At 74.0% G+C, this 56,527-nt stretch carries 48 protein-coding genes and 1 riboswitch (1 of these 49 only partly in view); of the genes, 16 read left to right on the top strand and 32 right to left on the bottom strand.

What is annotated here, in order from left to right:
- A protein-coding gene (locus tag ACIOHG_RS29955; protein WP_400955189.1) for a MarR family winged helix-turn-helix transcriptional regulator crosses the window boundary here: on the bottom strand, positions 1-279 show its 5' portion. Its footprint begins 141 nt before the window's first position; the window shows 279 of its 420 coding nt (coding positions 1-279); its start codon is at positions 277-279; its stop codon lies beyond the left edge, outside the window.
- 88 nt (positions 280-367) lie between these two features.
- Here ACIOHG_RS29955 and ACIOHG_RS29950 point away from each other — a divergent pair, with 88 nt between their 5' ends.
- Positions 368-1,885: an MFS transporter gene (locus tag ACIOHG_RS29950; RefSeq protein WP_400955187.1), complete on the top strand. Its 1,518-nt coding sequence runs from the start codon at positions 368-370 to the stop codon at positions 1,883-1,885.
- 354 nt (positions 1,886-2,239) lie between these two features.
- On the opposite strand, the gene ACIOHG_RS29945 is transcribed toward ACIOHG_RS29950, so the two are convergent.
- The gene (locus ACIOHG_RS29945) at positions 2,240-3,106 is read right to left on the bottom strand and encodes a helix-turn-helix domain-containing protein (RefSeq protein ID WP_400955185.1); all 867 of its coding nucleotides are present in this window, start codon (positions 3,104-3,106) and stop codon (positions 2,240-2,242) included.
- 415 nt (positions 3,107-3,521) lie between these two features.
- Between ACIOHG_RS29945 and ACIOHG_RS29940 the strand changes: the two genes are divergently transcribed.
- Entirely contained in the window at positions 3,522-4,037 is a 516-nt protein-coding gene (locus ACIOHG_RS29940; RefSeq protein WP_400955183.1) for an ATP-binding protein, read from the top strand.
- Between the two features lie 164 nt (positions 4,038-4,201).
- Here ACIOHG_RS29940 and ACIOHG_RS29935 read toward each other — a convergent pair whose 3' ends face one another.
- Positions 4,202-4,444, bottom strand: a complete 243-nt coding sequence (locus ACIOHG_RS29935; RefSeq protein ID WP_400711282.1) for a DUF397 domain-containing protein — start codon at positions 4,442-4,444, stop codon at positions 4,202-4,204.
- 349 nt (positions 4,445-4,793) lie between these two features.
- Here ACIOHG_RS29935 and ACIOHG_RS29930 point away from each other — a divergent pair, with 349 nt between their 5' ends.
- A complete protein-coding gene (locus tag ACIOHG_RS29930; protein ID WP_400955181.1) occupies positions 4,794-5,687 on the top strand; it encodes a hypothetical protein in 894 nt (297 codons plus the stop codon).
- A gap of 133 nt (positions 5,688-5,820) precedes the next feature.
- On the opposite strand, the gene ACIOHG_RS29925 is transcribed toward ACIOHG_RS29930, so the two are convergent.
- Positions 5,821-7,950, bottom strand: a complete 2,130-nt coding sequence (locus ACIOHG_RS29925) for a hypothetical protein (RefSeq protein ID WP_400955178.1) — start codon at positions 7,948-7,950, stop codon at positions 5,821-5,823.
- A 601-nt stretch (positions 7,951-8,551) separates the two neighbouring features.
- A riboswitch (cyclic di-AMP (ydaO/yuaA leader) is annotated at positions 8,552-8,725 on the top strand.
- On the opposite strand from ACIOHG_RS29925, the gene ACIOHG_RS29920 reads away from it, so the two are divergent.
- From ACIOHG_RS29920 to ACIOHG_RS29910, 3 genes are all read left to right on the top strand, one after another.
- A complete protein-coding gene (locus ACIOHG_RS29920) occupies positions 8,710-9,939 on the top strand; it encodes a transglycosylase family protein (protein WP_400955176.1) in 1,230 nt (409 codons plus the stop codon). It overlaps the preceding riboswitch by 16 nt.
- A gap of 145 nt (positions 9,940-10,084) precedes the next feature.
- A complete protein-coding gene (locus ACIOHG_RS29915; protein ID WP_400955174.1) occupies positions 10,085-10,273 on the top strand; it encodes a hypothetical protein in 189 nt (62 codons plus the stop codon).
- Positions 10,274-10,399: 126 nt separating this feature from the next.
- Positions 10,400-12,322, top strand: coding sequence for an AMP-dependent synthetase/ligase (locus ACIOHG_RS29910; protein WP_400955172.1), 1,923 nt, complete (start codon positions 10,400-10,402; stop codon positions 12,320-12,322).
- 96 nt (positions 12,323-12,418) lie between these two features.
- Here the strand turns inward: ACIOHG_RS29910 and ACIOHG_RS29905 are convergent, their stop codons facing one another.
- The 7 genes from ACIOHG_RS29905 to ACIOHG_RS29875 all read right to left on the bottom strand — a co-directional run bounded on the left by ACIOHG_RS29905 (position 12,419) and on the right by ACIOHG_RS29875 (position 23,024).
- Complete coding sequence (locus tag ACIOHG_RS29905; protein WP_400955170.1) at positions 12,419-13,444, bottom strand: LacI family DNA-binding transcriptional regulator; 1,026 nt, start codon at positions 13,442-13,444, stop codon at positions 12,419-12,421.
- 25 nt (positions 13,445-13,469) lie between these two features.
- Entirely contained in the window at positions 13,470-15,191 is a 1,722-nt protein-coding gene (locus ACIOHG_RS29900; RefSeq protein WP_400955168.1) for a glycoside hydrolase family 13 protein, read from the bottom strand.
- 72 nt (positions 15,192-15,263) lie between these two features.
- Complete coding sequence (locus tag ACIOHG_RS29895; RefSeq protein ID WP_400955166.1) at positions 15,264-16,217, bottom strand: sugar ABC transporter permease; 954 nt, start codon at positions 16,215-16,217, stop codon at positions 15,264-15,266.
- Positions 16,214-17,164, bottom strand: coding sequence for a carbohydrate ABC transporter permease (locus tag ACIOHG_RS29890; RefSeq protein WP_400955163.1), 951 nt, complete (start codon positions 17,162-17,164; stop codon positions 16,214-16,216). The genes ACIOHG_RS29895 and ACIOHG_RS29890 overlap by 4 nt, the downstream gene beginning before the upstream one ends.
- Positions 17,165-17,282: 118 nt before the next feature.
- Positions 17,283-18,566 (bottom strand): extracellular solute-binding protein, encoded by a 1,284-nt coding sequence (locus tag ACIOHG_RS29885; RefSeq protein WP_400955160.1) that lies wholly within the window; start codon positions 18,564-18,566, stop codon positions 17,283-17,285.
- Positions 18,567-18,883: 317 nt separating this feature from the next.
- On the bottom strand, positions 18,884-19,966 hold the full coding sequence (locus ACIOHG_RS29880) for an aldose epimerase family protein (protein ID WP_400955158.1): 1,083 nt from the start codon (positions 19,964-19,966) through the stop codon (positions 18,884-18,886).
- Positions 19,967-20,069: 103 nt separating this feature from the next.
- Entirely contained in the window at positions 20,070-23,024 is a 2,955-nt protein-coding gene (locus ACIOHG_RS29875; protein ID WP_400955156.1) for an ATP-binding protein, read from the bottom strand.
- Positions 23,025-23,391: 367 nt separating this feature from the next.
- Between ACIOHG_RS29875 and ACIOHG_RS29870 the strand changes: the two genes are divergently transcribed.
- Positions 23,392-24,339 (top strand): hypothetical protein, encoded by a 948-nt coding sequence (locus ACIOHG_RS29870; protein WP_400955154.1) that lies wholly within the window; start codon positions 23,392-23,394, stop codon positions 24,337-24,339.
- A 38-nt stretch (positions 24,340-24,377) separates the two neighbouring features.
- Here the strand turns inward: ACIOHG_RS29870 and ACIOHG_RS29865 are convergent, their stop codons facing one another.
- Complete coding sequence (locus ACIOHG_RS29865; RefSeq protein ID WP_400955153.1) at positions 24,378-25,601, bottom strand: serine hydrolase domain-containing protein; 1,224 nt, start codon at positions 25,599-25,601, stop codon at positions 24,378-24,380.
- A 42-nt stretch (positions 25,602-25,643) separates the two neighbouring features.
- The gene (locus ACIOHG_RS29860; RefSeq protein ID WP_400955151.1) at positions 25,644-25,973 is read right to left on the bottom strand and encodes a hypothetical protein; all 330 of its coding nucleotides are present in this window, start codon (positions 25,971-25,973) and stop codon (positions 25,644-25,646) included.
- A 109-nt stretch (positions 25,974-26,082) separates the two neighbouring features.
- Here ACIOHG_RS29860 and ACIOHG_RS29855 point away from each other — a divergent pair, with 109 nt between their 5' ends.
- From ACIOHG_RS29855 to ACIOHG_RS29840, 4 genes are all read left to right on the top strand, one after another.
- Complete coding sequence (locus tag ACIOHG_RS29855) at positions 26,083-26,634, top strand: NUDIX hydrolase (RefSeq protein WP_400955149.1); 552 nt, start codon at positions 26,083-26,085, stop codon at positions 26,632-26,634.
- 52 nt (positions 26,635-26,686) lie between these two features.
- A complete protein-coding gene (locus ACIOHG_RS29850) occupies positions 26,687-27,475 on the top strand; it encodes a TetR/AcrR family transcriptional regulator (protein WP_400955147.1) in 789 nt (262 codons plus the stop codon).
- A 188-nt stretch (positions 27,476-27,663) separates the two neighbouring features.
- The gene (locus ACIOHG_RS29845) at positions 27,664-29,988 is read left to right on the top strand and encodes a hypothetical protein (RefSeq protein WP_400955146.1); all 2,325 of its coding nucleotides are present in this window, start codon (positions 27,664-27,666) and stop codon (positions 29,986-29,988) included.
- Between the two features lie 117 nt (positions 29,989-30,105).
- Positions 30,106-30,516: a DUF4259 domain-containing protein gene (locus tag ACIOHG_RS29840; RefSeq protein WP_400955144.1), complete on the top strand. Its 411-nt coding sequence runs from the start codon at positions 30,106-30,108 to the stop codon at positions 30,514-30,516.
- 68 nt (positions 30,517-30,584) lie between these two features.
- Here ACIOHG_RS29840 and ACIOHG_RS29835 read toward each other — a convergent pair whose 3' ends face one another.
- From ACIOHG_RS29835 to ACIOHG_RS29795, 9 genes are all read right to left on the bottom strand, one after another.
- Complete coding sequence (locus ACIOHG_RS29835; RefSeq protein WP_400955142.1) at positions 30,585-30,905, bottom strand: hypothetical protein; 321 nt, start codon at positions 30,903-30,905, stop codon at positions 30,585-30,587.
- Between the two features lie 124 nt (positions 30,906-31,029).
- A complete protein-coding gene (locus tag ACIOHG_RS29830) occupies positions 31,030-31,731 on the bottom strand; it encodes a spermidine synthase (RefSeq protein WP_400955139.1) in 702 nt (233 codons plus the stop codon).
- A gap of 133 nt (positions 31,732-31,864) precedes the next feature.
- Positions 31,865-32,722 (bottom strand): amino acid ABC transporter permease, encoded by an 858-nt coding sequence (locus ACIOHG_RS29825; protein WP_400955137.1) that lies wholly within the window; start codon positions 32,720-32,722, stop codon positions 31,865-31,867.
- Positions 32,719-33,363: an amino acid ABC transporter permease gene (locus ACIOHG_RS29820; protein ID WP_400955134.1), complete on the bottom strand. Its 645-nt coding sequence runs from the start codon at positions 33,361-33,363 to the stop codon at positions 32,719-32,721. Before ACIOHG_RS29820 ends, ACIOHG_RS29825 begins: the two co-directional genes overlap by 4 nt.
- Before the next feature lie 13 nt (positions 33,364-33,376).
- On the bottom strand, positions 33,377-34,282 hold the full coding sequence (locus ACIOHG_RS29815; RefSeq protein ID WP_400955132.1) for a glutamate ABC transporter substrate-binding protein: 906 nt from the start codon (positions 34,280-34,282) through the stop codon (positions 33,377-33,379).
- Between the two features lie 10 nt (positions 34,283-34,292).
- Positions 34,293-35,039, bottom strand: a complete 747-nt coding sequence (locus ACIOHG_RS29810; protein ID WP_400955129.1) for an amino acid ABC transporter ATP-binding protein — start codon at positions 35,037-35,039, stop codon at positions 34,293-34,295.
- 50 nt (positions 35,040-35,089) lie between these two features.
- Positions 35,090-35,341, bottom strand: a complete 252-nt coding sequence (locus tag ACIOHG_RS29805) for a LapA family protein (RefSeq protein ID WP_400955127.1) — start codon at positions 35,339-35,341, stop codon at positions 35,090-35,092.
- A gap of 63 nt (positions 35,342-35,404) precedes the next feature.
- A complete protein-coding gene (locus ACIOHG_RS29800) occupies positions 35,405-37,231 on the bottom strand; it encodes an ABC transporter ATP-binding protein (RefSeq protein ID WP_400955124.1) in 1,827 nt (608 codons plus the stop codon).
- 55 nt (positions 37,232-37,286) lie between these two features.
- Positions 37,287-39,152: an ABC transporter transmembrane domain-containing protein gene (locus ACIOHG_RS29795; protein WP_400955123.1), complete on the bottom strand. Its 1,866-nt coding sequence runs from the start codon at positions 39,150-39,152 to the stop codon at positions 37,287-37,289.
- A gap of 373 nt (positions 39,153-39,525) precedes the next feature.
- Here ACIOHG_RS29795 and ACIOHG_RS29790 point away from each other — a divergent pair, with 373 nt between their 5' ends.
- Positions 39,526-40,401, top strand: coding sequence for an aldo/keto reductase (locus ACIOHG_RS29790; RefSeq protein WP_400955121.1), 876 nt, complete (start codon positions 39,526-39,528; stop codon positions 40,399-40,401).
- Between the two features lie 205 nt (positions 40,402-40,606).
- Here ACIOHG_RS29790 and ACIOHG_RS29785 read toward each other — a convergent pair whose 3' ends face one another.
- Positions 40,607-41,431: a MarR family winged helix-turn-helix transcriptional regulator gene (locus tag ACIOHG_RS29785; protein ID WP_400955119.1), complete on the bottom strand. Its 825-nt coding sequence runs from the start codon at positions 41,429-41,431 to the stop codon at positions 40,607-40,609.
- Between the two features lie 484 nt (positions 41,432-41,915).
- Here ACIOHG_RS29785 and fabG point away from each other — a divergent pair, with 484 nt between their 5' ends.
- The 4 genes from fabG (at position 41,916) to ACIOHG_RS29765 (ending at position 44,688) form a co-directional block, all read left to right on the top strand.
- Entirely contained in the window at positions 41,916-42,701 is a 786-nt protein-coding gene (fabG, locus tag ACIOHG_RS29780) for a 3-oxoacyl-ACP reductase FabG (protein ID WP_400955117.1), read from the top strand.
- A 179-nt stretch (positions 42,702-42,880) separates the two neighbouring features.
- A complete protein-coding gene (locus ACIOHG_RS29775) occupies positions 42,881-43,072 on the top strand; it encodes a hypothetical protein (protein WP_400955114.1) in 192 nt (63 codons plus the stop codon).
- 295 nt (positions 43,073-43,367) lie between these two features.
- Positions 43,368-44,330, top strand: coding sequence for a phosphatase PAP2 family protein (locus ACIOHG_RS29770; protein WP_400955111.1), 963 nt, complete (start codon positions 43,368-43,370; stop codon positions 44,328-44,330).
- A gap of 82 nt (positions 44,331-44,412) precedes the next feature.
- Positions 44,413-44,688 carry a DUF6343 family protein gene (locus tag ACIOHG_RS29765; RefSeq protein ID WP_400955110.1) on the top strand — a complete coding sequence of 92 codons (276 nt, stop codon included), beginning with the start codon at positions 44,413-44,415 and terminating at the stop codon, positions 44,686-44,688.
- Between the two features lie 6 nt (positions 44,689-44,694).
- Here the strand turns inward: ACIOHG_RS29765 and ACIOHG_RS29760 are convergent, their stop codons facing one another.
- The 9 genes from ACIOHG_RS29760 to hpnC all read right to left on the bottom strand — a co-directional run bounded on the left by ACIOHG_RS29760 (position 44,695) and on the right by hpnC (position 56,279).
- Positions 44,695-46,086, bottom strand: a complete 1,392-nt coding sequence (locus tag ACIOHG_RS29760; protein WP_400955107.1) for an aspartate aminotransferase family protein — start codon at positions 46,084-46,086, stop codon at positions 44,695-44,697.
- A gap of 22 nt (positions 46,087-46,108) precedes the next feature.
- Positions 46,109-48,034 carry a 1-deoxy-D-xylulose-5-phosphate synthase gene (dxs, locus tag ACIOHG_RS29755; RefSeq protein WP_400955105.1) on the bottom strand — a complete coding sequence of 642 codons (1,926 nt, stop codon included), beginning with the start codon at positions 48,032-48,034 and terminating at the stop codon, positions 46,109-46,111.
- A gap of 110 nt (positions 48,035-48,144) precedes the next feature.
- The gene (gene hpnH, locus ACIOHG_RS29750) at positions 48,145-49,170 is read right to left on the bottom strand and encodes an adenosyl-hopene transferase HpnH (protein WP_400955102.1); all 1,026 of its coding nucleotides are present in this window, start codon (positions 49,168-49,170) and stop codon (positions 48,145-48,147) included.
- 3 nt (positions 49,171-49,173) lie between these two features.
- A complete protein-coding gene (locus ACIOHG_RS29745) occupies positions 49,174-49,842 on the bottom strand; it encodes a 1-hydroxy-2-methyl-2-butenyl 4-diphosphate reductase (protein WP_400955100.1) in 669 nt (222 codons plus the stop codon).
- Positions 49,839-51,797, bottom strand: a complete 1,959-nt coding sequence (shc, locus tag ACIOHG_RS29740; RefSeq protein WP_400955098.1) for a squalene--hopene cyclase — start codon at positions 51,795-51,797, stop codon at positions 49,839-49,841. Before shc ends, ACIOHG_RS29745 begins: the two co-directional genes overlap by 4 nt.
- Positions 51,798-51,804: 7 nt before the next feature.
- A complete protein-coding gene (locus ACIOHG_RS29735; protein ID WP_400955095.1) occupies positions 51,805-52,878 on the bottom strand; it encodes a polyprenyl synthetase family protein in 1,074 nt (357 codons plus the stop codon).
- 86 nt (positions 52,879-52,964) lie between these two features.
- Entirely contained in the window at positions 52,965-54,362 is a 1,398-nt protein-coding gene (gene hpnE, locus ACIOHG_RS29730; RefSeq protein WP_400955093.1) for a hydroxysqualene dehydroxylase HpnE, read from the bottom strand.
- A 94-nt stretch (positions 54,363-54,456) separates the two neighbouring features.
- Positions 54,457-55,314: a presqualene diphosphate synthase HpnD gene (gene hpnD, locus ACIOHG_RS29725; RefSeq protein ID WP_400955209.1), complete on the bottom strand. Its 858-nt coding sequence runs from the start codon at positions 55,312-55,314 to the stop codon at positions 54,457-54,459.
- A gap of 41 nt (positions 55,315-55,355) precedes the next feature.
- Positions 55,356-56,279, bottom strand: coding sequence for a squalene synthase HpnC (gene hpnC / locus ACIOHG_RS29720; protein ID WP_400955090.1), 924 nt, complete (start codon positions 56,277-56,279; stop codon positions 55,356-55,358).
- Positions 56,280-56,527 lie beyond the last annotated feature (248 nt).

The raw sequence follows: 56,527 nt of genomic DNA, 5'->3' as shown, positions 1-56,527 counted from the left end.
GGCCTTCTCCAGCCGGGCGACCAGCCGGGAGAAGGCGCTCTGGCTGAGGTGGACGGTGCCGGCGACCACCCGGGAGCGGGCGTCCCCGTGGTCCGGCTCCTGCTCGAACTCCCAGAGGCGTTCCAGCAGTTCGAACTCGCTGACGCCCAGGCCGTAGGCGTCGCCGAGGGCGCGGTCGATGGCGCAGGAGGTCGCGGCGTGGCGGGCCAGCAGGGCGCGCCACTGCTCGGTGAGCGCCGTCTCCGCGGCGGGGTCCTGGTCCGGGTCGAGGTCGGTCACACCGCCACGCTAGCACATGCACGCACATCTGTTGCACCCACATTAAATGCACTTGCATCCCATGCATATGCATGTAGCGTTCTGTGCCATGACCGACACGACCGACACGACCCGCACGCGTTGGACCCCGCGGCTCTGGGGCACCCTGGTGGTGCTCTGCGCCGCGATGTTCCTGGATTCCCTCGACGTCTCGATGGTCGGCGTCGCCCTGCCCTCGATCGGCGCCGACCTGCACCTGTCCGACTCCGCCCTGCAGTGGGTGGTCAGCGGCTACGTCCTCGGCTACGGCGGGCTGCTGCTGCTCGGCGGCCGGGCCGCCGACCTGCTGGGCCGCCGCCGGGTGTTCCTGGTCGCGCTGGCCGCCTTCGCCGGCGCCTCGCTGCTCGGCGGGCTGGTCGACAGCGGGCCGCTGCTGATCGCCACCCGCTTCCTGAAGGGCGTCAGCGCCGCGTTCACCGCCCCGGCCGGCCTGTCCATCATCACCACCACGTTCGCCGAGGGCCCGGCCCGCAACCGCGCGCTCTCGATCTACACCACCTGCGCCGCGGCCGGCTTCTCGCTCGGCCTGGTGATCAGCGGCCTGCTGACGTCGGCGGGCTGGCGGCTGACGTTCCTGATGCCCGTCCCGGTCGCGCTGCTCGCCCTGGTGGCCGGCGTCCGGCTGCTGCCCCGCCAGCACACCGAGCGCCCGGTCGGCGGCTACGACGTGGCCGGCGCGCTGACCGGCACCGGCTCGGTCCTGCTGCTGGTCTTCACGGTCACGGAGGCGCAGGGCGCCGGCTGGCTCTCGGCGCGCACGATCGGCTCGCTGCTGCTGGTGGCCGTGCTGGCCGCGGCCTTCCTGCTGATCGAGTCGCGCACCGCGCACCCGCTGGTCCGGCTCGGCATCTTCCGCAACCCCTCGGTCCGCCGGGCCAACCTCACGGCGCTGACGCTGATGGGCGCCTACGCGGGCTTCCAGTTCGTGGCCACGCTCTACCTGCAGCGCCTGCTCGGCTGGTCCGCGCTGGAGACGGCGCTCGGCCTGCTGCCGGGCGGCGCGATCGTCGCCTTCTCGGCCGGTGCGGTCGGCCGCCTGCTCGACCGGTACGGCCCGGAGCGGCTGCTGCCGGTCGGCGTGGCGCTGATGACGGTCGGCTACGCGTCCTTCCTCCGGCTCGACGAGCACAGCGGCTTCCTCGGCCTGGTGCTCCCGGCCATGCTGCTGATCGGCGGCGGCTTCGCACTGGCCTTCCCGTCGATCAACGCGGCGGCCACCGGTGGCGTGCCGGACGACGAGCAGGGTCTGGCCTCCGGCCTGGTGAACACCGGGCTCCAGGTCGGCGGCGCGATCGTGCTGGCCGTCACCACCGCGGTGCTCACGGCCGGCAGCGGCGGCGGCACCGACGCGCAGGCCCAACTCGCGGGCTACCGCCCGGCCCTGCTGCTGGTGACGGGCACCATCGCGGTCGGCCTGCTGCTGGCGCTGACGGGCGCGGTGCGCTCAGGGCGCGGCTCGGCCCCCACCGCCGCGGCCACTGCCGGGTCGCACCCGGTGCCGGACTACGCCTACGGGGCGGCCGCGGTCACCGCGGCGGACGACGCGGAGGTGCTGTCGAAGCGCTGACTCCCCCGGGCGGTCGACCCCTCGCCGCCCTCACCCGCACCGGTGTGTCCCGCCCCCGCCCGGAGTGCCGGGCGGTACGGGAGACCGGCTCCACCAAACCCCCGTATTGGTGGAGCCGGAGCGCGTCCCGCGTCCGGTCCGCCGGGGGCGGCGCGGACGCTCGGAGCAGAAACCATGGCAGCTTGCCGGGCCGCGGTCAATCGGATTGGTCGACGGACCGTGAACTCCCGTACCGCTCCGCGACCGGGCGCTCCCCCGCCCCCTGCCGTCGGCGGCCGGCCGCACCGCGCCGCCGGCCCCTCTCGCACCGGCCCCCGCCGGGCCGCTCTTCACTCGTTCTACTGGCTACCGGCCCTACTGGCTCTTGAGGATCGTCCGGAGCAGTTCGAGGGTCTGCTGCGGGGTCAGGCTGTCCACGCAGAGTCGTTCCATCACCTGCAGGTACTCGTCCACGTCGTCGCGCTTGTCCAGGTAGAGGGCGCTGGTGAGCTGCTCCAGGTAGACCACGTCGGGCAGGTCCTGCTCGGGGAAGCGCAGCACCGAGAAGGCCCCGCTCTCGCCCGCGTGCGCGCCGAACCGGAACGGCATCACCTGGATGACGACGCTGGGGAGTTGGGCCAGCTCCACCAGGTGTTCCAGTTGGGCCCGCATCACCTCGGGGCCGCCGACCGGGCGGCGCAGCGCGGCCTCGTCGATGACGGCCCACAGCCGGGGGCCGCGGCCGTCGGTGAGCAGCTTCTGCCGTCGGGTCCGCAGCGCGACGCGGCGCTCGATCTCGTCGGGGGCGAGCGGCGGCCGGTTCTGCGCGAAGATCGCCCCGGCGTACTCCTCGCACTGCAGCAGGCCGGGGACGAACTGCACCTCGTAGGTGCGGATCAGCGCGGCGGCCTCCTCCAGTCCGATGTAGGTCTGGAACCAGTTCGGCAGCACGTCGTTGTAGCTGTGCCACCAGCCGGACTTGTTGGCCTCCCGGACGAGGGCGAGCAGCGACTCGCGCTCCGGTCCGGCGGCCAGGCCGTAGAGGCTGAGCAGGTCGGCGACGTCGCGCTCCTTGAAGGAGACCCGGCCGAGTTCCATCCGGCTGATCTTGGACTCGGAGGCGCGGATCGCGTAGCCCGCGTCCTCGCGGGTGATCGCACAGCCTTCCCGGAGTCGGCGGAGCTGGGAGCCGAGGAGGATGCGGCGCACCATCGAGCCCCCGCCGGGCTGAACTGTGGTCATCGGACCAAACCTCCACTCGGACAGACCAGTTGCACAGTCTGCCATCAGTTGGGCGCGCTGCGTGCCGGTAGTGGTGCGGGGTGCTACCGCTTCGGTCACCGCGCCACCATCTTGCACGTGCATTCGGGCCATGCATATGCCAATCGCACGACTGCACGTGAATCGACTCTTGCATCTGCCGTGAGCGCACGGGACCATGGTGCACGTGCACTTGCACGCCCTTGGCAATTCCGCGGACACCGCGTCGACCCCACGCGCATTCGCACACCCTCCCGGCAACGCCCGTGCGTCGCTGGGTACTTGTGTGCGCGCGCACCGGGCCGTCCCGGTGGTCGAGCGGCCGAGCGAGTCGGAGGTGACCGGCATGACCCCGGTGGGTCCCGCCGTGTCCGCCCCCTTATGGGAGGAGCTCTTCATGAGCACCGGTACGGCCCTGGCGACCGACCCCCATGTGGTCAGCTGCACCCTCGCTCCCCGCTTCGAAGCCGTGCGCGCCGCGCGGGAGTTCACCCGGGACACCCTCGACGGCTGGGGCCTGGGCGAACTCTTCGACGACGTCGCCCTGGTGGCCTCGGAGCTGGTGACCAACGCGCTGCGGCACGCCCTCGGCCAGAGCGAGCCCTCCCGGGTCCCGGCCCAGAACACGCCCCAGCTGTCCGCCGAGGCGCTGCCGATCCGGATCAGCCTGGTGCACCGGGCCCCGCAGGTGGTCTGCGCGGTGAGCGACCCGTCCAGCAGCGGCCCGGTGGCCCGCGAGGCCGACTTCGTGGCCGAGTCCGGCCGCGGCCTGCACCTGGTGGACTCCTTCTCCCGCTCCTGGGGCTGGCACCCGCTGGCCGGCGCCGGGAAGGTGGTCTGGGCGCTGTTCGACGCCCGCGCCGACGAACCGCCGCTGTCGGCGGACCTCGGCCGCCACCGCCGCTCCGCCTGACCCCGCCCGCGCCCGTCCCCGACCCCGCTCCCCACCGCCCCTGAGCTCCCCACCGTCCCTGGCCCCGGGTCAGGGCTTCGGCGCGCCCGGGCGCGGGCGGGAAAACACGGAGGCCGTCGCGGGTGCTCCCACGACGGCCGGGGTGGACGGGTGTTGGCGCCTCGTCAGAGGGCGCCGCCCAGGTGGTCGAACTCGCCGTCCTTCACACCGAGCAGCATCGCGGTGATCTCGTCCCGGGTGTAGACCAGCGCGGGGCCGTCGGGGAAGCGCGAGTTGCGCATCGCCACGTCGCCGCCCGGCAGCGCGGCGAACTCCACGCAGTTGCCCTTCGAGTTGCTGTGCCGGCTCTTCTGCCAGACCACCCCGTCGAGGTCCGCTGCCGCCATGCCGTTGTACGCCTCACGCATTGTCTTCTCCCCAGAGCCTGGCGAATCGCCTCACTTGACGTGATGATAGCCCGCCTGCACGTGCATCAGCATGGGCTATTTCCCGTGCAGAAGAACGTGCTGATGCTGTCACCAAGCCTTCACAGCGCCGTAATTGACGGGGCGTAAGCGGACACAGTCGGACGAAACACCAGTCCCGCCATGACCGTCCGCACACGCCCGTCAGCGCTTTGTCGATCATCACCCCTTATCACGCGGTTCACCCGGAGTCACAACCGGCACTGTGATGACCGTCACTTCCTGGCGGAAAGCCGCCCGCTCCCGGCATCCGGCTGCAAGGGGCGGGGGGCGATGTCCTACGATCTGGCCCATGAGCACCGCAGCCATCCCGGGCGCGCCACTGCCCGTCCGTACCCCAGGCTCCCGTGCGCGGGGGCGCCACCGCGCTCCCGAGCGCCGCGAGATCTTGGCCGGTTCGCCTGCCCTGGTGCTGGCCGTTCCGGCCGTCGCCGGGCCGGAGACCCGTCCGGTCGTCGACGAGCTGCTGTCCGTCGTGCGCGGCGAGCAGCCGGGCATCGAGGTGACGGCCGCCTATCTGGGCGGCGAGGACGCGCCGACCGTGGCCGGCCTGCTGGCCGCCGCCGCGGAGGCCGGCCTGGCCGCCCCGATCGTGCAGCCGCTGGTTCCCGGGCCGCACGGCTTCCTGGCCGGGCTGCACAAGGCGGCCGCCGAGACCGGCGCCCGGGTGCTGGACCCGCTGGGCCCGCACACCAAGCTGTCCGAGGCCGTGCACGTGCGCCTGTCCGAGGCGAACCTGGCCCGGGCCGACCGGGCCCGGCTGTTCGCCATCGCCACCGCCGCCGACGGCGTGGTGCTGACCACGGTGGGCGGCCAGGAGGCCGCCGAGGCCGCCGCGATGACCGGCGTGCTGCTGGCCTCCCGGCTGGCCGTGCCGGTGGTCGCGGCCGCGCTGGACGTGCCGGGCTCGGTGGCGGCGGCCGTGGCGCACCTGAAGGCGATGGGCGCCGAGCGCCCGGCGCTGGCCCCGCTGGTGATCGGCCCGGAGGCCGACCCGGAGCTGCTGGCCGCCGCCGCCGAGGAGACCGGCTGCCCGAGCGCCGCCCCGATCGGCGCGTACCCGACGGTCGGTCAGCTGATCGCCGCCAGCTACCTGTCCGTGCTCCCGGAGCCGACCCAGGAGCAGCTGGAGGCCGCCGCGGCGGCCGTCGAACCGCGCACCCCGGGGGCGCACGCGGCGCGCTGACGCCGCACCAGGACCGCCGCGGGCGGGGGCAGCGCATCGACGCGCCCCCGCCCGTCGCGCTGTCCGGGAGCACTTCCGGGAGCGCTGCGCCTCCCGGCGGCGCGACGGGCGCGACGGGCGCGGCGGGCGGGCGTCAGCCGGTGACCCGCCCGGTGCGCGGCGCGCTGTCGGTGAACGTGAGCGCGGGCAGCGCGACCGGGCGCGGCGGGACGGGGGCGTCCGCGGGAGCGGTGGCGGCGTTCCAGGGGGTGCCGGCCAGGCCCTGGCCGCCGCTGCCCTTGGTGAGCGAGACGGTCTGGGTCCGGCCGGCCTGGCGGAACAGGATCCGCTTGGGGGCGGGCGACTCCGGGTCGAGCCACACCTCGGGGCCGGTGCCGGCGAACTCGCAGTCGAGCACGGCGATGTCGTCGGGCTTGCCGTCGTCGGTGGCCCGGAACGCCACCCCGGCCTTGCGGTAGCCGGTGAGCCGGCTGCGGCTGAGCGTGACGGCCTCGCCGTCGAGCTGGTGCTTGAGGGTGGCCACCGCGTAGTCGGACTGGCCGGCGGCGTCGATCAGGAAGCCGTCGAAGACGGTGCCCTTGTCGCGGCCGAGCGCGTGCACGGCGATGCCGCCGGCCGCGTTGCCGTGCAGCACCGAGGCGGTGTAGTCGAAGTCGTTCAGGTAGGCGCCGTGCTCGATGCCCCAGCCGCCGTTGTGGTAGGCCACGAAGCGGCTGACGGTGTGGTGGTGCTCGGCGTTGAGCCAGACGAAGACGCCGTTCTCCAGGTTGTTGTGGGCCAGGCAGTTCTCGAAGGTCCAGACGCCCTCGCTGGTCTCCGGCCACTCGTAGCCGGAGGCGCCGGTGGCGCCCTGGACACCGACGGCCACGCAGTCCCGGGCCGAGGAGCCGGTGCCCGCGCCGAGGCTGAAGCCGGTCAGCCGGTAGCCGCGCGGGTTGGGCTCGTAGACGGTGCGGGAGGCGACGCAGCCCTCGTAGACGATGTCGTTCGAGGGGCCCTGCGGGGTGCGGGTGTCGATCGGGCCGTCCCACCAGTAGGCGTCCTCCCAGGTCTGGTGGGAGATGCAGCCGCGGAAGGTGATGCCGTGCGCGGCGTGCGGCACGAAGGCGTGGCTGCCGGTGTCGCGGACCACCACGCCCTCGACCACGGTGCCGCGCGAGGTGTCCAGCAGCATGTGGAAGTGCAGCCCGTAGCGGCCGAGCACCGGCTCGGTGACGGGCTTGCCGTTCCAGCTGTCCTTGCCGTTCGCGCGCGGGCCCATCCAGCGGATCGCGGTGTGCCGGACGTCGGCGTGCCGGTTCGAGGTGAGGTGGACGTGCGCCCGGCCCTGCTCGGTGCCCTCGACCCGGACGTTGCGGGTCAGGTTGAGCACCTCGGCACCGAAGACCGGGCCGCCGCCGACCGCGACCCGGGGGTGGGCGTGCTGCAGCGGGGCGGTGAGCGTGACGGTGGCGCCGTCCACCCGCTGGACCGTCACCAGGTCGTAGGAGGTGGAGAAGTCGTCCTGGTCGGGCGCGGCGGTGGGGGTGACGGTGAGTTCGTCGCCGGGCTGCCAGCCGGTGGGGGCGGCGGCCAGCTTGATCGTGACGTCGCCGGCCCGCAGGTCGGCGGCGGCCCGGACCCAGGCGGTGCGGGGGGCGCCGTCCAGCCGCAGGTAGCCGCGGCCGGTGACCCACAGGCCGGTGTCGCCGTCGACGACCGTCATGCCGCCGCCCTTGAACCGGCGTTCGTCGACGTCCGGGAAGCGCAGGGTGTGGGTGTGGGCGTCGTCTGGGGCGAGCGCCAGGGTGCCGCGCACCTCGACGTTGCCGGAGCTGGCCAGGGTGAGCGAGTGGTCCTTGGCGAACACCAGCGAGCCGGTGGCCTCGATCAGCAGCGAGCCGATCTGGGCGTCGGTGTCGAGCAGCACTTTGTCGGTGATCCGCACCGCGCTGCCCGGGGCCGGGAGCCGGCCGCCCCAGCCCTTGGGGTCGGACCACTTGCGGCCGCCCTCGTCGACCGGCGGGGGCGGTTCGGAGGGCTGCGGGCTCGCGGAGGCGGGCGGCGGGGCGGCGGTGCCGTGCCGGTGGCCCGTCGGCGGGGCACTGGGACGGGGCGGGCCGGCCGCGGTCTCGTCGGCCCCGGCGAGCGACTGCCGCAGCACCGCTCCCCCGCCGACCGCCGTCACCGTCCCGACCGCCAGCCAGGTGAGCATCCGCCGCCGCTCGACCACCGGCCGCCGGTGCCGGCCGGCCGCCGGCTGTTCGTTGTCGCGCTGGTCCACGATGGCCGCCCTCCCGGGGCGCAGGGAACTCCGAACCCCACTCGTTCGCAGCATAGGCAGAAGACCGACCGGGAAGCGGCGTCTTCCGTTTCGCTTAAGCATCCTGACGTACCGTCAGTCACCCGTTCGGCGCCCGGGTCCGGGCGGCCGGGCGATGGCGGCGCCGGGCGGGCGACGGCGCGGACGACGGCGCGCCCGGGGCGCATTCGGGCGCGCGGAAATGCGGGGGCGGAATTCGGACGTCCTCGGCCGGACCGCCCCGGCGGCGCCGGTCGCGCCGGTCGCGCCGGTCACGCCGGGCAAAGCGGACGAAGCACCCGAACCCGCGAGCGCAAACCGCATCGAAACCGAATATCCACCCACCGATTCTCATACTCCCTCAAAACGGGCACAAGATCACCAATTGCCTGACGCCCGGCCACCTCCCTTCACGGGCAAGCGAGTTCGGCGGAAATTCCTTGATCGTGAATTCCGCGCGCCGTGACGCCCGTCACAGGCATTTGCGAATTCCCTTTCCACCTGCTTAATCTCCTGCCCACGTTCGTGGACACACGGACCCAGCCCTCCCGGAACGCCGAGTCCTGCCGCCGGGTGGGTCGGCTCATGCGAAACGCACCGCGGCAGGGGCGGGGGAACCAGGTAAGTCGCCCGGGGACGGTCCAACCGACCGGTCCGGGGCTAGGGGTGAAGCCGTGCGCACCTTCGGGTGGCGCGCGGCCGGGCTACTCCGGCCCGAATCCGACAGCTCACCTCGCAGGCGTGGGAGAGGAACGCTTCTTCATGCTGCCCATCAGCGCCAAGCGCGCCCGCCGCCTGATCGCGACCACCGGCGTGGTCGGCATCGGTCTCACCGTCCCCTGCCTGACCGCCAACACCGCCTCCGCCGCCTCGGTCTCCACCTGGGACAAGGTCGCGCAGTGCGAGTCCAGCGGCGACTGGTCGATCAACACCGGCAACGGCTTCTACGGCGGCCTGCAGTTCACCGCCTCCACCTGGGCCGAGTTCGGCGGCACCGCGTACGCCTCGCGCGCCGACCTGGCCTCCAAGGACCAGCAGATCACCGTCGCCGAGAAGGTGCTCGCCTCGCAGGGCCCCGGCGCCTGGCCGGTGTGCTCGATCCAGGCCGGCCTGACCAAGGGCGGCGGCGCCCCGCAGGTCGACGCCTCCGCCCCGAGCAGCACCAAGTCCGCCGGCGACGCCGTGAAGCCGCAGGCCCCGAAGTCCGAGACCCCGAAGTCGGGTTCCGGCTGGCAGCAGGCCCGGACCCAGAGCAAGCCGCAGGCCCAGCAGCAGACCCAGCAGGCCCGGCAGTCGGCCGGCAGCTACACCGTGCAGGCCGGCGACTGGCTGTCCACCATCGCCCAGCGCGAGCACGTGGACGGCGGCTGGCAGGCGCTGTACGACCTGAACCGGTCCGTCCTCACCGAGGGCCCGGACATGATCTACCCGGGCCAGCAGCTGGCCCTCGGCAACGTCGCCGTCGCCGAGGCCCCGGCCGAGCAGTCGGCGCCCGCCACCAAGTCCTCGTCCTCGTCCTGGAACCGCGCCAAGTCCGCCCCGGGCACCACCGCGGCGAAGCCCGCCGCGCAGGAGACCAAGGCGTCCACCGGCAGCGCCGTCAAGGCGACCGGCTCCAAGGCCGCGGCGATCGACTTCGCGCTCGGCAAGCTCGGCCAGGCGTACATCTACGGCGGCACCGGCAACGGCGGCTGGGACTGCTCCGGCCTGACCCAGGCCGCGTTCCGCCAGGCCGGCATCAGCCTGCCGCGGGTCGCCGCCGACCAGGCCGACTACGCGACCCGGGTCTCGCTGGGCAGCCTGCAGGCCGGCGACCTGCTGTTCTGGTCCAACAACGGCTCCAACTCCGGCGTCTACCACGTCGCCATCTACCTCGGCGACGGCAAGTACGTCGAGGCCGCGAACCCGCGCTCGGGCGTCCGCACCGAGACGATCGCCAACTGGGCGCCGGACTTCGCCGGCCGCGTCTGACCCCCGGTCGGACGCGCACGACACCCCCACGGCACCGCTGCCCCCGGAGACCCTGGTCGGCTCCGGGGGCAGCGGCCTATGCTCGGCCGGACGACCCGCCGGGCCCGAACCCCGTCCGGCGGCGGCCCGACCCCGGAGCGCACCCATGGCGAAGCTGACCATCTCCCTCGACGCGGACCTCGCGCTGGAGGTGATGATGCGGGTCGGCGCGAGCAGCCCGCAGGACGCGGTCGAGCTGATCGTCCGCGACTACCTGGCCACCCGGGCCGGCACCGGCGACCCGCACCGGGGCGAGCGCTTCACCGGCCCCGCCGCGCCCGTCGAGGAGGGCTGAGCCCCGCAGCGAGCGGCCCCGCATTACGGCGCAAGATCCTGAACTGTCAAGGAACTTACCGTCTAGTAAGTTTACTGGCGAGTACCTACCCTGGGCGGATCCCACCCCCACCCAAGGGAGTCCGCCATGGCCCACCCCCTCGCCCGTGCCGGGCGCGACGAGCAGCTGCGCGACCGGGCCCCGGTCGAGGTGTTACGGTCCGGCGGCCGGGTGGTCGAGGCCCGCACCGGGCCGCTGGTGCCGCCGCCCGCGCACGGGAGCCTGGCCGACCTGCCGTTCCGCAACGCCGAACAGGCCCCGGACGCCGTGGTGGTGACCCGGCGTCAGGACGGCGGCCGCTGGCAGCACCTGACGGCCCGGCAGTTCGCCGAGGAGGTCGCGGCGGCCGCCCGCGGACTGGTCGCGGTGGGCGTCCGGCCCGGCGACCGGGTGGTGCTGATGTCCCGGACCAGGTACGAGTGGACGCTGCTGGACTTCGCGGCCTGGGCGGCCGGCGCCGCCGTGGTGCCGGTCTACCCGACCGCCTCGGTCGAGCAGGCCGAGTGGATCGTCCGGGACTCGGCGGCGGTGCTGGCGGTCGCGGAGGACGCCGGGACCGCCGAGGTGCTGACGGTGGCGATCGCCCGGACCGGCGGCACGGTGCCGCTGTGGCGGCTGGACGAGGACGCGGTCGGGGCGCTCGGCGAGCTCGGGAAGGCCGTCCCCGCCGCCGAGTTGGAGCGCCGCCGGGCGGCGCTGGGGCCGCACAGCGAGGCCACCCTGATCTACACCTCCGGCACCACCGGCCGCCCCAAGGGCTGCCTGCTCACCCACGCCAACTTCCTGACCGAGGCCGCCAATTGCCACGCCCTGATGGAGCCGGTGTTCGCGGAGGTCACCGGGGAGCCGCCGTGCACCCTGCTGTTCCTGCCGCTGGCCCACGTGCTGGGCCGGATGCTCCAGGTCACCTGCGTGTACGGCCGGATCAGGCTCGGCCACAGCCCGTCCCTGAAGCCGGCCGAGCTCCGGCCCGACCTGGCCTCCTTCGGCGCGACCTTCCTGGCCGGGGTGCCCTACCTGTTCGAGAAGATCCACCAGTTGGGGCGGGCCGAGGCGCAGGCCAAGGGCGCGGTGAAGGTCTTCGACCGGGCCGCGGACGTCGCGGTCCGCTACGCCCGGGCCGAACTGGCCGCGCTGGCCGGCGAGGGCCGGCCGGCCCCGTTCGCGCTGCGGGTCGCGCACGGCCTGTACGACGCGCTGGTGTACCGGCGGGTCCGGGCCGCGATGGGCGGCAAGGTCCGGTACGCGATCAGCGGCGGCTCCTCGATCGACCCGGAGCTGCTGCTGTTCTTCGCGGGCGCGGGCGTCCTGGTCTACGAGGGCTACGGGCTGACCGAGACCAGCGGCCCGTCCACCGTGAACCCGCCGCTGCGGCCCCGGCCGGGCACGGTCGGCCCGCCGGTGCCGGGCAGCGCGGTGCGGGTCGCCGAGGACGGCGAGGTGTTCCTGAGCGGCAGTCAGGTCTTCGACGGCTACTACGAGTTGGGCGCGCCGCGACCGGCCCGGCCGGTCTGGTTCGCCACCGGGGACCTGGGGCGGCTGGACGAGGACGGCTACCTGACCATCACCGGCCGCAAGAAGGAGATCCTGGTGACCTCCGGCGGCAAGAACGTCTCCCCCGGCCCGCTGGAGGACCGGCTGCGCGCCCACCCGATGATCAGCCAGGCCCTGGTGGTCGGCAACGGCCGCCCGTACGTGGGCGCGCTGCTGACCCTGGACCCGGAGGCGGTGGAGCAGTTCCTGGAGCTGCGCCCGCAGGTCCCGGCGGGCGGGCCGGACCCGGTGGAGATCGGCAGCGCGATCCCGGTGCACCACGCGGTGCTGACGGCGCTCGCCGGGGCGGTGCGGGCCGTCAACTCGACCGTCTCGCGGGCCGAGTCGATCCGCCGGGTGCGGGTGGTGGCGGGCGACTTCACCGAGGAGCGCGGCCTGCTCACCCCGTCGCTGAAGGTCCGCCGACAGGCCGTCACCACCGCCTACCGGCGCGACATCGAGCAGCTCTACGCCTGAACGCGCCGCGGGCCCCCGGGAGTTGCCTCCCGGGGGCCCGTCGTCGGAGCACCGGCCGTCGCAGCCCCGGCCGACGGGGTGTCGGCCGACGGGGTGTCAGCCGTTGCGCGGGCCGGAGCCGGTGGAGCCGCGCATCACCAGCTCGGGCTGGAACATGAACTCGGAGCGCTGCGCCGGGTTCCCGCCGACCTCCTCCAGCAGGGCGTCGACGGCGGCGGTGGCCATCGCCTCGACCGGCTGGCGGACGGTGGTCAGCGGCGGCTCGGTGAACGCTATCAACGGGGAGTCGTCGAAGCCGACCACCGAGACGTCCTGCGGCACCGACAGCCCGCGCCGGCGGACCGCCCGGATCGCGCCGAGCGCCATCATGTCGGAGCCGCAGACGATCGCCGTGCAGCCCTTGTCGAGCAGCGCCTGGGCGGCGGCGTGCCCGCCCTCCACGCTGAACAGGGTGTGGTGGACCAGCTGTTCGGCCTGTTCGGCGGTGCGCCCGGTGAGCTGCTGCACGGCGGCCGTGAAGCCCTCGATCTTGCGCAGCACCGGCACGTACCGCTTCTGGCCGACCGCCAGCCCGATGTTCTCGTGGCCGAGTTCCACCAGGTGCTGGACGGCCATCCACATCGCGGCCCGGTCGTCCGGGGAGATGAACGGCGCGGCGATCTTCTCGCTGTAGCCGTTGATCAGCACGAACGGGACCTGACGGCCGGTCAGCTTGGCGTACCGGTCGTGGTCGGCGGTGGTGTCGGCGTGCAGGCCGGAGACGAACACGATGCCGGCGACGCCGCGTTCGACCAGCATCTCGACGAGTTCGTCCTCGGTGGAGCCGCCCGGGGTCTGGGTGCACAGCACCGGCGTGTAGCCGTGCCGGCTGAGCACCTGCTCGATGACCTGGGCCAGCGCCGGGAAGATCGGGTTGCTCAGCTCCGGGGTGATCAGGCCGATCAGCCCGGCGCTGCGCTGGCGCAGCCTGGTGGGGCGCTCGTAGCCGAGCACGTCCAGGGCGGCCAGCACGGTCTGCCGGGTGGTCGCGGAGACACCCGCCTTGCCGTTGAGGACGCGGCTGACGGTGGCTTCGCTGACCCCCGCCTGCGCCGCGATGTCGGAGAGTCGCGCCGTAGTCACGATCCCAGAGCCTATTGCAACCACGTCAGACCGCCCACCATGCGGTGCTGTCGGCCGGGAGTTCGACGCCGTCCTCCGCCGCGACAGCCTCGGCGGAGGAGAGCAGCATACGGCCGGGGGCGGGAATCCGGACGCTCTCGCCGGTGGTGTTCACGGTGCAGACGAAGGAGCCCTCGGCGGACTCGCGGCGGAAGGCCAGCACGCCCTCGGGGGCGGGCAGCCACTCGACCCCGGTGCCGGCGCCGAGCGCGGGCTGGGCGCGGCGGACGGCGAGCGCGGAGCGGTACAGCTCCAGCGTGGAGGTCGGGTCGCCGGTCTGGACCTCCACCGAGAGCGCGGCCCACTCGGCGGGCTGCGGCAGCCAGCTGGGGCCGCCGGGGTTGGGGCCGAAGCCGTAGGGGGCCTCGGTGCCGGACCACGGGATCGGGACCCGGCAGCCGTCGCGGTAGCCGTCCTGGCCGGCCTGCCGGAAGAACGACGGGTCCTGGCGGACCTCGTCGGGCAGGTCGGTGACGTCGGGCAGGCCGAGCTCCTCGCCCTGGTAGAGGTAGGCGGAGCCGGGCAGCGCGAGCATCAGCAGGGTGGCGGCGCGGGCCCGGCGCAGGCCGAGGGCGCGGTCGCCGGGGGTGCGGATCTGGGTGCCCAGGCCGGGCGGGTTGGCGAACCGGGTGGCATGCCGGGTGACGTCGTGGTTGGAGAGCACCCAGGTGGTGGGGGCCTCGACCGGGCGCATCGAGTCGAGCGAGAGGTCGATCACCTCGCGCAGCGCGGCGGCGTCCCAACCGGTGCCCAGGTACTGGAAGTTGAAGGCCTGGTGCAGCTCGTCGGGGCGGACGTAGTTGGCGGTCCGCTGGACGGTCGGGGTCCACGCCTCGGCGACGCCGATCCGGTCGCCGGGGTACTCGTCGAGGATCTTGCGCCACTCGCGGTAGATGGCGTGCACGCCGTCCTGGTCGAAGAACGGCATGACGTCGTTGCCGAGCAGCTTGAGCTGGTCGTGGCTGCCGAGGTCGGGCAGGCCGGGGGCCTTGACCATGCCGTGCGCGACGTCGATCCGGAAGCCGTCGACGCCCATGTCGAGCCAGAACCGCAGGATGGAGCGGAACTCGTCGGCGACGGCGGGGCTGTCCCAGTTGAAGTCGGGCTGCTCGGGGGCGAACAGGTGCAGGTACCAGTCGCCGGGGGTGCCGTCCGGGTTCGCGGTGCGGGTCCAGGCGGGGCCGCCGAAGATGGACTCCCAGTCGTTGGGCGGGAGTTCGCCGTTCTCGCCCTTGCCGGGGCGGAAGTGGTAGCGCTCGCGCAGCGGGGAGCCGGGGCCCTCGCGCAGCGCGCGCTGGAACCACTCGTGCTGGTCGGAGGAGTGGTTGGGGACCAGGTCGACGATGATCCGCAGGCCCAGGTCGTGGGCGTCCCGGATCAGCCCGTCGGCGTCCAGCAGGGTGCCGAACATCGGGTCCACGGCCCGGTAGTCGGCGACGTCGTAGCCGGCGTCGGCCTGCGGGGAGGCGTAGAACGGCGAGAGCCAGACCGCGTCCACGCCCAGGTCGCGCAGGTAGGGCAGGCGGGCGCGGATGCCGGGCAGGTCGCCCATGCCGTCCCCGTTGCCGTCCGCGAAGCTGCGCGGGTACACCTGGTAGATGACCGCGTCCCGCCACCAGCCGCCTCTGGCGGCGCCGGCACTCGCTTCGGTGGTCCGAGCGGCGGGAACGGCGGCGGGCCGGGAGGCGTCGGCCAGGTTCTGGGTCATTGGACAGTCATCCCTCGGAGGCTGTGGAAGTGACGTGGGGGTGGCGCTGGTTCGGGACTGCGCGGCGCGGGTTCAGGACTTCGCGGCACCGGCCGTCAGGCCGGTGACCAGGTGGCGCTGCACCAGGTAGAAGACGACCGCGGCGGGGAGCGCGATCAGCACCGAGGTGGCGGCCATCAGCTGCCACTGGTGGTCGTGCTCGCTGACGAACGAGGACAGGCCGACGGCCAGCGTGTACTTGTCGGAGGAGAGCATGAAGGTCGAGGCGTAGGCGACCTCGCCCCAGGCGGTGAGGAAGGAGTAGAACGCGGCCACCGCCAGGCCCGGGCGGGCCAGCGGCAGGATCAGCCGCCAGAAGGTGCCGATCGGGGAGAGCCCGTCGACCCGGCCGGCCTCGTCGATCTCCATCGGGATGGTGTCGAAGTAGCCCTTGAGCAGCCAGGCGCAGTACGGCACGGTGGTGGAGGAGTAGACCATGATCAGGCCGGTGTAGCTGTCCAGCAGGCCGAGGTTGGACAGGATGTAGTACATCGGGACGATCAGGACCGCGATCGGGAACATCTGGGTGACCAGCAGGGTCCACATCAGCTGGCGGTAGCCGGGGAAGCGCATCCGGGAGACCGCGTAGCCGGTGGAGGCGGCGATCAGCACGCCGATCAGGGTGGTGCCGCCGGCCACGATCGCCGAGTTGCCGAACCAGGTGAAGAACCCGGTGTCGTTCATGACCTTGCCGTAGTTGGCGAAGGTCATCTTGTCGAAGATCTTCGCCGGGTGCAGGTAGTCGTTGTCGTCCGGACCGAGCGAGATGTACGCGATGTACAGCACCGGGAACAGCGCGATCAGGCTGGCGACGATCAGCGCGCCGTGCGTGAGCAGGGTGACCAGCGGGGACGACCGACCGCGGCGGCGGACCTTGGCGGGGCGCTTCGCGGGGGCCGTTCCGGCGGCGGGGCGGTCGGCGGTGAGTGTCATGGGGCTACCTGCCTGGTCGGGTTCCTGGGGCTGGGAGGCGGTGGCGGTGCTCATCCGCTGGCCTTCTCGTTCCGGGCCAGCCAGCGGCGGTAGAAGCTGGTGAAGACGATCAGGATCGACAGCAGCAGGATTCCGTAGGTCGCGGACTGCGCGTAGTCGGAGGGCTGCTGACCGAAGCCGAGGCGGTAGGCCCAGGTGACCAGGATCTGCGCGTCGGGGGCGCCGGAGCCGAACAGCAGGAAGATGACCGCGAACTGGTTGAAGGTCCAGATCACGCCGAGCAGCACGACGGTGGAGGAGACGGTCCGCAGGCCGGGCAGGGTGACGTAGCGGAACCGCTGCCAGGGGCTGGCGCCGTCCATCTCGGCGGCCTCGTACAGCTCCTGCGGGATCGACTGGAGCCCGCCGAGCAGCGAGATCATCATGAACGGCACGCCGACCCAGGTGTTGACCATGATCGCGGCGGCCTTCTGCGCCAGCGGCTCGGACAGCCAGGCGGGTTCGGGCAGGTGCAGGAAGGACAGCAGGCCGTTGACGGCGCCGCCGTCGGCGAGCATCAGGCGCCAGGAGAAGACGGTGACGAAGGTCGGGACCGCCCAGGGCAGGATCAGCACCAGCCGGTACAGGCCGCGGCCGCGGATCTTCCGGTTGAGCAGCAGCGCCAGGCCGAGGCCGATGCTGTAGTGCAGGACCACGCAGATCGCGGTCCAGGCGACGGTCCAGACGAAGTGCGACCAGAAGCGGTCGTACGCGGTCGGCCCCCACAGGATGTCCGCGTAGTTGTCCAGCCCGATGAAGTCGAAGCTGTCGGGGATGTGGTTGACCCCGATCTGCCGGCCGACGTTGAGGCTGGTGGCGTTGGTCAGGGTCAGGTAGAAGCCGCGCACCAGCGGGTAGCCGACCAGCACCCCGAGGACGATCACGACCGGCGCGATCATCGCGTACGCGTACCAGTACTTCGAGTACGACAGCTTGATGCGCTGTGCGACCGCAACTGCCATGGGTGTGCACCTTCTCCGGGGGGTCCGCCGCCTGCCGCGGCGACTGCTGGGGGCTGAAGGGGGTACGACGGGAGTGGCCCGGCCCACCGTCAGGTGTGGGCCGGGCCGGCCGATCCGATTACTTCTTGAAGTCCGGGAGGAGCTTCGCGTAGTCGGTCGCGGTGGCGTCCAGGCCGGTCTTGATGTCCGACTGGCCCTGGACGATCTTGCCGAGGTTGGTGCCGAAGGAGCCGAACAGCGAGGCGTACTCGGGCAGTTCGGGGCGCGGCTGGGCGGAGGCCAGGATCGCCTGGAAGTCGGCGATGCCCGGGTTGGCCTTGACCTCGGCGGTGTAGGCGTCGCTGCGGGTGGGCAGGGTGCCGTTCTTCAGCGCCAGGAAGGTCTGGCTCTCGGCGGAGGTGAGGAACGCGGCGAGCTTCTCGGCGGCGTCCTTGTGGGCCTTGTCGGAGCCGGCGTAGACCGAGACGTTGTGGCCGCCGGTCGGGGCGCCGCCCTTGCCCGCGGAGCCGTTCGGGACGGCGGCGATGCCGAGGTTCTTCTTGTCGGCGAACGCGGCGCCCTTGTAGACGTTGGTGACCTCCCACGGGCCCTGGATGATCGCCGCGACCTTGCCGCTGTTGAAGGCGTCCATCATGTGCGCGTAGGCGTCGGTGGTGACGTCGGCCTTCACGGTGCCGGGGGCGGTGAACATCGAGTTGTAGGTCTCGATCGCCTTGGCGGCCTCGGGCGAGTTCACGGTGATCTTCTTGCCCGCGGCGTCGACCATGTTGGTGCCCTCGCCGTACAGGAACGGCATGGCGTAGTAGCCGTCGGCGGCCTTCAGCCAGAAGCCGTCGACGCCGGCCTTCTCCTTCAGCTGCGCGGCGTCGGCCTTGAGCTCGTCCCAGGTCTTCGGGGCCGCGGTGATGCCGGCCTTGGCGAAGAGCTCCTTGTTGTACATCAGGCCGAGGGTGTCGGTGACCAGCGGCACGCCGTAGGTCTTGCCGGAGTACTTGGCCTGCTGGATCAGCGAGGGCTGGAAGACGGCGGCGTCGGTCAGCGCGGGGGTGCCGTCCAGCGGCTCCAGGTAGCCGGCCTTGGCGAAGGCGGAGGTCCAGCCGACCTCGGAGCGGAAGGCGTCCGGCGCGCCCTTGGCGCCCATCGCGGTCTGCAGCTTGTTCTGCGCCGTGTCGAACGGCACGTTCACGAAGTTGACCTTGATGTTCGGGTTCGCGGCCTCGAACTTCTTGACCAGCTCCTGGTAGTTCGGCGCCTCGTTGGTGGCGTTCGAGGTGTCCCAGTAGGTGATGGTGACCGGTCCGCCGTCGCCCTTGGCGTCCGAGCCGGAGCCGCTGCTGCTGCAAGCCGCCATGGAGACCGCCAGAGCCGCAACGAGAGCGGAGGCCGCGATGCCACGCCGCATGGAAACTCCTAGAAAGGTGGGGGTGCCCGAGATGGAGGTGGACGGCGCATAATGGCTGTCCCAGCCGACTGCGCCGTTGCGGCCGTCGGGCTTGACCAGGAACGTAACAGCGGCCCCCGAGTTGCTGAAAGCCCTTGCAGCAAGTTTCCGTAAGATGACGGGGATCGTTACGTCCACGTGTCCTTAGAGTTGCCGTCGTGCGTCTTGACCGTCCGTCGCCTTGCGGAAACTCCTTGCAGCCAACGGGCCCCGGACATGCGGAAGGGCCCCCGGGAGCGGCCGGCGCTCCCGGGGGCCCTCGGACGGGCGGGGCCGGATCAGTCGGCGGTGCCCAGCCGCAGCACGGTGGTGGAGCGGAACTCCTGCCCCGGCCGCAGCTCGGTCGACGGGTACTGCGGGTGGTGCGGCGAATCCGGGTGGTGCTGGGTCTCCAGCGCCACGCCCGCGAACGGGCCGTGCGCCGCGCCGGACGGGCCGGTGACCGAGCCGTCGAAGCCGTTCGCGGTGTACACCTGGAGGCCCGGCTCGGTGGTCAGCACCTCCAGGGTGCGGCCGCTGCCCGGGTCCGCCAGCAGCGCGGCCCGCACCGGCGGCCCGTCCGCGGGGCGCTCGCGCAGCACCCAGTTGTGGTCGTAGCCGCGCGAGGCCTTCAGCTGCGGGTGCCCCTCGGCGCCGCCCGCCGCGATCCCCTCACCGATCGCCCGGGCCGTGGTGAAGTCGAACGGGGTGCCCGCCACCGGCTCGTACGGGCCGTACGGCACCTGCTGCTCGTTCACCGGCGTGTACTGGTCGGCGTCCAGCGTCAGCAGGTGCCCCAGCACGTCGCCGCTGCCCTCGCCCGCCAGGTTGAAGTAGGCGTGGTTGGTCAGGTTGACCACGGTGGGCCGGGTGGTCACGGCCCGGTAGGAGATGGCCAGCTCGGAGCCGTGCAGGGTGAAGTCGGCCCAGACGTCCAGCGCGCCCGGGAAGCCCTGGTCGCCGTCCGGGGAGTGCAGGTGCATCCGCACCCCGCCGGGGATCTCCTCGGCCGCCCAGACCCGGTGCGAGAAGGAGTCCGGGCCGCCGTGCAGCGTGACGCCGTGGCCGGTCGGCAGCAGCGCGAACTCCTCGCCGTCCAGGGTGATCCGGCTGCCCGCGATCCGGTTGGCGTACCGGCCGACCGTCACCCCGTAGTGCCTGGCCGGGCCGAGCAGCAGGCCGACGTCGTCCGTGGTCAGCAGCACCTGGGCGGGCACGCCGTCCCGGTCCGGGGCGGTCAGGGTGTGCAGCGCCGCGCCGAGCGTGATCACGGTGGCCTCGACCGGGCCGGAGCGCAGCGTCCACCGCTCCAGGCCCACGCCCGCACCGGAGTGGTCGAAGGGTGCCCGGTGCACCTCGGTGGGCAGGTCCGACGCGGTCATGGGGCTGCTCCTCGGTTCGTGATCTTCCTGCTCCGTCAGCGTAGCCCGCCCCGGCGCGCGGCCCGGTGACCCGTCCCCGCGCGCCGGAGCGACCGACGGGCCGTCAGGCGTCCGGTCCGGGGCCGTCGGCGGGCAGCCCGAGCGCCTCCGCGAGGCCCTCCGGCCCGGTGCCGAGCTTGCGGTGGACGGCGGCCAGCCGCTGCCGGACCAGGCCGACCGGCAGCTGCAGCCGCTCGGCGATCCGCTGGGCCGGCATCCGGTGCGCCGCGAGCTCGGCGATCTGGCGCTCCTGCGGGTTGAGGGTGTCCCGGGGCGGCTGGAGCACCCGGCTGGGCCGCAGGTTCGAGCTGGACAGCACGTTGCGGGCCCGGACCTCCAGGCCGTCCGCACCGCAGTGCTTGGCCAACTCCATTCCCTGGTAGAGGTGTTCGGCGGCCTCCACGCTGCGGCCGACCGCCACCAGGGCGGCGCCGAGGTCGACCAGGGCGTGCGCGTGCTCGTAGCTCGCCGGGGAGAGGCCCAGCACCGCGACCGACTCCTGCAGCAGCTCCACCGCGTGCGCGCCCTCCCAGACGCTGGCGGCCAGCCGCAGCGCGGAGCCGAGCGCCGAGCGCGAACCGGACTCCTTGGCCCGGGCGATCGCGTCGTCGCCGTTCTTCCGGGCGGACGGCAGGTCCCGGTGCGCCATCGCCACCGCCAGGTGGCCGGCCCACGGGGCGTGCACCGGGGAGCGCCAGCCGCGCCGGTCCAGCCGCATGCCGGTCTCGGCCAGCACCTCGACGGCCATGTCGTGCTCGCCGCGGGAGATCAGCAGCTTGCCGTAGATGGTGGCCACGTCGGGGAGCAGCAGCGCGGTGTGGTGGTACGGCGGCGCGAAGCGGTACTTGCGGGCGATCTCGGAGGCCTCCTGGTCGCGGCCGCGGGCGAGCAGGGTGTCGATCAGCGTGCCGACCAGGTTCAGCTGCAGCGGCAGGCCGTCGCCCATCCGGTCGGCGATCCGCAGGCCGCGGCGGAGGAAGTCCTCGGCCTCGGGGAGGAAGCCGCGGCGCAGCCGGGCGAAGCCCATCAGGAAGTAGGCGAAGCCCCGGTGCGCGCCGCTCCACCCGGCGATCTCGAACTCCAGGATGGCGGAGCTGAACAGCTTCTCGGCGCGGGCGAGTTCGTCGTTGTAGGCGAAGCAGAGGCCGAGCAGCGCGGGGAGTTCGAAGTTCCAGGTGGTGTTGGTCCAGCCGAGGCCGCGCGGCAGCCGGCCGTCGCACAGCGCGCTCTCGGCGACGGCCAGCGCCTCGGCGGTGCTGCGGCCCTGGAGGGTGAGGTCCCAGGCGTGCAGGGCGCGGACCGGGCGGGCGGCCTCGCTCTCCGGGTCGACCTCCGCCACCAGCCGGGCGACCTGGGCGGCGCGGCCGGGGCCGTCGTCCTCGTCCCGGCGCAGCGCGGTGTAGAGCAGGTGGGCGACCAGCAGCCGGAGCCGTCCGGGGCCCTCGGGGGTGTGCTCGGACTCCTCCAGGCAGAGCGCGGCGGCCCCGCTCAGGTCGCCGCCGTGCGCGATCACCTCGGAGAGCCGGAAGACCGCCTCGACCCGCAGGTCGGGGCTGAGGCCGTCCTCGATGTCGAGGGCCCGGCGCAGCTGGTTGGCGGTGGACTCGGGGTCGGTGAGCAGGCTGGCGCAGGCGAGTTCGTACAGCACCTCGGCCCGGTCCTCCTCGTCCGGCGGCTCGTTGAGGGCGCGCTCCAGACAGCGGCGGGCGGCCTCGGGGGCGCCGATCGCCAGGTTCTCGGCGGCGGCCCGGCGGAGCTTGCGGACGATCAGGTCGTCGCCCTCGCCGGGGTGGGTCTCCAGCAGGTGGCGGGAGGCGGCCAGCAGCGAGCCGCCGCTGTTCTCGATCACGTTGGCGGCCACGCCGTGCATGCCCGCCCGGACCGCGGGCTGGATCGACTGGTAGATGGAGGTGGCGATCAGCGGGTGGACGAACTCCAGTCGGCCGTTGGGCTGGCTGGTGAGCACCCGCAGGCGGCGCAGCTCGCGGACCGATTCGGCGGCCTGGGCGGGGCCCTGCCCGCAGATCGCGGCGGCCAGGTCCTCCTTGATGTCGGTGCCGAGCAGGGCGGCGGCCCAGGCGAACCGGATCGAGGTGGGGCCGAGCTTGTCGAGCCAGTAGTCGAGGCCCTCGCCCCGGGCGGCGGCCGCGAGGTCGCGCAGCCGGGGCGAGTTCTCGTCGACGGGTTCGAGGTTCTGGTCGCGGACCTCGCGCAGCAGCGCCACGGTGTCGTACGGGGCGCCGGCGGTGACCGCCCAGACCTGGCGGCAGAAGGCGTCGTCGGCCTCGGCGAACTCGGCGTGCACGATCTCGGCGATCGACACCGGGCTGAGCGGCCGCAGTTCGTGCTGGCGGACGGCCTGGGCGGCGATCTGCTCGACGTAGGGGCGGCCCTCGGGGGTGAACTCCTCGCGGTAGGCGAAGGCCAGCAGCACCGGCAGGTCGCGGGCGCGCAGCGCGAAGGAGGCCAGCCAGGCCAGCGACTCCTGGTCGACGGCGTGCAGGTCGTCGACGGCCACCACCAGCGGGGCGCGCCGGGGCGCCAGTTGGGTGATGACGAAGTCGAGACCGTCGTGGATGCCCTGCGGGTCGATCCGCTCGACCTCGTCGGAGGGCGGTTCCAGGCCGACGGCGGGCGCGACGATGTTGTACCAGTTGCCGAACACCTCGGCGCGCTCGGCCTCGTCGAGTTCGCCGAGCACCGGGAGCAGCAGTTGGCGCAGCACCCGGAACGGCGCCTTGCGCTGGCGTTCGTTGCCGCGCGCGAACAGCACGGTGGAGTCCTGCCGCGCCCCGGCGATCCGCCGGACCTGCTCCAGCACCGAGGTCTTGCCGATGCCGGGCTTGCCGTAGAAGACCAGCAGTTCGCCGATCTTGGTGCCGCCCGCGGCGAACTCGCGGCACAGCCGCTCCACGGCCTGCTCGGCGGACCTCAGCTCCTGTTCGCGCTCCCAGAGCCGTTCGCCGGGCCCGCCCGCCCCGACCGCCCCCTGCTGCGGTCCGCCCTGTTCCTCGGCCACGTCCGTCCCTCCGCCTCGCCGTCCGGCACTCCGTTCCCGACCTTAGCGCCGCCGCGGGCCCGGCGGGCGGCGTTCGCGCAGGCCGGGGACCTGATGCAGGGTTAGGCGGCGGTGCCCGGGGCAAATGCCTTACTACTCAGGACATCTGACGATCCGATTGGGTAACGTTCGGATCACCGGGGTGTAGTGGATCTTAGTGGGGGAAGGCCATCGCCCGGGTCGGAAGACCTCGCACCATGACCCACCGGCAACAGGCTGCTCTGGAGACACGTTGGCTGCCATACCCCCACTTTTCTGCCCCATTCCGTCGGCCCTCCACCCCGACCACGAGGCGGTGGGGAAGAGCACCGAACTGTGGCTCGAGGCAATGGGTTTCAGCAGCGACGCCGAGCGCCGACGACGGCTCCTGGCCATCGGGGCCCACGAGTTCGTCTGCCGGATCGCCAAGGACGCCGAAGGCACCGCGGGGCTGGAACTGGTCTCGCAGTGGCTGTGCAGCATGCTCACGCTCGACGACGAGTGGGACACCGGCCGACTGAGCCGGAACCCCTCCCGTGTACTCACCATAGCAGCCACGCTACTCGCTGTTATCAACTCGGCGAACTCGCATCCGCACGAATCCGACCTGTACGTCGCCTCCGTCCGGGACGTGTTCCACCGGGCCCGCGAATGGGCCCCCGCGCTGGCCGTGAAGCGGTGGGCGGACAGCCAGTTGGAGTCCTTCATGGGCGCCGCCACGGTGGTCGCGTACCGCACCGAGGGCCGGACCATGACGCTCGCCGAGTACCTGACGATCGGTCCGCTGGACCGCGGCAGCCGCTCCTGCATCGACGTGATCGAGGTCTGCGAGCGGACCGCGATCCCGCAGTCCCAGCTGGACTCGCCGCGGGTGCACGCGCTCACCCAGGCCGCGAAGTTCCTGGTGCTGGTCTCCGCCGACCTCTACTCCTACCGGCGCGAGGACAGCCACGGCGCGCTGGAGAGCAACATCGTCGACGCGCTCCAGCGCCACCTGGGCTGCGGCCGCGAGCAGGCCCTGCTGGAGGCCGCCGCCCTGCACGACCGGACGATGTGCCTGTTCCTCCGCCTGTCGGACCGCACCGCCCGCCGCGGCGGCGCCGAACTGCGGCGCTACATCCAGCAGTTGTCCAACCTGGTGAGCGGGAACCTGGAGTGGGGCTTCACCTCCGCCCGGTACGGCGAGCGGGTGCCCGGCAGCCGCCCGGCGGCCCCCCGGGCCGAGCGCCCCGCCGACGGCCGGCTCACCCCGCCGCCCTACCCGGAGATCGCCTGGTGGTGGGACCAGCTCTGGTGAGCCCGCGGCGGCCGCTGCCCGGCGGCTCGGCCCCGGGCTCAGCCCCGGGCCGCCAGGCAGCGGCGGACCGCCTCGATCAGCGCCCGGGAGCGGACGTCGCCGGTGACGCCGGGCTGCATGCCGTTGGTGACGTAGCCGAAGCCCAGGCCCAGCTCCGGGTCGGCGAAGCCCAGCGAGCCGCCCCGGCCGGGGTGGCCGAAGCTCGCCGGGGAGGCCATCGGCGAGGTGCCGCCGTGCCGGAAGAAGCCCTGGCCGAAGGTGGTGTTGACGATCAGCACCCGGTCCGGGCCGTGCACCGAGGGCCCGGCCGCCTCGGCCAGCGCGGCCGGCCCGAGCAGCGCGGGCAGGCGCTGCCCCGGGGCGTCGGCCCGGTCCGCGGCGCCGATCAGCGCCGCGTAGAACCGGGCCAGCGAGCGGGCGGTGCCGATGCCGCCCGCGCCCGGCACCTCGACGGCCCGCACCGCCGGGTCGTTCAGGTCGACGCTGCTGCGCACCGCGCCGAACGACCGGGCGGTCAGCGAGTTCGGGTCCCGGTAGGCGTCCAGCACCGACTGCTTGGGGCGCATCCGCATCCCGTTCGGGGCGGTCCGGGCGGCCTCCGGGGCGGGCAGGTCGACCAGCCGGCCGACCCGGCCGGCCTCGGAGCCGGGCAGGCCGATCCACAGGTCGAGCCCGAGCGGACCGGCGATCTCCTCGGCGAAGTACCGCCCCACGCTGCGGCCGTCGGCCCGCCGCACCACCTCGCCGACCAGCCAGCCGAAGGTCAGCGGGTGGTAGCCGTGCGCGGTGCCGGGCTCCCAGGCGGGGGCCTGCGCGGCGACGGCGGCCGCGGCCGGCTCCCAGGCCAGCACGTCCTCGATCCGCAGCGGCACGTCCAGCGCGGGCAGCCCCGCCTGGTGCGACAGCAGCCAGCGGACCGGCACCCGGCCCTTGCCGGCCTGCGCGAACTCCGGCCAGTAGGAGGCGACCGGGGCGTCCAGGTCGAGCCTCCCGCGCTGCGCGAGGTGCAGCGCGGCGGCCGCCGTCAGCCCCTTGGTCACCGAGCGGAGCACCTGCGCGGTGCCCTCGCTCCAGCCGACGGCCGGGGCCGGACGCGCCCCGACCTCGGGCCGGGCGTCACCGCCCCACAGGTCGACCACCTTGCGGCCGTCCAGGTACAGCGCGAAGGCCGCGCCCAACTCCCCGTACCGCTGGAAGTTGCCCGCGAACGCCTCCCGGACCGGTTCGAAGCCGTCCGCCGTGTACCCCTGGATCTCGACCACCCGGCCACTCTAGGCACTCCCGTCACGCCATTTCACTCCACCTCACTCCACCGTCCACCCGATGCCGCCGATGCCGGTGGAGTAGAAGGCGCAGTGGCCGGAGGACTCGCCCACCCGCCCGGGCTGGACCGTCACCGAGTTGCCCGTCACGTCCGGCGCCCAGCCGCAGACGATGTTGGCGTGGAAGGTGACGGGGCCGCCGGTGTTGTTCCGGCAGTCCACCCCGCCGTAGAGCGGGTCGTTGTTGTGGACCCAGGTGGTGCAGTCCAGGCCCGAGCGGACGGACTCCACCGGCGCGGCTGAGGCGGGCAAAGCGGTGCCGACCGCGACCAGCGCGGTGGCGAGGGACAGGACGGCGGCACGGATCTTCAACTCTGCTCCCGAGGACGTGATCTGACGGTTCGCCCGATTCATCCCCCGACAAAATGCTCCGTACACCAACTCTTTCGGGTGACGGCGTCCCCGGGCCACAATGGCGGGCATGGACAACTCCGACGCCCCCGCCACCGACCTCGCTCCCGCCACCGACCTCGACGAGATCCTGGACGTGGTCGACGAGCACGACCGGGTGCTGCGCACCGCGCCCCGCTCCGAGGTCTACCGCGACGGCCTGATCCACCGCTGCGTCTTCGTCCTGGTCCGCGACCCGCGCGGGCGGATCTTCACCCACCGCCGCAGCCCCGCCAAGACCTTCGCCCCGAACGCCTACGACTGCTTCGTCGGCGGCGTGGTCGGCACCGGCGAGAGCTACGCCGACGCCGCCGTCCGCGAGGCCGAGGAGGAGCTGGGCGTCAGCGGCGTGCGCACCCGCCCGCTGTTCCGCTTCCGCTACTCCGACGGCGACAGGTACAGCTGGTGGTCGGACGTCCACGAGGCCGAGTGGGACGGCCCGGTCTCCCCGCAGACCTCCGAGGTCGGCTGGTACGACTGGCTCACCGAGGACGAACTCACCGACCGCCTCGCCACCTGGGAGTTCGTCCCGGACGGCCGCGAGGCCTGGCGGCGCTACCTGGAACTCCGCGCCACCGGCTGACCGGCGGGTCCGCGCTGTCCCCGGCCGCCCCCGACGAACTAGGGTGGGCGGCATGGCTTCCCGTACGCCGTCCGTGGCGCCCAGCGCGGAGGAACAGCGACCCGCCCGGGCACCCCGGCGGCGGCTCAGCGTCGACGAGCGCCGCGAGCAGCTGATCGCGGTCGCCCTCGAACTGTTCTCGGACCGCGCCCCCGAGGACGTCTCGATCGACGACATCGCGGCCGCCGCCGGCGCCTCCCGCCCGCTGGTGTACCACTACTTCCCCGGCAAACAGGCCCTCTACGAGGAGGCCCTGCGCCGGGCCGGCCGCGAGCTGGCCGGCCGCTTCGAGGAGCCCGCCGACGGCCCGCTCTCCGAGCGGCTGTACCGGGTGATGGGCCGCTACCTCGACTTCGTCCAGTCGCACGCGGCCGGCTTCAGCGCGCTGCTGCGCGGCGGCTCGGTCGCCGCCAGCCCGGACGCCGACGCCGTCATCGACCAGGTCCGGCGGGCCGCGCAGGAGCAGATCCTGCACCACCTCGGCCTGCCCGACCCCGGCCCGACGCTGCGCCGCACCGTCCGGGCCTGGATCGCCAACGCCGAGATCAGCTCGCTGGACTGGCTGGCCGACAAGCCCGTCCCGGCCGAGACGCTCCAGCTCCAACTGGTCCAGGAGCTGGTCGCCGCACTCGCCGTCGCGGCCACCCGCGAGCCCGAACTCGCCTCCCTGCTCGGCGAGTTCTTCGCCACCGAACGGCCCGACGGCCCCACCGGCCGCCTGGTCCGCGACCTCGCCGCCACCCTGGCCACCCCGGCCCTCACCGAATCCCTGCTCCGCCTGGCCGCTCCGCCCGCCCCCTGAGACCCGCCCCTCCCCCACCCCGTCCTTCAGCCGTCCCCCGCCCCGGCGCCGCAGGCATTCCCGTGCCGGGAGCGCCCCGTCCTGTCCCCGGCGCCGCAGGCCCTTCCGGCGTCCCCACGTGCCGGGTCGTCCACGTCTGATAAAAAGTGCCTGGACTGTCCACACCCGAGAACGAGGGGGCTCGGCGAATGACGCAGGACGGCTTCGCCGCCGCAGACCGGATCACGGCCACGCTGGACGCGGCGTGCGCCGCACTTCTCGGCAGCCGCGCCACCCACTACCCGGTCGACGCGCTGACCGCGTTCCGCCGCTCCGCGCACCCGGCCGCCAAGGCCCTGTTCGGTCTGCGGATCAGCCAGATCGGCCCCGGCCTGCTCTCCGTGCCCCGGCTGGGCACCGTGATCGAGGTCTCCAGCACCCGCCGCCCGAACGCGGCCGCGGGCCGCGAGGCCGTCCCGGTGCTGACCAACCGCTTCGGCGCGTCCCTGCTCGGCCTGACCGACCTGCCGTCGGCCTCCACCCTGCAGCTGGCGGCGGAGCCCGCCCCGCTGGGCGACGAGCCGACGGTCGGGTTCACCCCGGCGCTGGCCGCGCTGGCCGAGCCCCGGGCGACGGTGGCCCCGGACGAGCTGTCGACCGGCTCGGGGGTGGAGGCCCGGCTGGTGGTCCCGCCGGTGTTCCACACCCTGACGGTCCGCGGTTCGGGCAACGCGCTCTCGGCCCATCTGTCCGAGACCGCCGAGGAGTTGTTCTCCGGCGCGTCCCCGGCCGAGCGCAACGACTTCGCGGTGGTGGCGGCCCTGCTCGCCGAGCGCTTCGCCACCGCGGACGTCGCCTACGCGGGCGTCGGCGCGCTGGAGATCGGCGGTCGGCGGGCCCGGGTGTCGCTGGTGGTGTCCACCGTGCCCTGCTCGCAGCCGATCCAGGAGCTGGCGGTGGAGCTGTCCACCGACCGCCCGTACGCCGAGGTGTGGACGGTGCTGCTGCCGGCCGGTCCGGCGGCGGTGCTGGTGGAGAGCCGGGCGGTGCCCGCGCTCAAGGAGCTCCGGGACGCCGGCAACGGCGGGGTGAGCACCGTGGCCGAGGCCTTCGTGCCGATGCCGGACGGGAACACCGTGCTGACCGTGCAGTTCAGCACCTCGGACACCGAGGACTGGGACCTGTACACCACGGTCTTCGCCGACCTGCTCTGCTCGGTCCAACTCGCCTGGGACGGCGTGGCGGTGGCTCCCGCGCCGGTGCCGGTGGGCCGCGCGGTCCCGGCCCAGGCAGCCGCGCCGACCGCTCCCCCGGTCACCGCTCCGCCCGTTGCCGCGCCCCCGGTCGTCCAGGCCCCGCCCGTCGCCCCGGCCGTCCCTGCGGCTCCGCTGCCGCCCACTCCTCCGGTCGCCCCGCCGCCCGTCGCACCGCTGCCGGCGCCCGAGCCCGTGGAGACCGCCGCCGGGACGGCGGTCCGGGTGCCGCCCGCCGACTTCAACCCGTTCGCCACGCCCGCACCGACCGAACTGCCCGCGCAGGCCACGCCGGTGCTGGCCTCGTTGGACTCCGCCCCGCCCACCCCCACGGCCCCGGCCCAGGAGCAGGAGCAGGAACGGCCCAAGGGCACCTTCGTCAAGGTCCCGCCGCCGGACTTCAACCCCTTCGGCCAGACGGCACCCCCGGCCACCGTGCCCGCCCAACAGGCCCCGGCAACAGACCCGTTCGGCGGCAGCGACCCGTTCGCCACCCCCGCACCCCAGCCCGCCGCAGCGGCAGCTCCCGCCGGGGACGGCGAGGAGCGCAAGGGCACCTTCGTCAAGGTCCCGCCGCCCGACTTCAACCCCTTCGGCCAGACGACGCCCCCGCCCGCCACCCCGGCCGCAGCAGCCCCGGCAACCACCCCGGCAGCAGACCCGTTCGGCGGGAAGGACCCCTTCGCCACCCCCGACCCCTTCACCACACCCGCACCCGCTCCGGCCGCACCCCAGCCTGCTGCCCCGGCCGAGGACGGCGAAGAACGCAAGGGCACCCTGGTCAAGGTCCCGCCGCCCGACTTCAACCCCTTCGGCCAGACGACGCCCCCGCCCGCGGCGCCCGCCGCAGCAGCCCCGGCTCCCGCTCCCGCCCCGGTGGCGGCTCCGCGTCCGGCGGCCGCGGCGGACCCGTTCGGCACGACGCTCTCCTCCGAGCCGTCCGACCCGTTCGGCACCGTCACCGGCCCGCCCGCCGGTATCCCGCCGCGTCCGACCACCCCGCCGACCGTCCCGGCCCCGGCCGCTCCGGCGGAGCCCGCGGACCCGACCAAGGGCACCCTGGTGAAGGTCCCCCCGGCGGACTTCAACCCCTTCGCGCCCCCGACCCCGGCCGCCGCAGCGGCCGCTCCGGCGGAGGAGGGCGAGGAGCGCAAGGGCACCCTGGTCAAGGTCCCGCCGCCGGACTTCAACCCCTTCGGCCAGACGGCACCCCCGCCCGCCACCCCGGCCGCGTCGGCCCAGCAGGCCCCGCCGCCGCCGGCGACCAGCCCGTTCGGCTGATCCGACCCGACGCCCCGTCAGAACGGCGAGCCGCCCACCGCGGCTCGCCGTTCGCGTTCCGGCCTGTCAGTGCCGCTTGCGAAGATCACGGCACTGGCCTCGGAGGGAGCAGACGACATGGGTACCTGGGACATCGGCGCGTTCGACAACGACCACGCCGCCGACTTCAGCGGCGAGTTGGACGAAGCCGCGCCGGCCGAACGCGGCGCCCTGCTCCGCACGGCCCTGACGGAGGTCCTGGCCGTCGGCGCCGACGACTACCTCGACTCGGACGTGGCGGTGACCGCCGTGGCCGCCGCCGCCCTGATCGCCGCCCAGTGCCCGAACGGCACCCCGGTCACCACGGCGTACGGCCCGCAGGAGCCCCTCCCGGCCCTCGCCGCCGACCTCCGCCCGCTCGCCGTGGCGGCGCTGACCCGGGTCCTGGCCGAGGAGTCCGAACTCGCCGAGCTCTGGGACGAGACGGACGAGGGCCCGGCCTGGCGCGCGGACGTCGCCCGCCTCCGCACGGTCCTCACCGCCGCCTGACCGCCGCCTGACCGCAGCCCGACCGCCGCCTGGCCCACCGTCACCACCGGTCCGGCCCCGCCGGCGGGTCAGCCGCCGGTGCGCTCGCGGTCGATCTCCTCCGCCAGCCGCGCCATCCGGTGGACGGCGCCGAAGTACCGTGCGGCGTACGGGTCGTGGGCGAAGGCAGGGAGCAGCCTGGTCAGCACGGCGAGGTGGCTGCGCAGGTGGTCGCGGTGCCGTTCGTCGAGCGGGCCGTCGAGGACGGCGGCCGCGCCACCGGACAGGGTGGTGTGCAGGATCACCAGGCTGTGGCCCCCGGGTTCGTGCTGGTACCAGCCCCGGGGGAAGGGCATGGTGCCGACCTCGTCCCAGAGTTGTTCCAGGAGGTCGGTCCGGTCGTCCGCCATGGCGGCGATCATGCCCTACCGGAGGCCGCGGCGGAACCGCATCACGCACACGATTTCCGCACCCGGCCGCCACCTCACCGCTTCGGCGACGGCCGGTGTTCCCGCAGGTGCGGAGGGTGCGCGTTCAGGGGCGCCGGGCCAGGTGGACGGCGTCGGGCAGGCCGTGCTCGACGGGGATCTCCTCGGTCCGGACGTGGGTGAACCCGGCTTCCCGGAGCGCCTGTTCGAAGGCGGTGGAGGGCCGGGCGCTCCACACCGCGAGGACGCCGCCGGGGCGGAGCCGGGCGGCGGCGTTGGCCAGTCCGGTCGGGCCGTAGAGGTGGTCGTTGGCGGCGTCGACCGTCCAGTCGGGGCCGTTGTCGATGTCGAGGCAGAGCGCGTCGTGGCGTTCGCCGTCCCGGGCGAGGTGGGCCACCAGGTCGGTGTGCAGGACCTCCACCCGGGGGTCGTCCAGCGCTCCGGCGGAGAACGCGGCGAGCGGACCGGTGCGGTGCCAGTCGATGATCGCGGCCTCCCGCTCGACCACGGCGATCCGGCCCCAGCGCGGTTCGGCGGCGGCGTGGGCGAGCGAGAAGCCGACGCCGAGGCCGCCGATCAGCAGGCTGGGGCGGTCCACCGGGCGCCCGTCGGCGGCGAGTTCGTCCAGCGCGGCGTCGATCAGCAGCCGTTCGGAGCGGCCGTCGGCGGTGTCCATCAGGAAGCAGCCGTTGGCGATGATCTCGTAGTGCCCGCCGCGGCGGCGCAGCGCCACCTCGCCGTACGGGCCCTCCCGCCGGTCGATCACCTCGGCCTCGGGGAGGCCGTCGCGGGTGGGCAGCAGGGACATCACAACTCCTCGGGCTCCGGACAGCGTCGTCGACCCTCGACCCTAGCCGACCGGCGCGGTCGACCTCCGACGGTCGCCCTCCGACGGTCGCCCTCCGACGGTCGGGGTCCGACGGCCGGGGTCCGGTCCTCCGCTACCCCTGCGGGTCGGGGGTGAGCCCGGCGGGGGCGATCGGCGCGCCGCCCTTCACCTTGGGGTCGCGGCGGCCGCGCCGTTCCAGCCACTTGGCGAACCAGGAGAGCAGCAGACACATGCCGATGTAGACGGGGGCGATCACCAGCACCACGGGGATGAACGGCAGGTCGTAGTCGAGGTTGGTGGCGATCAGCTTCCCGGCGTGCAGGAACTCCTCGTAGGTGATCAGGAACCCGAGCGAGGTGTCCTTCAGCGCGACCACCAGCTGGCTGACGATGGTCGGCAGCATCGCCCGGTTCGCCTGCGGCACCAGCACGTACGCCATCACCTGGGTCTTGCGCAGCCCGAGCGCGTACGCGGCCTCCTGCTGGCCCTTGGGGACGGCGAGCACGCCGGCCCGGAACACCTCGGCCAGCACCGAGCCGTTGTAGAGGGTCAGACCGGCGACCAGCGCCCACATCGGCGGGGCCTTGAGCGCCACGAAGATGAAGAAGATCATCACCAGCAGCGGCATGGCCCGGAAGAACTCCACCACCAGGGTCGAGATCCAGCGCACCGGCCGGTGGTCGGAGAGCCGGCCGGCCGCGAACAGCGCGCCGAAGGGCAGCGCGAACAGCACCGTCCAGCCGAAGGCCCGCAGGGTGTTGCCCAGGCCGCGCAGCAGCAGCCGCTGGACGCCCTTGTACTCGAAGGGCATCCACTTCTGGTAGGTGAACTGCTGGGTGTGGAACAGCATCCAGACCACCCAGCCGACCAGCGCGGCGAGCACCAGGAGCGCCAGCCACCCGTACAGCCGGTGCCGGGCCAGCGCCTTCGGGCCGGGGACGTCGTACAGCGCGGAGGACTCGACCGTCATCGGGACACCGCCACCCGTCGTTCCAGCAGGTTGAACAGGGCGCTGATCGCCAGCGTCAGGACCAGGTAGCCGAGCGCGATCCAGACGAAGGTCCAGATGATGCTGTAGCCCAGCTCGTTGATGGTGCGGTAGGTGCCGAGCAGTTCGACCACGCTGAACGAGCCGGCGATCGCGGTGTTCTTCGCCAGTGCGATCATCACACTGCCCAGCGGGGCGACCACCGAGCGGTAGGCCTGCGGCAGCACCACCAGCGCCAGGGTCTGGGTGAAGGTCATGCCGAGGCTGCGGGCCGCCTCGCCCTGCCCGGTCGGCACGGTGTTCACCCCGGAGCGCAGCGCCTCGCAGACGAACGCCGAGGTGTAGCAGCCGAGCGCGAGCACCGCGAAGGTGAAGAACGGCAGCGTGATGTCGAACCGGGGCAGGCCCAGCACCACGATGAAGAACAGCAGGGTCAGCGGGGTGTTGCGGAGCACCGTCACCCAGCCGGTGCCGAAGGCCCGCAGCGGTTTGACCGGCGAGACCCGGAAGCCCGCGATCAGCACCCCGAGCGCGAGCGCCAGCGCCGCGCTGACCAGGGTCAGCCAGAGCGTGCCGAGGAACCCGTGCCAGTAGGTGGACCAGTTGTCGGTCAGGACGTGCATCCGTGCTCCCTCCCTACTGGTAGCGGTCGATGGCGGGCGGCTGCGGCGCGGGCACCCCGGAGAGGCCGAGGGTGGCGTCGTACGCCTTCTTCCAGTCGCCGTTCTCCTCGTGCCGCCGCAGCGCGTCGTCGAGGGCGAGGCGCAGCGCGGTGTCGCCCTTCGGGACGCCGATGCCGTACGGCTCGGTGGAGAACGGCTGCCCAACCACCTTCATCTCGTCGGGGACCTTCGCCGCGTAGCCCTGCAGGATCGCGTTGTCGGTGGTCACGGCGTCGACCTGGCCGCTGACCAGGTTGTCCACGCAGGCCGAGTAGGTGTCGTAGCCGATCAGCTTGGCCTTCGGGTAGTCCTTCTGGATCCGCTGGTACGGGGTGGAGCCGGCGGCCGAGCAGACCTTCCGGCCGGCCAGGTCCTGCGGGCCCTGGATCCTGGTCTCGTTCTTGCGGACCAGCAGCGACTGCCCGGCGATGAAGTACGGGCCGGCGAAGCCGACCAGCTTCTTGCGGTTGTCGTTGATGGTGTAGGTGCCCACGTAGTAGTCGACCTGCCCGTTCTGCAGCGCCGTCTCGCGGTTGGCGGAGGCGATGGTGCGGAACTCGACCTGCCCGGGGGCGAAGCCGAGGTCGGCGGCGAGCATCCGGGCGATCTCGATGTCGAAGCCGGAGTACTCGCCGGTGGCCGGGTTCTTCTGCCCCAGGTAGGGCTGGTCCTCCTTGGCGCCGACCACCAGGTGGCCGCGCGAGCGGGCCGCGGCCAGCGTCGACGAGCCGGTGACGGCGTCCGGGCCGCGGACCTGGTAGCTGGGCAGCGCCCCGGGCTGCGGGCCCTTCGGCGGCGGGGTGCCCTCCTTGCCGCAGCCGGACAGCACCGCGAGCAGCAGGAGCACGGGCAGCGCGGGCAGCGCGATGTGTTTCCTCAACCCCGCCGCCTCAGTGCTTCAGGATCTTGGACAGGAAGTCCCGGGCCCGCTCGCTGTGCGGGTCGGCGAAGAACTCCTCGGGGACCCGGTCCTCGACGATCCGGCCGTCGGCCATGAAGACCACCCGGTTCGCGGCGGAGCGGGCGAAGCCCATCTCGTGGGTGACCACCACCATCGTCATGCCCTCGGCGGCGAGCGCCCGCATGACCTCCAGCACCTCGTTGATCATCTCGGGGTCGAGCGCGGAGGTCGGCTCGTCGAACAGCAGCGCCTTCGGGTCCATCGCCAGCGCGCGGGCGATCGCCACCCGCTGCTGCTGGCCGCCGGAGAGCTGCGCCGGGTACTTGTCGGCGTGCGCGGCCAGCCCGACCCGCTCCAGCAGCGCCCGGCCCTTGGTCTCGGCCTCGGCCCTCGCCCGCCGCCGGACCTTGATCGGGGCCAGCGTCACGTTCTGCAGCACCGTCTTGTGCGCGAACAGGTTGAAGGACTGGAACACCATCCCGACCTCGGCGCGCAGCTTCGCCAGGCCCTTGCCCTCGGCGGGCAGCGGCCGGCCCTCGATCAGGATCTCGCCGCTCTCCACCGTCTCCAGCCGGTTGATCGCCCGGCAGAGCGTGGACTTGCCCGACCCGGACGGGCCGATCACCACCACGACCTCGCCCCGACCCACCGTCAGGTCGATGCCCTGGAGCACGTGCAGCTGCCCGTAGTGCTTGTTCACCCCGCGCAGTTCGATCAGCGGCTCCCCCACCGGCACCGGCCCCACCGGCCGGCCCGGTGACGGCCCCGTGCTCTCCCCCGGGGCCGTCACCTGCTGCGCCGCCCCTTCATCAGCCAGCCCAGCGCCGCGCCGCCGAGCAGGGTCGCCAGCAGCGCGATCCACAGCGGGCAGGTGACGGTGAAGACCCAGAACTGGATCCTCACCTTGTCCAGGTTGGCGAACAGGAACCAGATCGCCAGGACGACGATGACGCCGATGCCGATGTACCGGGTCGGGACGCCCGCGATCTCACCGCTGCCCCGGGTGCCGGACGGAGAACCACCTGATGTCTTGGTCACTCCCGCAGTCTGCGCCCGGCCCGGGCCCGAACCGGTGCGCCACCACCGGCCGGGCCGCCCCGTTCACCCGTCCGCGCCACAGTGCGGTGCCCCGGCCGCTCCTCCCCCGTCGCCCTCCGGTCGTTCGTCCCGCCAGGAGCGCCAGAGCGCCGCGTACGGGCCGCCGGAGGCGACCAGCTCCGGGTGCGGGCCGTACTCGGTGATCCGGCCGCGCTCGACCACCGCGATCACGTCGGCGTCGTGCGCGGTGTGCAGCCGGTGCGCGATCGCCACCACGGTGCGGCCCGCCAGCACCCGGGAGAGCGAGCGCTCCAGGTGCCGGGCGGCCCGCGGGTCGAGCAGCGAGGTGGCCTCGTCCAGCACCAGGGTGTGCGGGTCGGCCAGCACCAACCGGGCCAGCGCCAGCTGCTGGGCCTGGGCGGGCGTCAGCGCGGTGCCGCCGGAGCCGACCTCGGTGTCCAGCCCGTCGGGCAGCGCGTCCGCCCAGGCGGTGGCGTCGACCGCGGCGAGCGCGGCCCGCAGCTCGGTGTCGTCGGCCTCGGCGCGGGCGAGGCGCAGGTTGTCGCGGAGCGTGCCGACGAACACGTGGTGCTCCTGGTTGACCAGCGCGACCTCGGCGCGGACCCGCTCGGCGGGCATCCGGGACAGCGGGGCCCCGCCGAGCGTGACCCGGCCGCGGCCCGGGGCGTAGATCCCGGCGAGCAGCCGCCCGAGGGTGGACTTGCCCGCCCCCGACGGCCCGACCAGGGCGACCCGGCTGCCGGGTTCGACGTCCAGCGTGATGTCGCGCAGCACGTCCGTCCCCTCGTGGTAGCCGAAGCCGACCCGGTGCGCCTCGACCCGGCGCCCGGTCGGCCGGAGCCCGGCGTCGGTGTCCGGTTCGGCGACCTCGTGGACGCCGACCAGCCGAGCCAGCGAGGTCTGCCCGATCTGCAGTTCGTCGTACCAGCGCAGGATGCGGGAGACCGGGTGCACCAGCGCCTGCGCGTACAGCACCCCGGTGGTCAGGCCGCCCGGCGTGATCCAGCCGTGCAGGGCGAACAGGCCGCCCAGCACCAGGGTGCCGAGCACGGCGAGCGCGTAGGTGCCGTCCACGGTGGGGAACCAGACGGTGCGCAGCCACAGGGTGTAGCGCTCCCAGGAGATCCACTCGCGGATCTTCCGGTCCGTCAGTTCCACCCGGCGGTCGCCGAGCCGGAGCGCCTCCACCGTCGGCCCGGCGTCGACCGTCTCGGCGAGCACGGTGTTGACCGCGGCGTACCCGGCGGACTCGTTGCGGTAGGACTGCGGGGCCCGCCGGAAGTACCAGCGGGAGGTGAGCAGCAGCAGGGGCAGGCCGAACACCGCGGTGGCGGCGAGCAGCGGGGAGGTCACCACCAGGGCGCCGAGCACCAGCAGCACGGAGACGGCGGCGATCACGAGTTCGGGCACCGCGTCGCGCACCGAGCGGGCCAGCCGGTCGATGTCGGTGGTGCCGCGGGAGACCAGGTCGCCGGTGCCGGCCCGCTCCAGCACGCCGAGCGGCAGGGCGACCGAGCGGACCAGGAAGTCCTCCCGGAGGTCGGCCAGCACCTCCTCGCCGAGCATGCTGCCGCGCATCAGCGACAGCCCGGTGAACAGCGACTGGACCAGCAGCGCGCCGAGGTACCAGGCGACGGCGGCCGTCACCCCGGCGGTGCCGCCGCCGGTGGCCAGCGACTCGACCAGCGAGCCGAGCACGGCGGGCCCGACCAGGCCCGCGACCGTCGCCGTCCCGTGCAGGCCGACCATCAGGGCCAGGCCGCGGCGGTGCCGCCGGGCCAGCATCCGGCCGTAGGCCCGGACGGCCTGCGGCGAGCCGACCGGCAGCGTGGTGGCCGGCCCCTGCTCGTGGGTCGTCGGGGGCTTCACGGTGCGCTCCTTCGGGACGGGGCCGGACGGGGTGGGGGGCGGCGGACCGGCGCGTTCACCCGGCACCTCCCTCGGTGGCGGCGACGACGGCCGGGACGGCCCCGGCGCTCCCGGCTGCGGCCCCGTCGTTCTCGGCCCGGGTGACGACCGCGCGGTAGCGCGGGTCGGCGGCCATCAGCTCGCGGTGGGTGCCGGCGGCGGCGACCCGGCCGTCCTGGAGCAGCAGCACGGTGTCGGCCCGGTCGAGCAGCAGCGGGCTGGTGGCCAGCACCACCGTGGTGCGGCCGGCCCGCAGTTCGCCCAGGCCGGCCGCGATCCGGCTCTCGGTGTGGGCGTCGACGGCGCTGGTCGGCTCGTCGAGCACCAGCACCGGCGGGTCGGCGACCAGCGCCCGGGCCAGTGCGAGGCGCTGGCGCTGGCCGCCGGAGAGGGCGCGGCCGCGTTCGGTGATCCGGGCCGCCATCGGGTCGCCGCCGCACTCGGGCGAGCCGTCGACCAGGGCGTCCAGCGCGTCCTGCGCGCGGGCGGCGGCGAGGGCCGCGGCCGGTTCGACCCGGCCGGAGCGGGGGACGTCGAACAGGTCGGCGAGGGTGCCGGAGAGCAGGGCGGGCTCCTTGTCGTGGACCAGCACGGCGGCCCGGGCGGCGGCCAGCGGCAGGGCGGCGAGCTCCACCCCGCCGAGCCGGGCGGAGGGCGCGGGCCGCTCCCCCTCGGCGAGCGCGGGCCGCCCGCCGAGCCGGGCGGCGAGCGCGCCCGCGGCGTCCGGGTCGCCGCAGACCACGGCGGTGAGCCGCCCGGCCCGCGCGGTCAGCCCGCTGACCGGGTCGTGCAGGTCGGAGCGGGCGGCCCGGCGGAGCAGCTCCGCCACCTCCGGTTCGCCCGACTCGGTCTCTGCCGAAGGCTCCTGACGGTCCGTCGACCCGTCGTCCCGGGTGAGTGAGAGCACCCGGACGGCGCGGCCGGCCGAGACCCGGGCGACGCCCCAGGCGCGCGCGGCCTCGCCGAGGACCCGCAGCGGGGCGGCCAGGAAGGCGGTGGCGCCGTAGACGGCGATCAGCTCGCCGACGCCGAGCGAGCCGTCGAGGACGCGGCGGGCGCCGTACCACGTCACCCCGATGACGAACAGGCCGGGCAGCAGCACCTCCTGGGCCTGCATGACGGCCCAGGTGCGGGCGGTGCGGACGGCGGCGGCCCGGACCTGCTGCGAGGCGGCCCGGTACCGGCGCAGGAACAGTTCCTCGCCGCCGATGCCGCGCAGCACCCGCAGGCCGGCCACGGTGTCGGCGGCGAGCGCGGAGGCCTTGCCGCCGAGCGCGCGCTGCTCGCCGTAGTGCCGTTCGAAGGGGCCGAGCAGCGGCCAGACGGCGGCGGCCAGCACGGGAACGCCGAGCAGCACGGCGAGGCCGAGGTCGGGCTGCCGGGCGAGCACCACGAGGCCGACGCCGAGCCAGGCCAGCACCGCGCCGTACAGCCGGGAGGTCAGCTCGACGTACCAGCCGATCTTCTCGACGTCGCCGCTGGAGACGGCGACGATCTCGCCGGTGGCGATCCTCCGACTCAACCCGGCACCGAGCGAGGAGGCTTGACGGGCCATCAGCTGGCGGACCTGGGAGGCGGCCTGGAGCCAGTTCCAGACCACCTGGCGGTGCAGCAGCACCGTCATCGCGGTCTGGCCGGCCGAGAGCAGCAGGGCGAGGCCGCCGGCCGCGAGCAGGCCGCGGGTGTCGCCGTCCACGACGGCCTGGACGCCGCGGCCGACGGCGACGGGCAGGCCCGCCAGGCAGCCGAGTTCGAGGGTGCTCCACAGGGTGGCGAGCAGTTGGCCCCGGCGCTGGGAGCGCTGCAGCCAGCGCAGGAAGGCGAGCGGGGAGCGGAGGTCGGGGCGGCCCGGATCGGGCAGCGGCAGGGGGACGAGCGGCATGGTCGCTCCGTTGCGGGGCAGGGGTGCGGCACGGACACGGCCCGGCGCGGCCGGTGGACGGCGGCGGCGCGGGCGGGGCGGCGGCGGGGCCCGGCGGGAGGAACCGCGGGGCGGCCGGCGCGCGTCGGCGGGACACGGCGGGCGCACCGGGGGGCGGTGCGCCGGGAGAGTGGTCTGCGTCACATGCCGGTGAGCCTCGCCGCCGCCGCGGGGCGCACGCAACAGGTTTTCCGGCGGATCGGCCCGATCCGGCCGCCGACCCCGCAGGTGTTCACCCGTTCCGGGGAACCCACCCGGAACGGGAATAGACCGCTGTTCATCGCGGTTGCGGGCCTTCCGGAAGCAGACGGACGACCGAAGGGCACCCCTTCCCGTGAGCAGCACTCCCGCAGTACCCCAGATCCCCGTGGTCACGCTGAACGACGGCACCCGCATCCCGCAGCTCGGTTTCGGCGTCTGGCAGGTGCCGGACGCCGAGGCCGTCCCGGCGGTCCGGGCCGCGATCGAGGCGGGCTACCGGTCGATCGACACCGCCGCGATCTACGACAACGAGGCGGGCACCGGCCAGGCGATCATCGAGTCCGGCGTGGCCCGCGACGAGCTGTTCGTGACCACCAAGCTGTGGAACTCCGGCACCGTCGACTGGTCGGGGCCGCAGGGCCGGGACAGGGTCCGCCGCGCCTTCGACGAGTCGCTCTCCCGGCTCGGCCTGGAGCAGCTGGACCTGTACCTGATCCACTGGCCGCGCCCGATGCACGGGAACAGCTTCCTGAACATCTGGTCGGCCTTCGAGGAGCTGCGGGCGGAGGGCCGGGTCCGGGCGATCGGCGTCTCCAACTTCCGGGTGCCGGACTTGGAGCTGCTGCTCAAGGAGTCCGCGGTGAAGCCGGTGCTGAACCAGGTGGAGCTACACCCGTACTTCCCGCAGGAGGAGCTGCGCGCCTTCCACGCCGAGCACGGCATCGCCACCGAGGCGTGGAGCCCGCTCGGCCAGGGCAAGGACCTGCTGGCCGAGCCGGCCCTGCTGGCGATCGCCGCCAAGCACGGCCGCACGGCGGCCCAGGTGGTGCTGCGCTGGCACCTGCAGTCCGGCGTGATCGCCATCCCGAAGTCGGTGACGCCGGCCCGCATCCGGGAGAACCTGGACGTGGCGGGCTTCGAGCTGGACGCCGAGGACCTGGCCGCGATCGCCGGGATCGCCACCGGCAAGCGGATCGGCCCGGACCCGGCCGACTTCGACTGGAACTGACGCCTCCGCCCGCCCGGTGCTGACGGCCCGTCAACACCGGGCGGGGCGGCGGGGAGCCGAAGGAAAGCAGAGCCGGAAGGGGCCGACACCTGGCGTGGTGTCGGCCCCTTCCGGCTCGCCCCGGCCGGTGCCGCGTGGCCGGCCGGGGCGTGGTCGCCGCCCGAGCGAACGGGCCGCGCTTTGCAGAATCGTTACCTCGTAACGGTCAGAGCCTGGCCGTCTTGGAGAGCAGCGCCAGCGCCTGCACGTGCTCGTGCGGCTCCAGCGGCGCGAGCAGCGCCTCCTGGACCTCGCGGACCCCGGCGGTGGAGCGGTGCAGCAGCTCCTGGCCGGTCGGGGAGAGCGAGAGCAGGTTGCGGCGCCCGTCCGAGGGGTCGCGGCGGCGGAGCACCAGACCGCGCCGGACCAGCCGGCTGACCATCTCGGCCATCGTCGCCTTGTCGAGCGAGGCCAGCTCGCCGACCGTGCGCTGGTCGGCGCCCGGCTCGGTCTCCAGCGCGTCCAGCACGGCGTACTGAGGCGCCGTCAGCTCGGTGCCGACCTTCTCCGACCAGAGCTTGGTGTGCACCTGCTGGGCCACCCGGATCAGGTAGCCGATCGCCCGCTGGGCGTCCAGCGTCGGCCGGGCGTCCGCCATTACGGCGACCGCGGCCGGCTCCAGTCGGGCTATCTTCGCCATGATCCGGACGATCTCCAGCTGCTCGTCCGGGCCGAGCGGCTCGAACAGGGTCCGCTGGACCCGGACCACGCCGCCGGTCGCCTCGCGCACGGCCTGAGCGCCGTTCTGCGAGAGGGCCAGCAGCTTGCGGCGGCCGTCGGCGGGGTCGCGGCGGCGGAGCACCAGGCCCCGTCGGACCAGCCGGGCGACCATCTCGGCCATCGTCGCCTTGTCGAGCGAGGCCCGTTCGCCGACCGTGCGCTGGTCGGCTCCGGGCTCCAGGGCCAGTACCAGCAGCACCGCGAACTGCGGAGCCGTCAGCTCGGTACCGACGTATTCGGACCACAAGCGGGTGTGCACCTGCTGGGCCACGCGGATGAGGTGACCGGGCGACTGCTGCAGTCGGCCGGGCACGCGGGTTGTCGGGATCTCCCCCAGCACCATGAAATCCGTCCCGGTGTCACGCCCTGGGTGTGTGTGGGACACCCGGGCGGGGCAGTAACGGCGAGTGAGCATCCCGCTGTGAGTAAGGACGCTGCGGCCGTGCAGCCGGTGGCTGCTGGCGCACACTATACAAACGGTCGGCCTGGACCGGCAGGTAGGGGCGCAGAGTAGTCGCAGGATCGGCGAAGTTGGCATATTTCCCCCGTATGTCGGGACCGCTCCCGACCCGGTTCACCCACCCGGCCGCCGACCGCCCTCACCCTCTGTCACCTGCGGCGCTGCCTCTGGCCGGAAACCTTACTCGCGGGTAGGGTTTCTCCGCTGCGCCTTGCGCCACTCATTTATTTCTCATCCTGGGATCGGCGGCGCGTGCCGGTCCCGTCGTCCGACTTCGAGAGAGACGAGTACGAAGATGACCGAGCAGAGCACGTCCGTGACCACCCTCGTTCCGGCGCGGGTGGCCGTGGTGACGGGTGCGGCCCGTGGGATCGGCGCGGCCACCGCGCTGCGGCTCGCCGCCGACGGGTACGCGGTCGCCGTGGTCGACCTGGAGGAGTCGAACGCCAAGGGCACCGCCGAGGCGATCGAGGCCGCGGGCGGCCGCGCGCTCGCGGTCGGCGCCGACGTCTCGGACGCCGCGCAGGTGCAGGCTGCGGTGGACCGGATCGCCGCCGAGCTGGGCGCGCCGGTGGTGCTGGTGAACAACGCCGGCGTGCTCCGCGACAACCTGCTGTTCAAGATGTCCGAGTCGGACTGGGACACCGTGATGAGCGTGCACCTCAAGGGCGCCTTCCTGATGACCCGCGCGGTGCAGAAGCACATGGTGGACGCCGGCTTCGGCCGGGTGGTCAACCTGTCCTCCTCCTCCGCCCAGGGCAACCGCGGCCAGGCCAACTACTCGGCGGCCAAGGCCGGCCTGCAGGGCTTCACGAAGACCCTGGCGATCGAGCTCGGCAAGTTCGGCGTCACCGCCAACGCGGTCGCCCCCGGCTTCATCGCCACCGACATGACCGCGGCCACCGCGGCCCGGGTCGGCATGGAGTTCGAGGCCTTCAAGCAGGCCGCCGCCTCGGCGATCCCGGTCCAGCGGGTCGGCACCCCGGACGACATCGCGCACACCATCTCCTTCCTCGCCTCCGAGGGCGCCGGCTTCGTCTCCGGCCAGGTCATCTACGTGGCGGGCGGCCCGCTCGACTAGTCGGTGCCGCACCACGGAGCCGCCCACCGCCCCCGGCGGTGGGCGGCTCCGTGGTGCGGCGGGCGGGAGGCGGGTCCAGACTCGATGGCAGACCTCCCGCCGCCGGCCCCGGCGGCGGGCGCCCCGCCGGGCGGACCCGGGTCCGGGCCCGTCCGGCGCTCCACCGACGGAGGACACCGATGACCGATGCCACGGACAGCGACTCCATGCCGACCCCCGACCGCCTGCTGCACACCGGGGCGGAGCACCCGGTCGACCCCGAGGACCTGGTGATGGCCTCGGGCCGCACCCCCACGCCGGAGCTGGTCGAGAAGGCGAGGAGGGAGCTGGCGGAACACGGCGCGGCGGCCGTCGAACGCCTGCTGCCCTGATTCCACCGCACTCCCGTTCGAAGAGGCGGCCGATTTCCCGCGGCGCACCGCGCCCGCGGAAATCGGCCGCCTCTTTCGCGCCCGCACTACCCGCCAGGAATTCGGAGAAACCACCGGAACAGGGAGTTCCGCAGCGCCAGGAACGGGAATTCCGGCCCGCCCGACCTCGTTCCCCGAATCGCTTCCACACCCGCTGAACTGCCCGTATGCGAAACTTCCGGCCATCGTCCCCCCTCGGGTGACGGTTCTCCGGAAAAGGCCGGACGGATCGGGGCGCGCGAGTAACGTCGGCGCCGTGCCAGCCTCACCGCATTACCCGCCCAGGCGGATACCGACCCCGTCACACCCATTTCCGGTCGCACTCGGGCACGAATCCGTCGCCCGTACGATCGAATTCGCTCCCCCGGCGATCAGCCGGCGGCACGCCCTGCTGTTCGGGCTGGTCGGGGCGCTGTACCTGGCCGTGCTGCTGGCCGTGCTGACGGGCTCCCGGCTGGTCGACCTGGACTGGGCGCTGCAGCGGCTGCACCCCTACCGGCAGTGGCCCGGCGCCCTGCCCTACCTGGACGTCTGGGTGGTGGCCGGGCAGCGCGGGCCGACGGCCCTGGCGGCCTGCCTGTGGCTGGGCCTGCGCTGCCGCCGGACGCGCTCGGCGCGGCCGCTGCTGGTGATGGGCACCGCCCTGCTGCTGCTGAACCTCACGGTCGGCGGGGTGAAGCTGCTGACCGGGCGGCTGGGCCCGCACTACGCGCAGGTCGCCGGCTCGCCGGAACTGTTCTCCGGCGGCACCATCTTCCCGTCCGGGCACACCGCGAACGCGGTGGTCACCTGGGGCGTGCTGGCCTACCTGGCCGGGCGCTGGCGGCGGACGGGCGCCGCGCTGGCGGGGTGCACCGCGGTCTCCGTCGGGCTGACCACCGTCTACCTGGGCACGCACTGGCTCTCCGACGTGCTGGCCGGCTGGGCGGCGGGCGCCCTGGTGCTGCTGGCGCTGCCGCTGGCCGAGCCCGCGGTGGCCGCGCTGGACGCCCGGTTGCGGGGACGCCGCCCCGTCGCGGGGCGACCGGCCCCGGTCCCGGCGCCCCGGCGGCCTCAGCCCGTCCAGGCGCGTTCCACCACGCCGTCCCGCACCGTCAGGTTGAGCCGGTCGGAGCGGTACTCCATGGTCAGCACCGCGTCCGGGGCCACCGCCCGGACGGTGCGCCAGCCCCGGGCGGCGGCCAGCTCCCGGGCCCGCTCCTCGGGCAGGCCCGGGTAGTCCTCGATCCGGTCGTCCATCGTCCCGCCTCCCGCGCCGTCCCCGTCCTACCCTGGAAGGGTAGCGAGGGAGGCGGTCGCGGATGCGGCGGGCGAGGACCCCGAAGGTGTGGCGCAGCGGTACGGAACCGGCCACCGCGCGCACCGACCTGAAGCTGCGGTTCCTGCTGTCGGTGCTGTTCCTGCCGTTCTTCGCGCTCTGCACCGCGGGCTTCGCGGTCTGGGCGGCGCTGGCCGGGCCGGGCGACGTGCCCGGCGGCGGCACCCTGACGGTGTTCGCGGTGGTCTGCGGGGTGCTGACCCTGGTGGCGGCGGCGGACCTGTGGGTGGTGGTGCGCCGCCGCCGGACCGAACTCTGAAAGGACCTAGCGCGAGCCGACGGCCTGCTTGACCAGGGTGCGGCCGAAGTCCCACATCAGGCCGCTGCCGCGGTGGGCGTCGTCCATCACCTCGGTGAAGGCGTCGACGAAGCGGTCGACCTCCCGCTCGGTGACGATCAGCGGCGGGATCAGCTTGATCACTTCCAGGTGGTCGCCGGAGACCTGGGTGAGGATCCGGTGCCGCTGGAGCAGCGGGACGACCACCATCTGCGCGAACAGGCCCTTGCGGGCGGCCTGCAGCGCCGTCCAGCCGGTGCGCAGCTTGAGCGACTTGGGCCGGCCGAACTCGATGCCGATCATCAGTCCGCGCCCGCGCACCTCGGCCAGCAGCTCGTACCGCTCGGTCAGCGCGGCCAGCCGGGCCCGGAACAGCTCGCCCACCCGGGCGGCGTTCTCCACCACGCCCTCCTGCCGCATCACGTGCAGGGTGGCCAGGCCGGCCGCCATCGCCTGGGCGTTGGAGCCGAAGCTGGCGGAGTGGACCAGCACGCGGTCCATCGAGGAGTACACCTTCTCGAAGATCCACGACTTGCCGAGGGTGGCGCCGATCGGGACGTAGCCGCCGGAGAGCGCCTTGGCGGCGCAGACCAGGTCGGGCTGGACGCCCTCCTCGGCCTGGTAGGCGAAGAAGGTGCCGGTGCGGCCGACGCCGGTCTGCACCTCGTCGCAGATCAGCAGGGCCTTGTGCGCGTGCAGCAGGGCCTGGGCGGCGGCCAGCCAGCCGGGCGGCGGGGCGAGCACGCCTTTACCCTGGATCGGCTCGACGATCAGCGCCGCGACGTCCCCCTTCTTCAGCTCGCGCTTGAGCGCGTCCAGGTCGCCGAGCGGGATCGCGGTGTCGGGCAGCAGCGGGTCGAAGCCCTTGCGGAAGCCGCTCTCGCCGTTGACCGAGAGCGAGCCGGCGGTGAGGCCGTGGAAGGCGTGGTCGGCGTACAGGACGCGGCGCTTCCCGGTGGCGCAGCGGGCGAACTTGAGCGCGGTCTCGACCGCCTCGGTGCCGCTGTTGCCGAAGAACACCCGGTCCAGGCCGGGGGCGCGGGCGATCAGCTGTTCGGCGAGCAGGCCGGGCAGCGGGGAGCAGTCGAAGCGGGTCAGGTCGGCCGTCTCCAGGTCCATCACCTGCTGGATCGCGGCCCGGACGACGGGGTGGTGCCGGCCGAGCGCGAAGATCCCGAACCCGGCCAGCATGTCCAGGTACTCGTTGCCCTCGGCGTCGTAGAAGTACGGGCCCTTGGCGCGCTCGTAGGACCGGTCGAAGCCGATGGTGTGCAGCATCCGGGGCAGCTGCGGGTTGAGGTAGCGGGCGTGCAGCTCGTAGCGCTCGCCGCCCCGGGCGTCGAGCAGGGCGGCGAGGTCGAGCGGTTCGGCCTGGGTCACGCTGGTTCGCTCCAATCGGTGGCTACTTGCGCGGCACCCGGGGCCGGTACTCCTGGGCGCCGGTCCGCGTGCCGGGCAGCAGGCGGCGGGCGTGGGCGGCGGTCTGGGCGGCGACGCCGGTGCCGGTGAGGCCGATCTCCTCGAGGATCTCGCCGCGCGAGGCGTGCGCCAGGAACTCCTGCGGGATGCCGAGGTCGCGCAGCGGGGTGTCGACCCCGGCGTCGCGCATGGCCTGGGCGACGGCGGCGCCGACGCCGCCGGCCCGGCCGTTGTCCTCGACGGTGACCACCATCCGGTGCGCGGCGGCCAGCGCGACCAGGGCGGGGTCGACGGGCTTGACCCAGCGCGGGTCGACGACGGTGGCGGTGATGCCGTCGGCGGCGAGCAGCGCGGCGGCGTCCAGGCAGGCGGGGGCCGTCGCGCCGACGGCGACCAGCAGCACGTCGGGGGCGGGTCCGGTGCGGGCCAGCACGTCGACGCCGCCGATCCGTTCGATCGCCGGGATCTCGGGGCCGAGGTTCCCCTTGGGGAAGCGCAGCACGGTGGGGGCGTCCTCGACGGCGACGGCCTCGCGCAGCTGTTCGCGCAGCCGGTCGGCGTCGCGCGGGGCGGCCAGCCGCAGGCCGGGGACGACCTGCAGGATCGACAGGTCCCACATGCCGTTGTGCGAGGCGCCGTCGTTGCCGGTGACCCCGGCCCGGTCGAGCACGAAGGTGACGCCCAGCCGGTGCAGCGCGACGTCCATCAGCACCTGGTCGAAGGCCCGGTTCAGGAAGGTCGCGTAGACCGCGACCACCGGGTGCAGCCCGCCGGTGGCCAGACCGGCCGCGGAGGCGACGGCGTGCTGCTCGGCGATGCCGACGTCGAAGGTGCGGCCGGGGTGGGCGGCGGCGAACGGACCGAGGCCGACCGGCTCCAGCATGGCGGCGGTGACGGCGACCAGGTCGGGGCGCTCGGCGCCGAGGGCGAGCATCTCCTGCCCGAACACGGACGTCCAGGAGGCCCCGGCGGAGGGCGAGATCGGCAGGCAGGTGTACGGGTCGATCGGGGCGACGGCGTGGAAGCGGTCGGCCTCGTCCTGCTCGGCGGGCCGGTAGCCGCGGCCCTTGACGGTCAGGCAGTGCACGATGACGGGGCCGCCGAAGTTCCGGGCCTGGCGCAGCGCCTGTTCGACGGCGGCGATGTCGTGGCCGTCGATCGGGCCGAGGTACTTGAGGCCGAGGTCCTCGAACATGCCCTGCGGGGCGAAGGCGTCCTTGAAGCCCTTCTTGGCGCCGTGCAGGGCGTCGAACAGCGGCGGCCCGACCACGGGGGTGCGCTGCAGGGCGTCCTTGCCCCAGGCGAGGAAGCGCTCGTATCCCCGGGTGGTGCGCAGGGTGGCGAGGTGGTGGGCGAGGCCGCCGACGGTGGGGGCGTAGGAGCGCTCGTTGTCGTTGACCACGATGACCAGCGGGCGGTCCTCGGCCTCGGCGATGTTGTTGAGCGCCTCCCAGGCCATGCCGCCGGTGAGCGCGCCGTCGCCGACCACGGCGACGGTGCAGCGGTCGACGCCGAGCAGCTGGTCGGCCTTGGCGAGGCCGTCGGCGTAGCCGAGCGCGGTGGAGGCGTGCGAGTTCTCGATCAGGTCGTGCGGGGACTCGGCGCGCGAGGGGTAGCCGGAGAGGCCGTCCTTGGCCCGCAGCCGGGAGAAGTCCTGCCGGCCGGTGAGCAGTTTGTGGACGTATGCCTGGTGGCCGGTGTCCCAGAGGATGCGGTCGTGCGGGGAGTCGAAGACCCGGTGCAGGGCGATGCTGAGCTCGACCACGCCGAGGTTGGGTCCGAGGTGGCCGCCGGTGCGGGTGACGGCGTCGATCAGGAAGTCGCGGATCTCGTCGGCGAGCGGGGGCAGCTGCTCGGGGCGCAGCCGTCGGAGGTCTTCGGGCCCGGTGATCCGGCTCAGCAGTGGCATGGCGTCCCTCTCCCGGCGTGCGGTGCGGTGGAGTGTCGCTCTCCAGCCTGCGGCCCGGCGGGCGCGGTCGCCTGTCGGCGTGGTCCGCCCGCGCCGGGCCTGACGGCCGGTCAGACCGGCTTGGGCGAGGCCAGGGTCTCGCGGGCGGCGCGGATGGACTCCTTGAGCGAGCCCATGGTGGCGAGCACGGCGGTCGGCTCGTAGCCGCAGTGGGCCATGCAGTTGTCGCAGCGCGGGTCGCGGCCGCGGCCGTACTTGTCCCAGTCGGTCTTCTCGATGAGTTCGCGGTAGGTGGGGACGTAGCCGTCGGACATCAGGTAGCAGGGGCGCTGCCAGCCGAACAGCGAGTAGTTGGGGATGCCCCAGGCGGTGCACTCGAAGTCGACCTTGCCCTCCAGGAAGTCCAGGAAGAGCGGGCTGTGGTTGAGCCGCCAGCGGCGCCGGTTGCCGCCGGCGAAGGCGGTGCGGAACAGTTCGCGGGTCTGCTCGACGCCGAGGAAGTGGTCCTGGTCGGGCGCCTTCTCGTAGGCGTAGGCCGGGGAGATCATCATCTCGTCGACCTTGAGGTCGTCGTTGAGGAAGTCCAGCACCTCGACCACGGTCTGCGCGGTGTCGGTGTTGAAGAAGGTCGAGTTGGTGGTGACCCGGAAGCCGCGCCGCTTGGCCTCCTTGATCGCCTCGACGGCCTCCGCGAAGGTGCCCTCCTTGGCGACCGAGGCGTCGTGCCGCTCCTCCAGGCCGTCGATGTGGACGGCGAAGGTGAAGTACGGCGAGGGGGTGAACATGTCGAGCTTCTTGCGCAGCAGCAGGGCGTTGGTGCACAGGAAGACGTACTTGCGGCGCGCCACCAGCTGGCGGACGATCTCGTCGATCTGCGGGTGCATCAGCGGCTCGCCGCCGGCGATGGAGACCATCGGGGCGCCGCACTCCAGCACCGCGCCGACCGCCTGGGCGACCGGCATCCGCTGCTTGAGCACGCCCGCCGGGTGCTGGATCTTCCCGCAGCCCTCGCACTTCAGGTTGCAGGCGAACAGCGGCTCCAGTTCGACGATCAGCGGGAACTTGTCCCGGCGGCGGATCTTCTGCTGCATGAGGTAGGTGGACACGCGGATCGTCTGACGCAGCGGCATGGCCATGGCTTAGCTCGCCTCCTGGGGGAGCGTCGAGGGCTGTGGGGTCGTCAGCGGGGCGGGCGCGGCGGCGAGTCGCCGGTGCCACGCGGTGAGGGCGGGGACGGCGGTGCGCAGCGTCCGCCAGGCGCGCACCCCGGCGGGCAGCGTGCCGGGGCGGAGCAGTTCGTGCGCGGGGGTGTCGACCACCACCCGCAGCACGGCCGCGGGCAGGTCGGGGGCGTGCGCAGCCCGGGCGGCGAGGACGGCGGCGGCCTCCATGTCGACGGCCAGCGCGCCCTCCCGGTGCAGCCGGGCCCGGGCCGGGCCGCGCACCACCCGGTCGACGGTGCGGTGGGTGCCGAGGTGGACCCGCAGGCCGGCCTCCTCCAGCGCGGTCGCCAGCGCGGTCGCGGTGGCCAGCGGGTACGCGCCGCCCTCGGGGTCGGTGACCCGGTCGGCGACGATCACCTCGCCGGGCCGCACCCCGGGGCCGAGCGCGGCGCCGAACCCGGCGACCAGCAGCGCCCCGTAGCCGCCCGCGTCGAGCAGCGCGCCGGCCTTCCGCCCGGCGGCCCGGCGGCCCATGCCGGTGCGGGCCAGCACCGGGGGGCCGCCGGCCGCGCCGGACCAGTCGCCGCCGCGCAGCGCCCAGGCCTCGGGGCCGAGCGCGCAGAGCACCAGCAGCGGGCCGTTCACCGGTCGCCCCCGAGGCCGAGCGGGGCGTCGTGCAGGTAGCGGCCGAGCGCGGTGACCGGGAAGACCAGCCGGTACAGGTGGTAGTTGATGGAGAAGTCCCAGGGGAAGCCGGTGCCGGTGAACTGGGGTTCGTCCCACGTCCCGTCGGGGCGCTGGGTGGCGGTCAGCCAGGCGACGCCGCGTTCGACCGGTGCGGAGTCGCGCTCGCCGGCGGCGAGCAGCGCCATCAGCGCCCAGGCGGTCTGCGAGGCGGTGGACTCGCCGCGGCCGGCCCAGGTGGCCGGGTCCGTGTAGGAGCGCATGTCCTCGCCCCAGCCGCCGTCGGCGTTCTGACGGTCCGCCAGCCAGGCGACGGCGCGCCGGATCGCCGGGTGGCGGGGGCCGAGCCCGGCCGCGACCAGGGCGGGCAGCACCGAGCCGGTGCCGTAGATGTAGTTGGTGCCCCAGCGGCCGAACCAGGAGCCGTCGGCCTCCTGGTGGCGCAGCAGCCAGGCGACGCCGCGCCGGGTGCGCGGGTCGCGGACGCGGCCGGTGGCGGCGAGCATCTCGACCACGTGCGCGGTGACGTCGGCCGAGGGCGGGTCGATGACCTCGCCGAAGTCGCAGAACGGCAGCTTGTTGGGGAGCCGACTGGTGTTGTCGGCGTCGAAGGCGCCCCAGGCGCCGTCCTTGGACTGCATGCCGAGGTTCCAGTTGACGGCCCGTTCGACGGCGCCGGCCAGCCGGTCCCGGTCGGGGTGGTCGATCCGGCGCAGCGCGAGCACCACCTCGGCGGTGTCGTCGATGTCGGGGTAGGTGTCGTTCTGGAACTCGAAGGCCCAGCCGCCGGGGGCGAGCCGGGGGCGCTTGACCGCCCAGTCGCCGCGGGTGGTGATCTCCTCGCCGAGCATCCAGTCGGCGGCCCGGACCAGGGCGGGGTGGTCGCCGGGCAGTCCGGCGTCGCGCAGCGCGACGGCGGCCAGGCAGGTGTCCCAGACCGGGGACTGGCAGGCCTCCATCCAGCGCTTGCCGTCCTCGGTGTGCACGGTGAAGCCCTCGAAGGCGGCCAGTCCGGCCTTCATCACCGGGTGGTCGAGCCGGTAGCCGAGCAGCCGCAGCGCGATCAGCGAGTAGACGGCGGGCGGCTGGATGCCGCCCCAGCAGCCGTCGGCCTCCTGCCGTTCGACGATCCAGGCGGCGGCCTGCCGCAGGGCGAGCCGGCGGACCGGTCTGACGGCGTGCCGGTGGTAGCGGTGCATCAGCCGGTCGAGCCGCTGGAACAGGCCCTCCCAGGTGTGCGAGGGGGCGAGCGGCCGGTCCGGGTACGGGTTGGCCGGGTCGGCGTGCAGTTCGGCGAGGCCGAACGGGGCGGGGCGGACCGGGCGGTGCGCGGAGACCACGGTCAGCGGGACGATGGTCTGCCGGGCCCACTGGCCGAAGGAGTAGATGTTCAGCGGCGCCCAGCTGGGCAGGAACAGCAGTTCGGGGGGCAGTTCGGGGAGCTTCTGCCAGGGCCACCAGCCGAACAGGGCGAGCCAGATCCGGGTGAACACCCGGGTGGCGGCGATCCCGCCGTGCTCGCGGACGAAGGCGGCGGCGGCCCGCATGTGCGGCGCGTCCGGGGCGTCCCCGGCGAGCCGGAGCGCGACGTAGGCCTCGACGGTGGTGGAGAGTTCCGGCGGGCCGCCGTGGAAGGTGGCCCAGGTGCCGTCCTCGCGCTGCCGGGAGCGGACCCAGGCCGCGGTGGCCCGGGTCTGCTCCTCGGTGCGGACGCCCAGGAACTCCCTGAGCAGCAGGTCCTCGGCGTCCATGGTGACGTTGGTCTCCAGGTCGCCCTTCCACCAGCCGTCGGCGTGCTGGAGTGACAGCAGGTGTGCGGTGGCGCGGCCGAGCGCCGCCGCGGGTGGGGAATCGTCGGATCGTACTGGTGCTACTGAGGCTCCAGGGTCGAGCCTTCCGCCCGCGGTTGCTGTCACTCCTGCGTCACCTCTCTCTGACCACCACGAATTCGGCGAGTGCGACGAAGTGCTCGCGCACCGCATCGGTCATGGGCACCTCGCCGAGGGCGGCGAGGGCGGTGTCGTACTGGCGGCGGGCCTCTTCCTGCGTCCAGGCCCGGCCGCCGGCCTGCTCGATCAGCGCGGCGCGGGCGGCGAGCCGCTGCTCGCTCTCCTCGCCGCGACCGGTCGGGTCGGCCAGCTGTGCCGCCAGCTCGCGGGAGGCGGCGCCCCCCTCGGCCAGCGCGGCGCACACCGGCAGCGACTTCTTCCGCGACCGGAGGTCGCTCCAGTGCGGCTTTCCGGTCACCTCGGTGGCGCCCCAGATGCCCAGCAGGTCGTCCACCGCCTGGAACGCGAGTCCCAGGTGGTAGCCGTACCGCTGGAGCGCGTCGGACACCCGGTCGTCGGCGCCGGCCAGCACCGCGCCGATCGCCGCCGAGGCCGCCAGCAGGGCGCCGGTCTTGCCGCCCTCCATGGCCAGGCACTCCTCGACCGTCACCACGTCGCGCTGTTCGAACGAGACGTCCAGCGCCTGTCCGTCGATCAGCCGCCGGGTCGCGGTGGTGATCAGGCGGACGGCGCGGGCGGCGTCGGCCGGGGCGGCCCCGCCGGTCACCGCGGCGTCCAGCAGGACCTCGGTGCCGAGGGTGGCCAGCGCGTCGCCGACCAGCACGGCCTGCGCCGGGCCGAACACCGTCCAGGCGGTGGCCCGGTGCCGACGCGTCTCGTCACCGTCCATCAGGTCATCATGAAGCAGCGAGAAATTGTGGACCAGCTCGACCGACACGCCGCCGGGTACGCCCAGCTGCGCGTCCGCGCCCACCGCTTCGGCCGACAGCAGGGCCAGCGCGGGGCGGACCGCCTTGCCGCCGTCGCCCGCCGCGGGGCGGCCGTCGCGGTCGATCCAGCCGAAGTGGTAGGCCGCGACGGTGTCCATCGGTGCGGCCAGCCGGGCGACGGCCGCGCGCATCGGCGGCGTGCAGAGCGTGCGTCCGCGCGCCAGCAGGTCCAGGACCGTCGGGGTGTCCCTGACCGTCGAGCCGGTGCGTGCCTCCACGTGCGTTCCCTCTCGGTACGTCCGGTCGGCCGCGACGGGCGGCCGGCCGGGTGCGGTGTCGGTGGTCGGGGAGGGGGCGCCCGGGGTCATCGGGGCCACCGCCCGTCCCCGCGGTCGGCCGGGAGCCGGCCGTGGCCGGCCAGGGCGGCGTCGGCCGCCGCGTGACCGCTGCGCACCGCACCCTCCATGGTCGCGGGCCAGCCGGTGGCCGTCCAGGACCCGGCGAGCAGCACGCCGGGGTGGGCGGTGCGCGCGCCGGGGCGCAGCCGGGCGGTGCCGGGCGCCGGGTCGAAGGTGGCGGTGCGCTCCCGGGTGACGAAGAAGTCCAGCACCCCGGCGCCGCGGGCGGCGGGCAGCAGCCGTTCCAGTTCGGGCAGGTAGCGGGCGCGCAGCTCGGCCACCGGCAGGTCGATCTCGTCCTCGGCGGCGGACTGCGAGACGGCCAGGTACTGGGCGCCGGGCACCGCCAGGCCGGAGTGCCGGGTGCGGTCGAAGACGAACTGGACCGGGGAGCCGAGCGCCGCGAAGAACGGGCGGCGGATCAGCCGCCGGTCGTAGACCACGTGCACGTTCAGGATCGGGGCGGTGCCGAACCCGGCCAGCCGGTGCTGTTCGGGGATCGCGCCGGGCGGCAGCAGGGCGGCGGCGGTGTCCTGGGCGCCGGCCAGCACCACGGTGTCGGCGGTGAGCAGTTCGCCGCCCTCCAGCCGGACGGCGTGGGGCTCGGCGGCCTTCAGCTCGGCGGCCCGGGTGCGCAGCAGCACCCGGACGCCGGCCCGTTCCAGCGCGGCCAGCGCCCGGTCGTGGTGGATCTCGCCGAGCGGGACCCGGGCGGTGCCGATGTCGGCGGCGCCGGGGTCGGAGAGCAGGCCGGTCTTGAACACCATCGCGGCCAGCGCCATCGAGGTGCGGTCGGCGGTGGCGTTCAGGGTGGCGACGCCGACCAGGTCCCAGACCGCCGCGACGGTGGCCGGGGTCTGGCCGTTGCGGCGCAGCCAGTCGCCGAAGGAGATTTCGTCCAGCGCCGGGTCGGCGAGGTCGAGCCGCTGCAGGGCGAGCGCGCCGCGCACCACCCGCAGCCGGTCGGCCGGGGACAGGTGCCGGTAGCCGGCCAGGCTGCCGGCCAGGTGCAGCGGGACCGGCAGGTCGGCGCGGCGGAGCCGGCCGAGGCTGCGGGTGCCGTCGGCGGCGAGGCCGAGCACCGGGACGTCCAGCCGGTCCTGGAGCTCGACCAGGGCGTCGGCGCCGAGCCGGTCGACCAGGCCGCGGTAGGCGGTGCAGCAGCGCATGAAGACGTGCTGGCCGTTGTCGACGGTCAGGTCGCCGCGCTGGAAGGAGAAGGCCAGGCCGCCGAGCCGGGGGCGGGCCTCCAGCAGGGTCGTGCGGACCCCGGCGTCGGCGAGCCGGAGGGCCGCCGTGATGCCCGCGAGGCCGCCGCCGACCACCACGGCGGTGCGTTCCCGCGGGGGCGTCGGCGTGCTCATCGGTCCTCCCGGACTGCGGTGGACTGCGGGGGCGGCGAGGTGCGGAAGCGCCCCGGGGCCCCGTTGACACAGCGTGACAGAACTGGCGCGAGAATCAAGAACGCCCTCCGGCGAGCCCGGACAGTGCCACGTACGCCTTCTCCCAGCCGGGCAGCGAGACCCGGCCGCGGAGCACCGAGTGCGGGTCGGCGGCGATCCGGCCGAGCAGGCGGTGGTAGATGCCGGCCATCGCGGCGGTGGCGGCGCGGCTGCGGCGGTCGAGCATCGGCAGCAGCCGCAGGCCCTCCTCGAAGGCGCGCCGGGCCCGGTCGGCCTCGAAGGCGATCAGGCCGGTGAAGTCGGCGCCGACCGGGAGCCGCGGCAGCGCGAAGCCCTGCTGGCAGCCGAACCGGACCAGGTCCTCGGTGGGCAGGTAGGTGCGGCCGTTCAGGGCGTCCTCGCGCAGGTCGCGCAGGATGTTGGTGATCTGCAGGGCCAGGCCGAGGGTGTCGGCGTACTCCGCGCCGCGCTTCTCGTCCTCGCAGCCGTAGACGCCGAGCGAGAGCCGGCCGATCGAGCCGGCCACGCAGCGGCAGTAGACCTTGAGCTCCTCGAAGGTGGCGTACTCGACGCCCTTGAGGTCCATCTCGACGCCGTCGATCAGCTCGTCGAAGCCGCCGAGCGGGATCGGGAAGCGGCGGGCCGCGTCGGCGAGGGCGACCTTGATCGGGTCGGTGTCCTCCTCGGCGACCTCGCCGGCCCGGATCTCGTCGAGCAGGGCGCGGGTGCGGGCCAGCGCCTCGTGCTTCTGCTCGGCGGGCAGCTCGCCGTCGCCGATGTCGTCGACCCGGCGGGCCAGCGCGTACAGCGCGGACATCGCGAGCCGCTTGGGCTCGGGCAGCAGGCGGATGCCGTAGCTGAAGTTGCGGGCCTGCAGGGCGGTGACCGCCTCGCAGTACCGGTAGGCCGCCATGACCGGCGCGGACGCCAGTGGTGATGCCCCCACGCGGGCGCTCACCTTCCCTTCACGAAGAGTGCCGCCGCCCGGCCGGCCAGGTGGCGCTTGTCGGGCTTCGCCCGGTGCGCGAGCACGTCGAACCCGGCCGCCGCGATGGCGTCCAGGGCCGCGTATCCGCCGGCGGTGAATCCCGCCAGCAGCAGTCGGAGCCTCCCGTGCACCGTACCCACCAGCGGGGCGCCGCGGTCGAGCAGGGTCCGGGCCCGGCTCGCCTCCCAGGCGACCAGCTGGCGCACGGCGCGGGAGGCGGTGGGCCGGGCGAGGTCGTCCTCGGTGACGCCGAAGGTCGCCAGGTCCTCCTGCGGGAGGTAGATCCGGCCGCGCCCGAAGTCCTCGGCGACGTCCTGCAGGTGCTCGACGATCTGCAGGGCGGTGCAGATGTCGTCGGAGCGCTCGATCCGCTCGGGCGTGGCGCGGCCGGCCAGCGCGAGCACCAGGCGGCCGACCGGGTCGGCGGAGAGCGTGCAGTAGTGCCGCAGGTCGGCGTAGGCCGGGTAGCGGGTGGTGGTCTGGTCCACCCGGTTGGCCTCGATCAGCCGCCGGAACGGTTCGGGGGTGACGGCGTGCCGCTCGATCACCGGGACCAGGGCGCGCATCAGCGGGTGCCGGGGCTCGCCGGCCGCGGTGCCGAGCACGGTGCCGCCCGGGGTGTCGTCGACACCGCCGAGGGCGGTGGCGAAGGCCCGGTCGAGGTCGTGCTCCAGGCCGTCCAGCAGGGCGAGCCGGAAGCCGTCGTCGCCGGGCGCGCCGGGGACGTCCAGCAGGTGGGCGGCGGCGGCCGGGTCGGCGAGGTCGCCGTCGCCGGCGTCGTCGACCAGCCGGGCGAAGCCGTAGACCGCCATCAGGTCGTTGCGCCAGGCCGCGGGCAGGAAGGACGGGGCGACCGGGAAGTTCTCCAGGTCCGCCTTGTCCAGCGTCAACGCCGCTGTCTGGTTATCTGACTTAGTTGAAGCCGACACAGCCGTCACTCCCCCGTTCTACACCGGTCCCGGCCGCCACCGCGCACCGGACACGCATCCGTCGCCCCGCCTTCACCCGCTGCTCGACCCGCCGCACGGCGCAGGGCCGGGGGCCCGGGGGCCGCGCCCCCGGCCCCCGCCCCGCGCCGGGCGGCCCCCCCCCCCGCCGGGGGGCGCGCCCCCCGCGGACCCCCCGCCCACCGCCACGG

Source organism: Kitasatospora sp. NPDC088134 (assembly GCF_044741705.1).
GTDB lineage: Bacteria > Actinomycetota > Actinomycetes > Streptomycetales > Streptomycetaceae > Kitasatospora.
This window is presented reverse-complemented; position numbering and strand designations above follow the sequence as displayed.

What these genes read in the sequence shown, in the direction of transcription:
- ACIOHG_RS29950 (WP_400955187.1), top strand. Translation starts at nt 368, where the DNA reads ATGACCGACACGACCGACACGACCCGCACGCGTTGGACCCCGCGGCTC.
- ACIOHG_RS29945 (WP_400955185.1), bottom strand. Translation starts at nt 3,106, where the DNA reads ATGACCACAGTTCAGCCCGGCGGGGGCTCGATGGTGCGCCGCATCCTC.
- ACIOHG_RS29940 (WP_400955183.1), top strand. Translation starts at nt 3,522, where the DNA reads ATGAGCACCGGTACGGCCCTGGCGACCGACCCCCATGTGGTCAGCTGC.
- ACIOHG_RS29935 (WP_400711282.1), bottom strand. Translation starts at nt 4,444, where the DNA reads ATGCGTGAGGCGTACAACGGCATGGCGGCAGCGGACCTCGACGGGGTG.
- ACIOHG_RS29930 (WP_400955181.1), top strand. Translation starts at nt 4,794, where the DNA reads ATGAGCACCGCAGCCATCCCGGGCGCGCCACTGCCCGTCCGTACCCCA.
- ACIOHG_RS29915 (WP_400955174.1), top strand. Translation starts at nt 10,085, where the DNA reads ATGGCGAAGCTGACCATCTCCCTCGACGCGGACCTCGCGCTGGAGGTG.
- ACIOHG_RS29910 (WP_400955172.1), top strand. Translation starts at nt 10,400, where the DNA reads ATGGCCCACCCCCTCGCCCGTGCCGGGCGCGACGAGCAGCTGCGCGAC.
- ACIOHG_RS29900 (WP_400955168.1), bottom strand. Translation starts at nt 15,191, where the DNA reads ATGACCCAGAACCTGGCCGACGCCTCCCGGCCCGCCGCCGTTCCCGCC.
- ACIOHG_RS29895 (WP_400955166.1), bottom strand. Translation starts at nt 16,217, where the DNA reads ATGAGCACCGCCACCGCCTCCCAGCCCCAGGAACCCGACCAGGCAGGT.
- ACIOHG_RS29890 (WP_400955163.1), bottom strand. Translation starts at nt 17,164, where the DNA reads ATGGCAGTTGCGGTCGCACAGCGCATCAAGCTGTCGTACTCGAAGTAC.
- ACIOHG_RS29885 (WP_400955160.1), bottom strand. Translation starts at nt 18,566, where the DNA reads ATGCGGCGTGGCATCGCGGCCTCCGCTCTCGTTGCGGCTCTGGCGGTC.
- ACIOHG_RS29880 (WP_400955158.1), bottom strand. Translation starts at nt 19,966, where the DNA reads ATGACCGCGTCGGACCTGCCCACCGAGGTGCACCGGGCACCCTTCGAC.
- ACIOHG_RS29870 (WP_400955154.1), top strand. Translation starts at nt 23,392, where the DNA reads ATGGGTTTCAGCAGCGACGCCGAGCGCCGACGACGGCTCCTGGCCATC.
- ACIOHG_RS29855 (WP_400955149.1), top strand. Translation starts at nt 26,083, where the DNA reads ATGGACAACTCCGACGCCCCCGCCACCGACCTCGCTCCCGCCACCGAC.
- ACIOHG_RS29850 (WP_400955147.1), top strand. Translation starts at nt 26,687, where the DNA reads ATGGCTTCCCGTACGCCGTCCGTGGCGCCCAGCGCGGAGGAACAGCGA.
- ACIOHG_RS29845 (WP_400955146.1), top strand. Translation starts at nt 27,664, where the DNA reads ATGACGCAGGACGGCTTCGCCGCCGCAGACCGGATCACGGCCACGCTG.
- ACIOHG_RS29840 (WP_400955144.1), top strand. Translation starts at nt 30,106, where the DNA reads ATGGGTACCTGGGACATCGGCGCGTTCGACAACGACCACGCCGCCGAC.
- ACIOHG_RS29835 (WP_400955142.1), bottom strand. Translation starts at nt 30,905, where the DNA reads ATGGCGGACGACCGGACCGACCTCCTGGAACAACTCTGGGACGAGGTC.
- ACIOHG_RS29830 (WP_400955139.1), bottom strand. Translation starts at nt 31,731, where the DNA reads ATGTCCCTGCTGCCCACCCGCGACGGCCTCCCCGAGGCCGAGGTGATC.
- ACIOHG_RS29825 (WP_400955137.1), bottom strand. Translation starts at nt 32,722, where the DNA reads ATGACGGTCGAGTCCTCCGCGCTGTACGACGTCCCCGGCCCGAAGGCG.
- ACIOHG_RS29820 (WP_400955134.1), bottom strand. Translation starts at nt 33,363, where the DNA reads ATGCACGTCCTGACCGACAACTGGTCCACCTACTGGCACGGGTTCCTC.
- ACIOHG_RS29795 (WP_400955123.1), bottom strand. Translation starts at nt 39,152, where the DNA reads ATGCCGCTCGTCCCCCTGCCGCTGCCCGATCCGGGCCGCCCCGACCTC.
- fabG (WP_400955117.1), top strand. Translation starts at nt 41,916, where the DNA reads ATGACCGAGCAGAGCACGTCCGTGACCACCCTCGTTCCGGCGCGGGTG.
- ACIOHG_RS29775 (WP_400955114.1), top strand. Translation starts at nt 42,881, where the DNA reads ATGACCGATGCCACGGACAGCGACTCCATGCCGACCCCCGACCGCCTG.
- ACIOHG_RS29765 (WP_400955110.1), top strand. Translation starts at nt 44,413, where the DNA reads ATGCGGCGGGCGAGGACCCCGAAGGTGTGGCGCAGCGGTACGGAACCG.
- dxs (WP_400955105.1), bottom strand. Translation starts at nt 48,034, where the DNA reads ATGCCACTGCTGAGCCGGATCACCGGGCCCGAAGACCTCCGACGGCTG.
- hpnH (WP_400955102.1), bottom strand. Translation starts at nt 49,170, where the DNA reads ATGGCCATGCCGCTGCGTCAGACGATCCGCGTGTCCACCTACCTCATG.
- hpnE (WP_400955093.1), bottom strand. Translation starts at nt 54,362, where the DNA reads ATGAGCACGCCGACGCCCCCGCGGGAACGCACCGCCGTGGTGGTCGGC.
- hpnD (WP_400955209.1), bottom strand. Translation starts at nt 55,314, where the DNA reads ATGGCGGCCTACCGGTACTGCGAGGCGGTCACCGCCCTGCAGGCCCGC.